Source organism: Actinoplanes auranticolor (assembly GCF_018332655.1).
Lineage (GTDB): Bacteria > Actinomycetota > Actinomycetes > Mycobacteriales > Micromonosporaceae > Actinoplanes > Actinoplanes auranticolor.
The window spans coordinates 1-57,671 of the sequence record NZ_BOQL01000045.1 but is presented as its reverse complement, the minus strand read 5'-3'; the positions used below and the strand labels follow the sequence as shown (position 1 = coordinate 57,671).

Genomic DNA, 57,671 nt, shown 5'->3' with positions numbered 1-57,671 from the left:
ACTCGTGTCGCAGCCGGGCACGATAGGTCTCGAAGGATCGGAACGGGATGTCGGGGGTGTCGGCTTCGGCGGCGGCCAGGTCGATCGCGTAGGCCGCCCGCTCGTCGGTGAGGGGGACTATCCGCAGCATCCCGACAGCCTGCGCCGCCGGCTCTCCGACCGCGACTGAGATTTGGTCGGGAGGACGCGCGCACAGCGCCTCCGGCACTGGGTCGTTGGGCCCCTAGGAGATTGTCGCCAAGCTCGAAAGTGGGGCCACGTACGGCGTCGCGTCCTCCCGCGTAGAGCATCCTGCCGACCCGGAGATCCCCGCGCAAGTCCTCGCGGGTAGGAATTCTCGACGTTAGGCAGAGTGCTGACTACTGTGTGTCACCCGAGCAGGCCGGCATCCCGGGCGCCGCGCAGCGACGGCTTGATCCGGTGGGTCGGTCCCACCTGGCCCGCGACGGCGTCCAGCGTCTTGAGGCCCTCGCCGGTGTTGTAGACGACCGTCTCCTTGTCCGGGTCGAGCTTGCCGCTGGCCACCAGCTTCTTGAGCACGGCCACGGTCACGCCGCCGGCGGTCTCGGCGAACACGCCGGTGGTGCGGGCGAGCAGCTGGATGGCGTCGCGGATCTCGTCGTCGTCGGCGTAGTCCATCCAGCCCCCGGTGCGGGTCACGGCCTCGATGGCGTACGAGCCGGCGGCCGGGTCGCCGATGTTCAGCGACTTGGCGATGCCGGTCGGCTTCACCGGAATGATCTGGTCGGTGCCGTTGTGCAGGGCGGTGGCGATCGGGTTGCAGCCGGCCGACTGGGCGCCGAAGACGGTCCAGCCGCCCTCGGGGGCCTCGACCAGGCCGATCTCCACCAGCTCGGAGAACGCCTTGTCGATCTTGGTGAGCAGCTCGCCGCTGGCCATCGGCACGACCACCTGGGCCGGGATCCGCCAGCCGAGCTGCTCGGCCACTTCGTAACCCAGAGTCTTCGAACCCTCGGCGTAGAAAGGCCGCACGTTCACGTTGACGAAGGCGGTGTCCTCGAACTCGTCGGTCTCGACCAGCTCGCCGCAGAGCCGGTTGACGTCGTCGTAGGAGCCGTCGATGGCGACCAGTTCGCCGCCGTACACCGCGGTGGTGATGACCTTGCCCTGCTCCAGGTCGCCCGGGATGAACACGATCGACGGCACCCCGGCCCGGGCGGCGTGCGCGGCCACGGAGTTGGCCAGGTTGCCGGTCGAGGCGCAGGCGAAGCGGGTGAAGCCCAGCTCGCGGGCGGCGGTGAGGGCCACCGAGACGACCCGGTCCTTGAAGGAGTGGGTCGGGTTGGCCGAGTCGTCCTTGACCCACAGCGGGGCCCGCAGGCCGACCTCGGCGGCCAGCGCGGCGGCGCTGACCAGCGGGGTCAGGCCCGGGTCGAGGGTGACGCGGGTGGCCGGGTCCTGGCCGGTGGGCAGCAGGGCGGCGTAGCGCCAGATGTTCTGCGGGCCGGCCTCGATCTGCTCGCGGGTGACCGCGGCCAGCGCGGCGGGGTCGTAGGCGACCTCGAGGGGGCCGAAACACTCGTAACAGGCGTGCTGCGCGGCGAGCGGGAACTCGGCGCCGCAACCACGGCACACGAGCGCGCGGGCGGGGCTGGTGGACTGGCGGGGGGCGTCGACGGTGGACGTCACAATGAGGCTCCTTCTCATCTTTCCCCCGGCGTCGGTGGACGCGCGTGGGGACGGAATTAGCACCTGCCACACGGTGGGCCTCGTCATCGAGACATGTGTGGTGGTTGCCGGGGCGTCATCGGGCCGTTCCCTCAGCCCCTCTGGATGAGGTATTCAGTTGTGCCCCACACCTTACGGCGTGGGCGGCCAAAGCGCTGCCAAGCATCCCGAGGTGTGAGCTTAAGCTCCCGGACAGCGTGCCCATTGATCGACATCGCTCGATTGATTCACCGCAACCCCTGAGGTCGGAACGCGCGCTCCGGTCCTACCATCTATTGATGCCCATGAATTTGTTGCACCGTTCCCCCGTCCTGACCGCCGCCCTCGCCGGCGCCCTGGCCCTCACCCCGGGCGCCGCCGCCCAGGGCGCCGGCCCGGTCGTGCTCGCCGCAGGCCCCGCCGCGGCACAGGCACTGGCCGCGAACGCCCCCGACCACGACGACCCGGCCGACCACGTCTGGAGCGAGCCGGCCGTCGCCGCCGTGACCCTGACCGGCTCCGGCGCCACGTCCACCAGCAGCGGCGTCACGATCAGCGGCAGCACTGTCACGGTCACCGCCGCCGGCACCTACCGCTTCACCGGCTCGCTGAGCGACGGGCGGATCGTCGTCAACAGCACCGGGACCGGCCTGGTACGGCTGATCCTCAACGGGGTTACCATCGCCGACTCGGGCACCGCGCCGCTGTCGGTGGTCGCCGCCGACGAGGTCATGGTGGTGCTGGCCGACGGGACCACGAACCGGCTCACCGATCCGGCGACGTACACGACCGCGGTGAATCCGGGGGCCGCCCTGTCCAGCGCCGCCGACCTCACCATCACCGGCACCGGGTCGCTGAGCGTCACCGGCAACGCCGCCGACGGCATCGCCAGCGACGACGGCCTGGTCATCGACTCGGGCACGATCACCGTGACGGCCAAGGACGACGGCGTCCGCGGCCAGGACTACGTCGTGCACACCGGCGGCACGCTGGGCGTCACGGCCGGCGGCGACGCGATCAAGTCCGACGAGACGGCCGACGCCGCCGAGGGGTACGTCTACCTGGCCGGCGGTGCCCGTACCCTCACCGCACCCGCCGGTGACGGCGTCAGCGCGACCACCGACGTCATCGTCGCCGGCGGCAGCCTGACCGCGACGACCGGCGGGGGCAGCACCACGGCCCCGGGCGAGACCTCCACCAAGGCCGTCAAGGCCGGCGTCAGCGTGGTGGTCAGCGACGGGCAGCTGGACCTGAACGCGTCCGACGACGGGATCAACTCCAACAACCTGATCACCGTCGACGGCGGCGCGCTGACGGTGGCCAGCGGCGACGACGCGGTGCACGCCGACACCGCCCTGACCGTTTCGGCCGGCACCGTGACCGTGACCAGGTCGTACGAGGGCCTGGAAGCCATGCAGACCACGCTCGCCGGCGGCACGGTCACGGTGACCGCGACCGACGACGCGGTGAACGCCGCCGAGGAGGGCGTGAACGAGATGCAGGTCGCGCCCAACGCCTTCATCAGGATCACCGGTGGCACCGTGACGGTCAGCGGCGGCACGGACGGCCTCGACTCCAACGGCATCCTGGCCATCTCCGGCGGGACGGTCATCGCGAACGGCTCACCGACCCGCGGCGGCGGCGAGGGCGGGCTGGACTCCAACGGCGCGCTGACCATGACCGGCGGCTCGATCCTGGCCACCGGCCTGACCGCGTCGACCAGCCGGCTGCCGTCCGGCGGCCAGGCGTGGGTGGCGTACTCGTTCGGCGCGAACCAGCCGGCCGGCACGATCGTGCACCTGGCCACCGCGTCCGGCACCCAGCTGGCCTCGTTCCGCAGCACCCGCGTGTTCAAGGGCGTGCTGTTCGACCTGAGCTCGCTGACCCGGGGCACGTCGTACCGGATCTACACGGGCGGCTCGGTGTCGGGCACGGACGCGGGCGGCGGCCTCCATCTGGGCGGCCCCTTGTCCGGCACCCAGGTGGCCTCGGTGACGGCCGGTAGCGGCCGCGCCTGATCCGCCCTCGAACCGGCCGTGACCTCGCCTGCTGTCCCCCCGGGCGGGGTCACGGTCCGTTTCGCCGCGGATGGGTGGCGGAGTCTGCATAGGGTGACGGCGTGAATGCCGTCCTCGAGATACAGGGCCTGCGCAAGACCTATCGCAGCCGCAAGGGAGTGCGCCGGGCGCTGGACGGCTTCGACATGGTGGTCGAGGCCGGTCAGGTGCACGGCTTCCTCGGGCCCAACGGCTCGGGCAAGACCACCACGCTGCGCACCCTGCTCGGTCTGATCAGGCCGAACGGCGGCCGGATGGCCCTGCTCGGCCGGGAGGTGCCGCAGGCCCTGCCCGAGGTCGCCGGCCTGGTCGGCGCCATCGTGGAGAGCCCGCAGTTCTTCGGCAACTTCTCCGCGCGCGACACCCTCTCCCTGCTCGCCGACGCGGGCGGCGTCGAACGGGCCCGGGTGCACGAGGTGCTGGAGCTGGTCGGGCTGCGCGACCGGGCCGGCGACCGGGTCAAGACCTACTCACTGGGCATGAAGCAACGCCTCGCCGTCGCGTCCGCCCTGCTCAAGAACCCGCAGCTGTTGATCCTGGACGAGCCGGCCAACGGCCTGGACCCCGGCGGTATCCGGGAGATGCGCACGCTGATGCGCAACCTGGCCGAGTCGGGGATGACCGTGGTGCTCTCCAGCCACATCCTCGGCGAGATCCAGCTCATCTGCGACTCCGTCACGATCATCTCCGCCGGGCGCCGGGTGGCCGCCGGCAGCGTCGCCGACGTGCTGGCCCAGCACGCCGCCTCCGCGGTCCGGGTCCGCGTCGAGTCGGTCGCCGACCTGACCGGTTCGGCCGGCGCGCTGCGCGAGATCGGCGCCCAGGTCGTCGTCGAGCCGGACCACCTCATGGTCAGCGGGCTCGCGCACCCCAGCGCGATCACCCGTACGCTCGCCGCCCGCGGCATCTACGTCAGCGAGCTGGCCCCGGTCGCGGTCGACCTGGAGAGCGTCTTCCTCGAGCTCACCGGCACCGCACCGGTCGAGGGCGAGCACCGCCAGGTGGACGAGTCCGCCGCCGCTCCCGCCCCGACGGTCAACGGCGGGTGGGGACAGTGAGCCTCTACACGGCCGAGACCCGGCGGCTGACCAAGCGCCGCTTCACCCGGTTCTTCGTGCTCGGCACGCTGCTCGTGCTGGCCGCGATCGTCGCCGGCATGTTCTTCACCAACCACAAGGCCTCACCCGAGCGGCTCGCCGCGGCGCAGGCCGAGGCCGACAGCCAGTACCAGTTCGCCGTGCAGCAGGCGAGCAAGGAGACGGCGGACTGCCAGGCCGCGCAGGGCACGCCGGCGGCCCAGAACTATCCGCCCTGCGACCAGATCTACCAGCCGGCCCGGGAGGACTTCCGCGCCGAGTGGTACATGGACCCGATGTTCGACTTCCGCGAGCAGTTCGGTTTCCTGGTGACCGCACTCGCCGCGCTGCTGGCGGTGATGGCCTTCGTGATCGGCGCGACCTATGTGGGGGCCGAGTGGAGCAGCGGCGGCATGATGAATCTGCTGCTGTGGCGGCCGCGGCGGCTGCAGGTACTGGGCACCAAGCTGGCCGCGCTGCTGGTGAGCCTGGGCGTCTTCACGGTGGTGGTCTCGGCGGCGTGGACCGGGCTGTTCGTGCTGACCGCCCAGCTGCGCGGCACGCTGGCCGGGATGACCTCCGGCGCCTGGCAGTCCATCCTGCTCATGGAGCTGCGCGGGATGGTGCTGGTGCTGGCGGCGGGCGCGGTGGGCTTCGGCCTCGCCTCACTGGGCCGGCACACGGCGATGGCGCTGGGCGCGGCGATCGGGGCGATCATCGTGTTCCAGTTCGGCCTCGGCACCGTGCTGTCGCTGGCCAAGGTGCCGTTCGCGGAGGCGTACCTGGTGCCGGTGTGGGCCCTGGCCTGGATGGACAAGTCGGCCGTGGCCACCGACTGGAACTCGTGCGACTACTCCAGCACCAGCGGGTGTGAGCCGGCCACGATCACCATCACCTGGCCGATGGCCGGCGGAGTGCTCGCGGCGGTGGTGCTCCTCATTGTGGGGGCAGCCATGTGGACTATGCGTAGCCGGGACGTCACTTAAGGTAGCTTCGCTGCATCGGCACTCACGGACGGCGGGGATCGCCGGCTGCCACTATGCTGACGATCCCCTTCGTACATCTGTGCGTGCTCTCCCACCGCCCAGGAGCGCCATGCAGCCCGACGCCTCTCTCAACCAGCAGCAGGTCCCCGCGCCCCGCGAGGAGACCCCGGCTGAGCCTGCCGCCGAAGCGCCCGCCCTCACCGAGCGCGAGGTGCAGATCCTCGCGTTCGAGAGCAAGTGGTGGAAGCACGCCGGCGCCAAGGAACAGGCCGTCCGCGACGCCTTCGGCCTCTCCTCGACGCGCTACTACCAGCTGCTCAACGGCCTGCTGGACAACCCGGCCGCGCTGGCCCACGACCCGGTCCTGATCGGCCGGTTGCGCCGGCTGCGCTCGACCCGGGCCCGCACCCGTCGCCGTTAGCCGGGGGCGTGCGTGGAGGCGTAGGCCTCCAGCCACGCGACCTGCACCGGGTCGAGCGAGGCCCGCACCCGCTTGCGGGCGGTCGCCACATGCTCGGCGGTGACCGTGGAGGCGTCCAGCGACTCCCGCATCGCCGACAGTGCCGCCTCGCGGATCAGCGCGGCACAGTCCGCGGCCGAGAAGCCCTCCAGCTCCGCGCCCAGCTCGTCCAGGTCGACCGCGCTGTCCAGCGGCACCGACTTCGCCGAGGCACGCAGGATGGCCGCCCGCGCCTCGCCGTCCGGCGGCGGCACGAAGACCAGCCGTTCCAGCCGGCCGGGCCGCAGCAGCGCCGGGTCGATCAGGTCGGGCCGGTTCGTCGCGCCGATCACCACGACGTTGCGCAGCGACTCCACGCCGTCCAGCTCGGTCAGCAGCGCGGCCACCACCCGGTCGGTCGTGCCGCCGTCGGTGGACTGGCCGCGGGTCGGCGCCAGCGCGTCCACCTCGTCCAGGAAGACCAGGGTCGGCGCCGCCTCCCGGGCCCGGCGGAACAGCTCCCGGACCGCCCGCTCGCTCTCCCCGACCCACTTGTTGAGCAGCTCGGCGCCCTTGACCGACAGCACGTTGGCCTTGCCGGTGCCGGCGATGGCCTTGACCAGATAGGTCTTGCCGCAGCCGGGCGGGCCGTAGAGCAGCACACCGCGCGGCGGCTGCACCCCGAGCCGGGCGAACGTGTCGGGATAGGTCAGCGGCCACAGCACCGACTCGGTCAGCGTCTGCTTCACCTCGGCCATGTCACCGACGTCGTCCAGCGTGACCTGGGCCACCTCCAGCGTCGACTCGGCCATCGAGGTCGGCCGGATCACGTCCAGCGCCGCCTCGAAGTCGGCCATGGTCACGGTCGGCGACTCGGCCTCCTTCTGGCGGAGCGCTGCGCGTACCCCGGCCTCCCGGGCCAGCGCGCCCAGGTCGGCGGCGACGAAACCGGGGGTACGCCCGGCGATGTCGTCCAGCCGCACGTCCTCGGCCAGCGGCATGCCCCGGGTCAGCACCCGCAGCTGCTCGCGCCGCATCGCCGCGTCCGGCAACGGCACCGCGAGCTGCACGGCCAGCAGGTCCGGCGAGCGCAGCCCGGGATCCACCGCCTCCGGCCGGCTCGTCGTGCAGACCACCGCGCCACCGGCGCGCAGCAGCTCACCGAGCACCTGCCGGAACACCGTCGCCAGCGGGCCGGGATCGTCGCGCGGCGCGAGCGCCTCGACGTCCGCGATCAGCAGCACGGTCGGACCGTCCGCGCGGGCGTCCCGGGCCAGCTCCCGCAGCCGGCCCGCGGCCGAGTCGTTGGTCAGCGCGGCCAGCTCCGGCCCCCAGACCGGCAGCACGGTCGCGCCGACGTTCGCCGCGACCGCGTGCACCAGCGCCGACTTGCCCGAGCCGGCCGGGCCCGTCACCAGCACCCCCAGCGACACCGTGGTGCCCAGCCGGCCGAGCACCTCGCCGTGGTGGAAGCCGAGGTCGAGCAGCTCGATCAGCTCCTGGGCCTGGGTACGCAGCCCGGGCAGGTCGTCCAGGCTGGGCGGAGGCGTCTCCGGGTCGGTGGACGCGGGCCGGCGGGCCGTCGTGGCGGTGGGCGCCGGCTGTTGCCGTACGGTCGAGAACTGTCCGTCCTGCCAGCCGACCACAGTGTCCATCGTGACCAGCACCGCGTCGGCGTCCTCGACCGCGACCACCGTGAGCAGCGTGCTGGTCCAGGCGTAGCCGACCCGGTTGGCCAGGCTGCGCCGGGCGGCCTCGACCAGCGACCGGTTGCCCGCGTCCAGCAGCACGTCCTGCGGCAGCAGCGAGACGTTGTCGCCCGCGGTGACCACCTTGCCCAGCAACGCCAGGCGCAGCATCTCCGGCGACACCACGGCGACGACCTCGGGCGGGCCGGTCAGCGTCACCCGCCGCGCCTGGACGACCGGTACGGGCGTCACGGTCACCTGGCCGCCGTCGCGCAACCCCAGGTTGCCGATGATCAGGTCGTCGGCGTACAGCAGGGCCCGGCTCGCCGTCGGCTCGGCCCGCGCGGCGAGCCCCGCGGTGGTTCGCCGGCCGGCCAGGCGCAGCGGATCCCCGGGGTTGATGGCGAGCGCGGCCATCACCTCGGGGTGCAGGCGGACGATGCCGCGACGCGCGTCGAGGGCCGCTGTCCGCTGGGTCACGGTCAGCGTGAGGTCGTCTGGCACCGGGAAGGCCTCCGTTTGGACGAGGGGACTAGGTTGACACGCTAGCCGCCGTACGCCGCCCGGGGAGGCACCACCGCGATGAGGCTTCGTCACGCCACTTTGGCCGTAGTCACGCTGACTCTGCTGGGGACCGCCGGGTGCGGTGACGACTCCGGCGACACGGCGCCCGCCGCCCAGGCACCGGTCGCCTCCGCGGGGCCCTCCGCCGACGGCGGGCTGGGTGGTCCCGGAGCCTCGGCCGCACCGGGTTCCTCGGCCGCCCCCGGCGCGCCGGCCACCGAGGGCACGTCCGCCGCCAAGCCACCGAAGAAGGGCGGCGGGGCCGCGCAGGGGCCGGCCGGCAAGCCCGCGAGCTCCCCCGCCGTGCTGACCGCCGCCGGGATCGGCCCGTACCAGGTCGGCATCCGGCAGAGCGAGCTGACGTCGGCCGACCTGGTCGGCAAGGTCACCAAGACCAAGGACACCTGCACGACGGCCAGGGGCCTGGGCGAGTACCACACGCCGGCCCTGGCGTTCGCCGGCGGCAAGCTCCAGCGCCTCACCGTGACCAGCCCGAAGGTGACCACCCCGGCGGGCGCCAAGGTCGGCACCGGCTACCCGAACCTCAAGGGCATGTACCCCGGCGGCAAGCAGCTCGACGACTGGGTCGGCGCCAGCGCCTGGTACGCGGTCGACGGCGGCAACGCCCTGCTGTTCCGGATCGAGGACGACAAGGTGACCTCGATCGACGCCGGTGCCGCCCCGGCCGTGCAGTTCTTCTACACCGACAAGCAGGGCTGCTAGGACGTTCACAGCTCCCGCTCAGCGGCCCGCGGCTAGCGTGGGCCGCATGTCTGCCCTCACGACCCGGCTCCGCCGTGCCCTGCCCCGAGTGACGCGGCGGCGGGTGGTGGCCGGTTCGGTGGCCCTCGTCCTGATCGCCGCCCTCGTCGGCTGGGCCGCCCTGCCCGAGCGTCACTCCTGGACCGCGGTCGACCAGCGCCTGACCGTGCTCTCCGGCCCGTCCGGCACCGAGCCGATCGACCTGGACACCCGGTTGTACCTGCCGTCCGGCGACGGCGACGTGCCGGCGGTGCTGCTCGGCCACGGTTTCGGCGGCAGCAAGGAATCCGTCAGCGACGACGCCGAGTCCCTGGCCGACCGCGGGTACGCCGTCCTGACCTGGACCGCCCGCGGTTTCGGCCGCAGCGGCGGGGAGATCCACCTGGACAGCCCGGACTACGAGGTCAAGGACGCGCAGCGGCTGCTGGACTGGCTCGCCACCCAGCCGCGGGTGCGGACCGACGCGGACGGGGACCCGCGGGTCGGCGTGGTCGGTGGCTCGTACGGCGGCGCCCTGGCGCTGCTGCTCGCCGCCCAGGACCCGCGGGTGGACGCGATCGTCCCGCTGATCACCTGGAACGATCTCGGCAAGGCGTTCTTCCCGCAGTCCGCGAACGGCGTCACCGCCCCCGGCGTCTTCAAGAAGAACTGGGCGGGCCTCTTCTTCGGCAGCGGCTCGGGACCGCTGGGAGCCGGCGGCGGCCCGTCGCCCCTGACCGGTGGCGCGGGGGAAGCCCCGGTGGCCCCGGTGGCGAACCCGGCCTGCGGCCGCTTCGCCGCTGACGTCTGCGCGGCGTACCTGAAGATGGCCACCACCGGCATCCCGGACGCGGCGACCACCGCGCTGCTGCAGCGCTCCAGCCCGGCGCCGGTGCTCAACAAGATCAAGGCGCCCACGCTGCTCATCCAGGGCGCGGTGGACACGCTGTTCCCGCTCTCGGAGGCCGACGCCAACGCCAAGGGCATCGCGGCGACGGGCACGCCGGTCCGGGTGGCCTGGTTCACCGGCGGCCACGACGGCGGCTCCGGCCCGCAGACCGACCAGGACCGCACCAAGTTCCTCACCGCGCAGTGGCTCGACCACTACGTGAAGAAGGACGGCGCCACCCCGGCGACCAGCTTCACCTACTCGCGGGTGGCCGGCTTCAGCGCGCTGGACCGGGGGCTGGTCACCAACGGGTACTCCGATCCGACGTACCCGGGCCTGACCGGGACCGGCCGGGCCGAGGTCACCGTCAGCGGCGACGCCCAGCAGATCGCCAACCCGCCGAACGGCAATCCGGGCGCGCTGTCCTCACTACCCGGCGTGGGCGGCCAGCTCAGCTCGCTGCTCGGCAGCGTGGCCGGTGACCTGGCCGGCCAGCACGCCGAGTTCGACTCGGCCCCGGTCACGGACGCGATCGAGGTGGTCGGCGCGCCCACGGTCCGGCTGCGGGCGGCCTCTCCGACCGGCTCGGCGACGCTGTTCGTGAAGCTCTACGACGTCGACCCGAACGGCACCGCCACCCTCAGCGGCGGTCTGATCGCCCCGGTGCGGCTCACCGGGCTGCCCACCGACGTGAGCGCGGCCCAGCCGGTCACCGTGACGCTGCCCGCGATCGTGCGCCGGATCGACGCCGGGCACACCGTCCGGGTCACGGTGGCGACCTCGGACCAGGCGTTCCTGACGCCGCCGGACCCGGCGACCTACACCGTGGCGGTCGAGCCGGCGGTCAGCCTGCCCACCGCGGCGGGCACGCCGATCGCCAACCCCCAGGTCGTCTGGCGGTACGTGCTGCTGGGCGTGCTCGCGGTCGTCGTCGCCGGGCTCGTCGTGGTCCTGGCCGTGCGCCACCGCCGGCTGCGCCGCCACGAGGCCCCCACGGTCGACGAGTACGCCGAGACGCCGCTGGTCGTGCGGGGCCTGCGCAAGGCGTACGGGGACGGTTTCGTCGCCGTGGAACGGGTCGACTTCACGGTCGAGCGCGGCCAGGTGGTCGGCCTGCTCGGCCCCAACGGCGCGGGCAAGACGACCACGCTGCGGGTGCTGATGGGCCTGACCATGCCGACCGAGGGCGACGCGCTGGTGTTCGGGCACCGCCTCGAGCCCGGCTCGCCGGTGCTGTCGCGGGTCGGCGCGCTGGTCGAGGGACCGGGGTTCCTGCCGCATCTCACCGGGCTGCAGAACCTGCACGCCTACTGGCAGGCGACGGGCCGGCCGGCTGCGGACGCCCGCTTCGACGAGGCACTGGAGATCGCCGGGCTCGGCGACTCGGTGCACCGCAAGACGAAGAACTACAGCCACGGCATGCGGCAGCGGCTGGCCATCGCCCAGGCGATGCTGGGCCTGCCCGAGCTGCTGGTGCTGGACGAGCCCACGGACGGGCTGGACCCGCCGCAGATCGCCGAGATGCGCCGCGTGCTCAAGCGCTACGCCACCGACGGCCGCGCGGTGCTGGTCTCCAGCCACCTGCTGGCCGAGGTGGAGCAGACCTGCACGCACGCGGTGGTGGTGAACAAGGGCCGCATCGTCGCGGACGGACCGGTCGACGACATCGTCGGTGACAGCCCGTCGGTGCAGCTCGAGGTGTCCGACGTACCGGCCGCCGAGCTGGTGCTGGCCGGGCTGAACGTGCGGTCGGTGACGCCGGAGGGAGCTTCCGGGCTGATCGTGGACATGAACGGCACGCCGCGTACCGAGGTGGTCGCCTCGCTGGTGCGCGCCGGGGTCGGGGTGGACCGGGTGGTGCCGCGGCGGCGCCTGGAGGACGCGTTCCTGGCCCTGGTGGGCGACAACTCGCGAGGAAGTGGAGACCGATGAGCGCGGCTGCGACGGGCTACCGGGCGACGGCGACCATGCCGTTGCTGGCCGAGGTACGCCGGCAGGCCTCCCGCCGCCGGACCCAGCTGGCCCTGGGCTTCATGGCCCTGCTGCCGGTGATCATCCTGCTGGCGTTCGAGTTCGGCGGGGACGGCGACGACGACAACGGCGGCGGGGCGTTCGCCAGCCTGGTCGACCTGGCCACCTCCGGCGGGCTGAACTTCGCCCTGTTCAGCATCTTCGTGTCGGCGGGCTTCCTGCTGGTCGTGGTGGTCGCGCTGTTCTGCGGCGACACGGTGGCGAGCGAGGCGAGCTGGGGCAGCCTGCGGTATCTGCTGGCCGTCCCGGTCCCCCGGGCCCGGCTGCTGGGCGTGAAGCTGATCGTGGCGCTGGGCTACTCGCTGCTGGCGTTGCTGACCCTGGCCGGTACCGCCCTGCTGATCGGCACCCTGCGCTACGGCTGGCATCCGCTGGGCAGCACGGTGGCGGCGGAGATCCCGGCCGGCGAGGGCGTGGTGCGCCTGCTGGCCATCCTCGGTTACCTGGCGGTGGTCCTGCTGGTCGTGGCCGGCCTGGCGTTCCTGCTGTCGGTCCTGACCGACGCGGCCCTGGGCGCGGTCGGCGGCGCGGTGCTGCTGTGGATCCTGTCCGGCATCCTGGACCAGATCACGGCGCTGGGCTCGATCCGGGACTTCCTGCCGACCCACTACAGCGACGCCTGGCTGGGCCTGCTGTCGACCCCGATGCAGACGGACGACGTGGTGAAGGGCGCCATCTCGGCGGTCTGCTACGCGACGATCTTCTGGTCGCTGGCGTTCTACCGCTTCACCCGCAAGGACATCACCTCCTAGCCGGGGCTGGGGCACCGGCCGCCGGGGTGGTCACCAGCATCGACATCGCTGCCACCGCGGCAACGGTTACGGCTACAGAACGGAGCTGCATGCTGCGTACCGCTCGGCCGGACCGTCCGAGGCGCAGACCAGGAGTGGTGAATGCATTGGCGGCGGCCCACCCCGCCAGGTGAGCCGCCGCCGGTCCGCGGGGTGCTTCAGCCGTTCATGAGCTGGAGCATCTGCTTGATCTGGTCGGCCCGCGACGCCTTGACCCGGTCCGCGAAGGCCCTGGTCTCGGCGTTGCTGCCCTTGGTCGTCACCAGCTGGGCCATCTCCACCGCGTTGTGCTGGTGGGCGACGAACAGGTTCAGGAACGCCGTCTCGAACGCCGCGCCCTTCGCCTTCTTCAGAGCCGCGATCTCCTCGTCCCCGGTCGCCGGGAGGCCGCCGTGGTCGGCGTGGGCGCTCGGGGCGTGGTCCACCTCGGTCGGGGCCGACCACTGCTTCAGCCAGCCGGTCATCAGCTCGACCTCGTCGGCCTGGGTGACGTCGATGGCCTTGGCCAGGGTACGGATCTCGGGCCGCCCGGCGCGCTCCTCGGCGAGGCGGACCATCTCCAGGCCCTGCTCGTGGTGGGCCACCATCATCTGCAGGTACATCACGTCGGTGTCGTTGTGGCCGCCCTCGGCCTGCACCGCCGCCTGGGCCGCCGCGACCTCGGTCACCGGCGCTTCCTTGGCCGTGCCGCAGGCGCCGAGCAGCAGGGCGCCTGCCATCAGGACTGTCGCGTAGCGGTACTTCACAGCGGCAGCCAGAGGGCGAGGGTGTAGATCGACGGCTCCCAGCTGCGGATGGCCGAGTGCGACTGGCGGCACTGGTAGGTCTTGCCCTCGTAGGTCACCTTGTCGCCGGTCCGGTACGCGACGCCCGGCGCCCACGCGGCACCGCTCTCGCCGATCGGTACGGCCGGGGCCGAGGTGCGGGTCGGGGCGGTGGTCGTCGGCGCGGTGGTCGGCGCGCTCGTCGTCGGTGCCGTCGTGGGCGCCTTCGTCGTCGGTGCGGTGGTGGGCGTCGTACCGCCGGAGCCGCCGCTGCTGCCGCCCACGTTGAGGTCGATGCAGCTGTAGAACGCGTTCACCGTGTCACCGATGTTCCAGACCGCGAGCACCTTCTGCTTGCCCGGGAACGCGCTCAGGTCGATGTTGTGGGTGACTACCGCATCCGGCTGGGCGTTGCCGCCGTCGACCGTGGCGACCTTCTTGTCGCCGATGAAGTACTCCCAGTTGCTGGTGCGGTGGCGGGCCGTCATCACCCAGGTGAAGGTGACCGTGGAGCCGACCGCCTTGGCCGGCCAGTTGCGGCTCTCGTCGGACAGCACCGAGAAGCCGGCCACGCCGCCGTCACACGAGCGGAGCCCCTTGGGACCCTCGACGCTCTGCGGCTCGAACTGGATCTGCCCGCAGTTGGCGACCGCGCCGGACGCGCACAGGGCCTGCCGGCTCGGCGGGGCGGAGACGTAGCCGTGCGCGAGGGCGGGCGCGGCACCGACCAGTGTCGAGCCGAGGGCTCCGAGTGCCACCAGCGGATAAGCGATGGACCTGCGCATCGTCTTGGTCTCCCAACGTGTCGAGCGGTGCGGACAGCGGGAAACGTAACGAGGCTTTCCATAAAGAAGCCTTAAAGGCATCGGAAACAATCATGAAGCGGTGCCGCGCCGGCGACGACCCGCCGGGCGCGGGGCGACCACGGCCCGCTCCCCTTCCGGTACGGGCAGCAGCATCGCGATCCGCGCCCCACCCAGCGGACCGCGCTCGATCACCAGCCGCCCACCGGCCGCCTCGGCGACCCGGCGCACGATGTCCAGACCCAGCCCGGACGAGCCGGCCCCGCTGACCCCGCGGCGCACCGCGGCGGCCGGATCGCTGATCCCCGGCCCGGCGTCGTCCACGACCACGCCCGCCTCGGACACGGTGACCCGGAAGGCCACCCCCTCCGGCGTGTGCGCGAAGACGTTGCCGAGCAGGGCGTCGACGGCCAGGATCAGCTCACTGCGCGGCAGCGGCACCGGTACGGGGTGGTCACCACCCACCACCTGCCAGGGCCGCGCCTGGTCCTCGGCCAGCGCCGACCAGAAGGCCAGCCGCTCGGCCAGCACCTCGACCAGGTCGGACTGCTGCGCGCCCCGGGCCTCGACGCCGAGCCGCGCCCCCGCGATGATCGCCTCGAGCTCCTCGTCGAGCATGTCGCACGCCTGGCGCATCCGGTCCGCGATCAGCCCGGGCGGCATCGTCTCGGCGTCCAGCCGCAACGCGGTCAGCGGTGTCCGCAGCCGGTGCGACAGGTCGGCCGCGAGCTCACGTTCCGCGTCCAGCAGCCGGCGCAGGTCGCCGGCCATCGTGTTGAAGGCCGCGGCGGCGTCCCGCAGCTCCGGGGGCCCGGACGGGGTGACCCGGGCGGTGAGCTCCCCCGCGCCGAGGCGGCGGCTGGAGCCGGCCAGGTCCCGGGTCGCGCGCACCAGCCGGCTGCCGAGCCGGTCGGCCACCAGCACCGAGCCGGCCACCAGGACGATGGCCAGGCCACCGAGCGCGAACCAGGCCGGCCACACCCCGCGACTCATCTCCGCCTCGGGCACGTAGACCTCGATGACCACCGCCCGGCCGTCGCTGAGCACGCTGGGCTGCAGGTAGGCGACCCCGCCGGCCGCGGGGGCGGTCACCGGCCGCCGGTAGGAGGTCGCCGAGGCGACGTCAGCGCCGGTCACGTGGGTGGCCCCGACCGGCGCGATGCCGGGGAGGTGCACCGCGAGCCGGCCGGCGCTGCCGGCCACCGTGCTGGCGACGGCGCTGGTCAGCAGCTTGGGATCGGCGTCCACGGCGAGCGCGGCGACCATGGCCGCGGCCTGCTGGCGGGCGTCGCCGATGGCCCGGTCGTGGGCGATCTGCCGGGTCGCGAAGGTGAGCGGCACCAGGAACGACAGCGCCACCATCGACGTGATGGCCAGCGCCAGCCGGTTCAGTTCCCACCTCACTGCGGATCGACCATCATCACTCCGACTCCGCGCACGGTGTGCAGGAATCGCGGGGCGGCCGCCGTCTCGCCGAGTTTGCGGCGCAGCCAGGAGATGTGCACGTCGATGGTCTGCTCCTCGCCGATCCGGGACTGGTTCCACACCTCGGTCAGCAACTCGCGCCGGCTGACCACCTGCCCGACCCGCTCGGCCAGATAGGTGAGCACGTCGAACTCGCGGCGGGTCAGCTGCAGCGGCTTGCCGTGCAGCGACGCCCGGCGCTGCCGGGGACTGATCACCAGCTCACCCACGGTGATGGTGTTGGGCGTGGTGTCGGCCGCCGCCCGGGTACGCCGCAGCACCGCCTCGATCCGCGCCAGGATGTGCCCGCCGGAGAACGGCTTGGTCACGTAGTCGTCGGCGCCGGCGCTGAGCAGCGTGATGATGTCGGCCTCGGCCCGCCGCGCGGTGGCCACGATGACCGGCACCTCGGAGACCTGCCGCATCATCCGCAGGGCGTCCGTGCCGTCGATGTCGGGCAGGCCCAGGTCGAGGATGACCAGATCGGGCCGTTCCGCGGTGAGGATCCTGAGCGCCTCCGTCGCCTGACCGACCGGCCGGACCACGTGCCCCGCGTCGGACAACGCCCGGGTCAGGGCGGCCGTGATGTTCCGATCGTCCTCGACCAGCAGAATCAGCGCCATGGCGACACCCTAGAACCAAGTGGGATCATGGTCTCGTGCGATCTCCCCTGGCTCCCGTGCTCGGCTGGTGTGCCGCGACCGTCACCAGCGTGGCGCTGGCCTCGGTGGCCATGCTGCCCGTGCTGCGCACCGCGACGCCGGACGAGAGCGCGCTCGTCTCGGTGGACCAGTTGCGCGACTCCGGCCAGGCCGGGCCCTCGCCGCTGCCGCCGCCCAGCACGTCCCCCACCGCGCAGCCCGAGCCGGAGCCCAGCGCCACGACCACCCGGACGCGGAAGCCGACCTCAGAGCCGGCCCGCACCTCGGCCACCCCGTCCCCGTCGCGGACGACGACCACCACCACCCCGGCCGAGAGCACCACCACGACCGAGGACGGCTGGACGGTGACCACGGACGGCGACGGCAGCAAGTCGTACGTGCGCTCGTTCCGGGTCGAGGGCGGCTCGGCGGTGATCCGGGTGACCGAGGACAACGTCAAGGTGGTCACCGCGACGCCCAGCGACGGCTACTCGGTGGCGACGGTGCAGAACAGCCCGGACAACCTCGCGGTCTACTTCAACGAGGTCAACCACAGCTTCATCATCCATGTGGCCTGGAACGTCAACAAACCGTTCGCCGAGGTCAGCGAGATCGGCGAGTAGCAGGAGCAGCGGCGGGCTCGGGCAAGGAATTCGCATGGGTTTTCCGCAGCGGGTGAGCTCAAGCGCAGACGACCTGGACGCCCGCGTCGCGGAAGCCGGCCAGCAGTTCCTCCGGCGCCCCGGAGTCGGTGACCAGCGTCTCGACCTTGCTGATCGGGCAGATCCGGGCGAAGGCGTGGCCGCCGAGCTTGGACGAGTCGGCGATCACCACGACCCGCTTGGCCCGGGCCACCATCAGGCTGTTCATCGCCGCCTCGCCCTCGTGGTGCGCCGCCGCGCCGAGCTCGACGTCGAGCGCGTCCACCCCGAGCAGCACGATGTCCAGCGTGACCTCCTTGAGCAGCGCCCCGCCCAGCGGGCCGACCAGCTCGAAGGACTGCGGGCGGACCACGCCACCGGCCACGACGATCTTCATCCGGGAGCGGACCAGCAGCTCGTTGGCGATGTTCAGCGCGTTGGTGACCACGGTCAGCTGGGCGCCGTCCCCGCTGGTGTTGAGGTCGGGGCGGACCGCCAGGGCCCGGGCCACCTCGGTCATCGTGGTGCCGCCGTTGAGCCCGACCACGGTGCCCGGCACCACCAGGTTGGCCGCCGCCTCGCCGATGCGCTGCTTCTCGGCCGAGTGCTTGGCGCTCTTGTAGCGCAGCGGCAGGTCGTAGGAGACGCCGTTGGCGACCGCGCCGCCCCGGGTCCGGGTGATCATCTGCTGCTGCGCGAGCTGGTCGAAGTCGCGACGGATGGTGGCCTGCGAGACCTCGAGCCGGCCGGCGGCGTCCTCGACGCTGACCCGGCCGCTCTCGGCCAGTAACTCGAGCAGGGCATTCCACCGCGCGTACCGGTCCACCCGAGCTCCCTGCTGCACGTTTCGTGATAAGAGTGTGCACATTAGTGCGCGAAACCTCACGAAGCAAAGAGCGTGCCTGCTCGAACACGCTCCGGTGGTTGCGGATGCGCAGACCTTCCACGCAGAATGACGCTCGAAATACCGGTGAACCGAGCGCATCTGCGCAGGCGATTGTAGGGAAAACTGCCATGAGTCACGTCAAGGTGGAGATCGCCAGCCAGCCCGACTGCTGGCTGCAGGCCGCCAAACTCGCCGATTCCCCCGGCCTGCCCGGTAAGGGCGAGCGGGTCGCGGTCGTGGGTTGCGGCACCTCCTGGTTCATGGCGAAGGCCTACGCCGCCCTGCGGGAGCAGTCCGCCCTCGGCGAGACCGACGCCTTCCAGGCCTCCGAGTTCCCCCTCGGCCGCAGCTACGACCGGGTCGTCGCGATCACCCGTTCCGGCACGACCACCGAGGTCATCGAGCTGCTGGACGCGCTGGACGGCCGGACGCCGACCACCGTGATCACCGCCGACGGCGCCGAGCCGGCCGCCGCGGTGGCCAGGGACGCGGTGGTGCTGGACTTCGCCGACGAGCTCTCCGTCGTGCAGACCCGGTTCGCCACCAGCACCCTGGCGATGCTCCGGGCCCACCTGGGCGTCGACATCGAGCCGATCGCCGCCGACGCCGAGGTCGCCGTCCGCCTGCCGCTGCCGGTGCACCCCGCGCTGGCCCAGCAGATCACCTTCCTCGGCCGCGGCTGGACCATCGGCCTGGCCGAGGAGGCCGCCCTCAAGTGCCGCGAGGCCGCGATGTGGTGGGCCGAGGCGTACCCGGCGATGGACTACCGGCACGGACCCATCTCGATCGCCGGTCCCGGCCGGGTGGTCTGGGCCTTCGGCGAGATCCCGACCGGCCTGGCCGACGACGTGGAGGCGACCGGCGCCGCGTTCGTGCACAGCCGCTACAACGGTGGCTACGCCGCACTCGGCAGCTGGTGCGGCGGCCGGGCCCCGCTCGACCCGATGGCCGACCTGGTCGTGGCCCAGCGCGTCGCCGTGCTGCTCGCCACCAGCCAGGGACTCGACCCCGACCACCCGCGCAACCTGACCCGCTCGGTCGTCCTCACGTGAGCGCCCGCCCCGGCCCGCGCGGCGAGAGGTAACACCGTGAGCAACGACGTCGTGGTGGCGCTGGATGTCGGCGGCACCGGCATGAAGTGCGCCCTGGTGCGCCCGGACGGCACGGTGCACCACGCCGAGCGGCACCCGACGCTCGCGGCCCGGGGACCCGAGGCGGTCACCGCGAACATCCTCGACATCGCGGCCGGCCTGGCCGACCGGGCCCGCGCGGACGGGCTGACCCCGGTCGCCGCCGGTGTCGCGGTTCCCGGCGTGGTCGACGAGGAGACCGGCACCGCCGTCTGGTCCAGCAACGTGGGCTTCCGCGACGTACCGCTGCGGGCTCTGGTCTCGGACCGCCTGGGGGTGCCCGCCGCGCTCGGCCACGACGTCCGCGTCGGCGGCATGGCCGAGGCCCGCCTCGGCGCGGGCCGCGCGGAGCGGCACGTGCTCTTCATCGCCATCGGCACCGGCATCGCCGCCGCCCACGTGGTCGACGGCAAGGCCTTCGCGGGCGCGCACGGCGCGGCCGGCGAGGTGGGCCACGTCATCGTGCGCCCGGGCGGCCCCCCGTGCGGCTGCGGCGCCCGCGGCTGCCTCGAATCGGTGGCCTCGGCGTCCGCGGTCGGCCGGCGCTACGTGGAGCTCTCCGGCGTCCCCGGCGTCACCGCCTCCGACGTGGTCGCCCGCGCGGCCGCCGGCGAGGAACTGGCGAAGTCCGTCTGGACCGAGGCGGTCGAGGCGTTCGCGGACGGCCTGCTCACCGCGCAGGCGCTGTACGACGCCGGGATCGTGGTGCTCGGCGGCGGGCTGGCCGAATCCGGCGAGGCACTGCTCGCCCCGCTGCGGATCGCCCTGGACGCCCGGATCACCTTCCACCGGATGCCGCGGATCGTGCGCGCGGCCCTCGGCGACACCGCGGGCTGCCTCGGCGCGGCCCTGCTGGCCCTCGACACCCTGGAGGCACCCTCTTGACGGAAACGATCAGCGGCCGCGTCGTCCGGCCCGGGGCAGTGGTCCCCGGGTCCGTCGAAGTGGACGGGCCGACGATTCTGGACGTCACGGAACGAGGCCACCCGGGCGACGACATCATCGTCCCGGGCTTCGTGGACCTGCACTGCCACGGCGGCGGCGGACACACGTTCACCCGGGGCGACGCCGAGGCGGCCCGGGCGGCGGCGGCCTTCCACCTGCGGCACGGCACCACGACGACGCTGGCCAGCCTGGTCAGCTCCCCGTACGAGCTGATGCGCGACGCCACGGCGGCCTACCTGCCGCTGGTGGCCGACGGCACGATCGCCGGGGTGCACTACGAGGGGCCGTACCTGTCCCACACCCGCTGCGGCGCGCAGAACCCGGCCTTCCTGCGCGATCCGTCGCTGGAGGAACTGACCGCCCTGGTCGAACTGGGCGAAGGCGCGGTGCGCATGGTCACCGTCGCCCCCGAACTGCCCGGCGCCCTGGCCGCCGTCGAGTTCCTGACCGGCCACGGCGTGGTCGCCGCGCTGGGACACACCGATGCGACGTACGAGCAGACCCTGGCCGGCATCGCGGCCGGCGCGACCGTCGGCACCCACCTGTGCAACGGCATGCGCCCGGCCCACCACCGCGAACCGGGCCCGATCGTCGCTCTGCTGGACTCACCCTCGATCGTCTGCGAACTGGTCGCCGACGGCATCCACCTGCACGACGGCATGCTGCGCTTCGCGGCCCACGCAGCCGGACCGGACCGCACGGCGCTGGTCACGGACGCGATGGACGCGGCCGGGATGCCGGACGGCCGGTACGAACTGGGCGGCCAGGAGGTGACGGTCGCCGACCGGGTGGCCCGGCTGGCCCGGGACGGCTCGATCGCGGGCAGCACGCTGACCATGGACGCGGCCTTCCGGCAGGCGGTGGGCGCGGGGCTGGACCTGCCGGCGGCGGCGGAGATGGCGGCGACGACACCGGCCCGGGTGCTGGGCCTGGCCGACGAGGTGGGGGCGCTGGAGGCCGGACTGCGAGCCGACCTGGTGGTGCTGGCCCCGGACCTGACGGTCAAACGGGTCATGCGCGCCGGCGCCTGGCTGTAGGCAATGGCCGAAAGACGAAGGTCATGATTGCGGTACTGCCTACGCTGTACCCATGGATGTCGATACGATGTGGGCGATCATCGGATCGACCGCAGGTGTCGCAAGTGTTGTGGCGACGATTGCTGTCGCGGCCGTCGACCGGAGAAGCAGTCGGCGGCGTTCCGATCGGGCCTCCCGCGCGGCCGAGACATCGACCGCCCAGAGCCAGATCGCTGATCCAATCGATGCGAGAGCGATTCCGAGACAGCTTCCCCCGCCGATGCGCAAGATCGTCGGGCGGGAGCCGGAGATCGCAACGCTGAACAGCCACATTGCCGAGCCGGCCAGAGCCGGATACATCTTCGTTCTGAGCGGCGTCGCCGGCGTCGGAAAGACTGCCCTGGCGACCGATTGGGCCCACCGGATATCGGATCGGTTTCCTGACGGGCAGATCTACCTCGATCTGAAGGGGTTCGGAGAGGACGTCCAACCACTCGACCCATCGGGTGCCCTCGGTCGCCTGCTGCGACTTCTGCGAATTCCGGCCGAGCACATCCCGGCCGACAAGGACGAGCGGGCCAGCCTCTACCGGCGCGTGCTGGCGGAGCGGCGCATTCTCGTAGTCCTCGACAACGCCCATGACGCCGCGCAGATTCGACCCCTCCTGCCTGGCGCGCCGGCTTCGGTCACCATCATCACCGGTCGAGATCCGCTCCACAGTCTGGTCATTCACGACGGTGCCGTTCCGGTAATTCTGGATGTGCTGGACGAGTCCGACTCTCTCGAGCTGCTGTACAGCCGGATCGGAAGGGTCGCGGAGGATTTCGAATCAGCAGATGCAGTAGATCTCGTGCGGCACACCGGCGGGCTCCCGCTTGCTCTCGCCATTGTCGCGGCCCGCATCCAGTCGCATACCGGAGCCTCGATCACCGAACTGGCCGGCGAAGTCCGCCGCGAGCGCAGCGGCCTTGATCTTCTTGACCTCGGTGAAGCCGAAACCAGTTTTCGGGCGGTCGTCTCTCCTTCGTATCGTGCTCTGAGTGGAGAAACCGCCCGATTGTTCCGCTTGTTCGGAGTCTCCTCGTGTTTCGACCTCAGCTGGCAGACCGCAGCGAATCTCCTTGGCACGGACAAGTCCGGGTCCCATGCCGCGCTGCAGGAGTTGGGACGGCACTCGCTCGTACAGGAGCGCGCACCTGGACGTTTCCGTAGTCACGACCTGGTGCGTGCCTACGCCGCCGAACTGGCGTCCGCCGGGCAGAGTCACCAGGACGACGACTCGATGCGACGCCTCAGGGATTACTACCTTCGGAGCGGACTTCTCGCCGATCACAAACTCAATCCGCCACGGAAGCAGATTTCCCCGGCCGGTCCGCAGGCCGCCTCGTGGATCTCCCAGCCCGCCGACTACGGCGCCGCACGTGAATGGTTCGAGGCCGAGCACGACAACATCGTCGCGATCCTCAACCAGTGCCAAGTGTTCGGACTTCACGACATGGTCTGGCAGCTGGCCTGGACGCTGGTCACCTTCTATGACCGCCAGGGCAGGTGGCATGAGCAGGTCGACACCCAACGGCTGGCTCTCGCCTCGGCCGAGGCGTTGGGCAGCATCGAAGCCCGGGCGGTGGTTCACCGCCTGCTGGGCCAGGCATACGGCTGGCTCGGACGGCACCCAGAGGCAGTCGATCATTGCGAGAAAGCACTGACGCTGTACCAGTCGTTGAACGATTTGAACGGGTGCGCCCGTACGCACTACACGCTCGGCTGGGCCTTCGGTGAACGCCGGAACGACTATTCAACGGCCCTGATCCACGCCCAGTGCGCGTTGGAGATCTACACCGCCCTCGGCGACAGTGCTTGGCAAGCCCGGACCCTGAACTCCGTCGGTTGGTATCAGGCGCAGTTAAGCATGTACCGAGAGGCGCTTCTGACGTGCGACAAGGCGATCGATGTCTTCAGGCGGCTTCCCGATCCCGACCGGCACGGTGAGGCCGACACCCTGGACAGCCTCGGTTACGTCTATCACCAACTGGGAGATCACGACCGCGCCAGACAGCTCTACGAGGACGCGCTCCACCTCTGGAGACTGCAGGGAAACTCGTACTACGAGGCGGACACGCTCCACCACCTCGGCGACACGTTGCTTGCCGGTGAGGATCACCGACGGGCATCCGAGTCGTGGCGGCGGGCGCTCGACATTCTGGAGAGAATCGGCCACCCCGAGTCCGGCATGCTGCGCGAGAAACTGCGTTCGGTCAGCTGAACCAGGTCACTGCACGGGGAACGGCCGGCCCAACGGTCGCTTCTCGAGGTCGTTCACGACTTTCCGGCAGTCGATGTTGTGCGAGTTGTACGGGTTGCCCTGCAACGCCTCGAAGAGGGGGCGGTCGCCGTGCAGCTGGTCCGCCTCGTTGTGGCAGGTCAGCCGGAACTCCACCTTCGACTGCGGGATGCGCATGATGTAGCGGGTGTCGGCGTGCAGGACCGTCACCCACTCCTCGTTCTCGTCGATCGGGTAGCCGACGAAGCGGTGCGCGGTATCGATGGTCAGTTCGTTGTCGCGCAGCTGCTTGTTCTGGGTGGACACCACCACCGGATCCGAAACCTGGAAGGCCTGGGCCGAGACCCACGGGACGTCGAGGCTGAAGAGGAAGAGGCCGGCCATCGCGCCGGCGCCCAGGTAGACGATGGACAGCCCCTGCAGGCCGGACAGGATCCGGCGGCGCCGGCGGCCGACCTCGCCGGCCAGGTCCGCCCACACCCGCCGGTACCGCCGGATCACCATCTCCACCCAGATCGCCACCATCAGCAGGGCGAACCCGCGCACCAGGTAGGTCAGCGGTGAGGCCAGCGCCGTCAGGGTCGCGACGATCACGATCAGGGGCCACAGGGCCGGCCGGATCCGGTCGCGGAACATGACGGCGAACCAGGCCGTGCCGAGCGCGACGGCCGGCAGCACGTAGTACGCGTAGATCGTCACCGTCCCCAGTGCCACCTGGCTCGGCGTCGCGACGAGCAGTGCGGTGGTGGTCGTGAGCGAATAGCGGGCGACCCCGTACGACTTGATGATGAACAGCAGCAGCAGGAGCGCCGATCCCACCGCGACCACGTCCCGGAATTCCGGGCCCGACCGGCTGTCAGGATCGCGACGCAGCCTCGGGCGAGGACGGGAGACGACTGCTGCCGGGTGGTCGACGGGGCGGGAATGGCGTCGCGACGTCCTGGGAAGCGTCATCGCTGAGCTGTCCTCTCGAACCACTTGCGGGTCCTGACGCCTCAGAGGGTAGGGCAGCTACGCAATCGCCAGTGCTTGATTACGCGGCGTTTCGTCCAGGGGATTCGAGCCGGTGAGCGGGGGGCGGGGTCACGGAATACTTTTCGGGTCCCGAGACTCGCCGGGGACCTTCCATACCCGCCCCCCGTAGCCGCGTGGTCCACGATGGGATCCTCGGTCCGGCTCTCACTGACCGGCATTGTAAAGCGGGCCTACGACAAGAACTGCCGGGTCTGGAGGCCGGCCGGGCGGTCGACGCCGCGGGGCAGCCGGGGCAGCGGGACCGTGTCCCACGGGATGCGGGCCAGCAGCCGGGTCAGGATCAGGCCGAGCAGCAGTCCCGCCACCGAGTCGGTGATCCAGTGGAAGGCCAGCCAGGTCGTCGTGACGAAGACGATGGCCGGCGGCAGCACCCGCAGCGCGAGGTACGCCCGCGGCGGCAGCACCGGCCGCTCCAGCGACCGCAGCAGCGCGTCGAGCAGCACCGCGATGACGCCGTACCAGGCCAGCGCGTTTGCGACGTGCCCGGACGGGTAGCTCATCGCCTCGATCCCCGAGGCGTGGGCGTTGAAGAGCACCAGCCGGTCCGGGCCGTCGAACGCCGGGGCCGCCCGGTCCAGCCAGATCTTCAGCGGACCGATCGTGACGTAGGTCAGCACGAACACCGTGGCGAAGACCAGCAGCGGCCGCACCGAGCGCCGCCGCCAGGCCACCAGCCCGGCCAGCAGCAGCGTGACCGGCATCAGCACCTGGCCGCCCTGGCCGAGGTAGTTGAGCACCCGCAGGAGCACGTAGAGCGGCGTCGGCCGGTGCTCGCCGGCCCAGTCGGCCAGCCGCTCGTCCAGGCTCAGCAGGTGCCCCCGGGCCAGGGCGACGGTCAGCACGACGAAACCGGCCAGCAGGACCAGGTCCAGCAACCAGGGCAGCCGGCCTCGTCTCGTCACTGTCGCCGCCGGAGCCCGCATGGCGCATACGGTACGTCAGAGATACGACCGGATCTTGGCGTTGAGCAGGTCGGCGCGCACCCCGGAATTCGGGCAGCCGCCGAAGTGGTGCAGCGCCACCACCTTGTTGGTCTTGCGGGACAGCACCGGGCTGCCGCTCGAACCACCCTCGGTGTCGCAGTAGTACGAGACGTCCGAGTCCGCGGCGTACCCGTCGAAGGCCGGGTCGGCGACGGCGCAGGTGCCGGCCCGGGCGCCGTTGCGCCCGGCGATGCGGGTCGGCTCGCCGGCCGGGTGCTGCGGCACGTAAAGCTCCTGGCCGCGGGCCGGGCGCGCGGTGTCCAGGCTCAGGTAGCCGAACTTCTGCACCGCGCGGAAGTTCCCCACGGTGAAGAGTGTGAAGTCCAGCACGTGCTCGGTGGCCAGCACCTTGTCACCCCACACCTTCGTCGGCCGGAAGACCTCGAAGCCGCCGCAGGTCGCGCACTGGTAGTTGAACCAGACCTCGGTCTCGTACGCGTTGGCCGAGTCGGCGAAGCAGTGGTTGTTGGTCAGCATCCGGTTCTTGCTGCCGACCCGCCAGCCGGTGCACAGCTCGGTGCCGTTGATCAGCAACCGGGCGATCGCCTTGGACCGGGTGTAGGCCACCGGGTCCGCCGAGCGGTAGCAGACCGCGTCCCGGCTCTCGTCCGGGCCGCAGACCGACTCCTCCCGGCCGGTGCGCCCCGGGGCGGTGAGCTGCTGCTCCGGCATCCGGGCCTGTTCCTGGCGGGAGTAGCCGCGCGCCACCCGGTCCACGTTCACGCCCAGCCGGCCGAGCAGCGAGCCGACCAGGTTGCCGCCACCGCGGTGCATCTCGACCACCGCGGTGTCACCGGTGATCGACATGGCCCACCGGCCGGTGGAGACGCCGTCCAGCAGCCGCGGCGCGTCGTAGCGGTAGGACTCGCGGCCCTTGCCGTCGGACACCGTCACGTAGTCGCCCGGCAGCATCGCCATGCGGCTGAAGTGCACCTTGACGTAGGACGCCCGCGGGTAGTGGAACACCTCACGCTCGGGGGCGCCGTACCCCAGCAGCTTGTCGATCGACAGCAGCTCGCCGACCTTCTGCCGGCCGTCGCCGCCCTGGACCGTGGCGGACTCGGGAGACCTGGCGCCGGTCCCGGTGGGCGAGGCGGGCGCGGAGGCGGTGGCCTGCGGCTTCGCCGTCCCGGCGGCGGCCGTGGCGGCCGGGCTGCTGCTCGGGGCGGCGGCGGTGCCGGTCGCGGCCGCGGGCCGCTCCGCAGCGACCGGGGTACGGGCTGAGCCCACCGCCTCCTGCCAGGAGCCGACCGGGCGACCCTCGTCCGCCGAGTACTTCCAGGCCGCCGCACCGGCAGTGCCGGCCAGTGCCAGGGCCGCACTCGCCCCGACGACGATGCTCACCGCGCGTCGCAAATTCACTCCTGCCCCTCGAGTCACATCGCCGACATACGAAACAATCCGACGATCTCGCTTGTGTGTAACGAGCCACGTGCGGCAGCGACGTGCGCCCCGCAGCGTGCACACTGGGCTCGTGCGCATCACGTCCGCCCTAGTCGACCCGGCGCTGCTGGACCTGCCGTGGAACGTGCCGCTCGAGGAGTGGCCCGCGGCCCACCTGGTCGCGCTGCCGCAGGGCATTTCGCGGCACATCGTCCGGTTCGTCAAGCTCAACGAGACCGTCTACGCCCTCAAGGAGACCCGGGAACGGATCGCCGAGAAGGAGTACGACCTGCTCCGGGCCCTGGAGCGGATCGACTTCCCGGCGGTGGAGGCGGTGGCCATCGTCAACGACCGTCAGGACGACGACGGTCAGCCGCTGGAGTCCGTACTGATCACCCGGCACCTGCAGTTCTCGCTGCCGTACCGGGCGCTCTTCTCCCACACCCTGCGTCCCGAGACGATGAACAGGCTGCTCGACGCGCTCGCCGCACTGATCGTGCGGATGCATCTCACCGGCTTCTCGTGGGGTGACTGCTCGCTGTCCAACACGCTGTTCCGGCGCGACGCGGGCGCCTTCGCGGCCTATCTGGTCGACGCCGAGACCGGCAACCTCTACCCGAAGCTCTCCGAGGGCCAGCGCAGCGAGGACATCGAGATCCTGCGGCTCAACATCTTCGGCGAGTGCCTGGACCTGCAGGCCGCCGAGCTGCTGCACGAGGCGATCGACCCGGAGGCCGTGGTCGACGACATCGTGGCCCGCTACGAGCGGCTGTGGCACGAGGTCACCTACGAGCAGGAGGTGCGCCGCGACGCCCGGCACGACATCGAGGGCCGCATCCGCCGGCTCAACGAGCTGGGCTTCGACGTCGCCGAGGTGGACATGTCCACGGTGGACGGCGGCTACCGGGTCCGGCCCAAGGTGGTGGACGCGGGTTACCACACCCGCCGGCTGCTGCGCCTGACCGGCCTCGACGCCGAGGAGAACCAGGCCCGGCAGCTGCTCAACGACCTGGACGCGTACCGGGCGGAGTCGGACCTGGTCGACGAGCAGCAGGCCGCACACCGCTGGCTGACCGAGGTCTTCGAGCCGGTGGTCCGGGCGGTGCCGGCCAACCTGCGCCGCAAGCTGGAGCCGCAGGAGATCTTCTCGCAGATCATCCAGCACAAGTGGCTGCTGTCCGAGCGGGCCGGCCGCGACGTGGGCATGGGCCCGGCCGTGCAGTCGTACCTGACCGACGTGCTGGCCCACAAGCCGGACGAGCAGGCGGTGCTGGGCGTCGAGGTGAGCGCCCTGACCGACGGCGAGCAGGCCGACGACGTGGACGCGGCGATCACGCGCTGAGCCCGGCCGGGGCACAGACCCCGGGTCAGGGGGCCTCGTCGGGCGGCGCCGGCTCGGCCGGCGGTGTGGCCTGCTCGACCAGCGCACGCAGGCCGGCGCGGCGGGCCACGATCATCACCCGGTCGCCGACCGCCAGCAGGCGCCGCGGATCCGGGGCCCAGTCCACCCACTCGGAGCCCGCCGCCGACAGCCCGATCACCCGCACGCTCAGCGGCCGGTCGGCCTGGCCCAGCGTCGCCCCGTCCAGCGGGGACCCGGCATAGACCTGCACGCCGGCCACCAGCAGCGCGTGCCGGTCGACCGGGATCGTGGCGAGCACGTCGCGGTCCAGCATGGCCGCCGCGAACGCGGGCGCGGCCAGCCGGGACACGCTGCGGGAGATGTCGATGTTGAAGGCGGTCTGCACCCGCCGGGCGAAGTCGTCGTCGAAGAGCCGCAGCACCACCCGCAGGTCGGGGCGCACCGCCCGCGCATTCAGCGCCGCCTGCAGGTTGGTGACGTCGTCGGTGGAGACGACCACGAGCGCCTTGCTGGTGGCGATGGAGGCCGCCCGCAGCGTCTCCTCCCGCCCCGCGTCGCCGACGATGAACGGCACACCCAGCTGCTCGGCGGCCTTGGCACCCCGGGCGTCGGCCTTGCGGTCGATCGCGACCACCTGTACGCCCAGGTCGACGAGCTGGCGCAGCACCCGGGTGCCCACGTTGCCGAGCCCGACCACCACGATGTGGTCCTCGTGCCGCGCCGCGGCCCGGCCGCTGGAGAGGGCCAGCCGGGCGTTCACCATGCCCTCGACCACCGCCGCCGTGATCAGCGGCAGCAGCGCCAGCCCGGCGATGGTCAGCACCAGCTGCGCGGCCTGTGCTACCCCGTTGCGTTCCAACTCCACATCGGACGAACCGACCACCGTCAGCAGCGTCACGTAGATGGACTTCCAGAAGCCGTTCACGTTGTCCTCCGCCTGCACCAGCACCGCGCCCGACACGGCGGTGATGACCAGGGTGGCCAGCACGGCGATGCCGAGCTTGCGGCTCAGCGCGGCCCGTAGCGCGCGGCCCATCACGCGCAGCGGGCGGCGGCGCCGGCGGGCCCGGACCAGGCGCTGGGCGGCGACCGTCTGGCCGGCGGGGCGCCCGGTCGCCTCGGCCAGCACCAGGTCGGTGGGGCGCTGGGTCTCCGGGGCCGGATCGGCCGGCAGCACGTCGACCCGGCCGGCGCCGTCCGCCGCGGTCAGCGCGCAGACCACGTGCTCGGCCCGGACGTCGGCGCGGCGGGCCACGTACAGCGTGCGGCCGGCCAGGCGGACGTGGGTCGGTGCGACCTCGCCGAGGGAGGCGGCCACGAACGCGGGGGCGGCCATCGCGGCGTCGGAGAGCACCGCGCAGTCGGCGAACAGGCGGCGGACGCCGTACCCCAGGCCGGTGTTGAACATCCGGATCACCAGCCGCAGGTCCGGCTCGACGGCCTGGGCGCAGAGCGCCGCGTGCAGGTTGACCACGTCGTCGGGCATCACCAGGGCGAGCGCCGCCGCGCCGGCCAGCCCGGCCGAGCGGAACGTGCGCTCGTCGAGGCGGTCGGCCCGGATCACCCGGACGCCCCGCAGGGTGGCCAGGTCCGGCACGTCCGCCCGCAGTTCGGCCGGGACGATCACGGTGAGCCGGATCCGGTGCCCGGCGTTGGCCAGCTCCTCGGCGACCGTGTAGACCAGCGCGTCGGCTCCGCAGACCACGAAGTGCGGGCGGGTGTCGGCGTTGCGCCGCAGCCGCGAGACGAGGGAGCGGCCGGGCGGCTCGCGGGCTGGTTCGACGGCCATGGCGGCATCGTAGCCAGTGGATCATCGCTGCTCGACCCGTTGCGCCCCGAACCCTCCATGCAGGCCACTCGTTGGCCTATCCGAGGCTTTTCGTCGGATTTGATGCTGGAGGATATCGATGCGCAAGTGGTTCTACGCCGGGGCGGTGGTCGGCGGTTTCCTGCTGCTCGGCGCGGCACCCGCGCAGGCTGATGTGGTTCCGGCGCCGGCCGGTGGGCTGCTCGGCTCGCTGAGCGGCAGCGCCGGCCAGGGACTCGGCGCCGCCCAGGGGCTGGGTCTCGACCCGGCCGGCGGGCTGAACCTGGCGAGCCCGCTGGGCGGCTCACCGCTCATGGGTGTCAAGCCGGGACAGAACTCCGCGGATCTCACCGGACCGGCGGCGGGCGGACCGGCGCAGGGTGCGGCCCGTACCCGTACCCGCGAGGCGGACGACCCCGCCGGCCGCCGGCCGGCCCGCGGATCGGCCCCGGCGGACCTGCCCGTGATCGGCGGGCGGGGCAGCGGACTGACCGGCGGATCCGCCCGCGGCAATGTGGACGGTGACCGGACCACCGTCGCGGACGGGCAGTCGCGCGGCGGCCCGCGCACCGGCGCCCTCGGCAACCTGATCCCGGCCAACCTGCTGGGCGGCGGCCTGCTCGGTGGCGGGCTCACCCCGGACGGCCGGACGGCACCGGCCGGGCAGCCCCGCGAGTCGGCGTTGTTCGACGGTGGCGTACCGCTGCTCGGTGGCCTCGGCGGGCTGCTCCCGGCGAACGAGGCACCGCGCACGCTGCCCGCGACCGGCGACGACGCGCCCACCGGCATGCCCGCCGGTGGCACGGATGTCGACCCGGCCGTGGTGGACCCAGCCCTGGTCGACCCGGCTCCGGCGGCCCCGGCCGACGGCCGGCCCGGCCAGGACGGCAAGGCGGGCAAGGACGGCAGTGGCGATCAGGCGGCCGGTCCGGCGGCGGACCAGCCGGTCGACGATCCCCGCCTGCACGAGGAGCCGGTCGACGACGAGGCCGGTGGCAAGAAGCGGACCTTCTCGGACGGTGGCCGGCCGGTCGCCGGCGAGGACGAGGACTTCCGGTAGACCGCCTCTGGCCGTGCACCTGCGCCCGATCACTGCCCGAGCCGGAAAACGCACGAGCCCGCCCCCGGTCAGCGCCGGGGACGGGCTCGTGGCGTGGTGGTTAGTTGACGGCGCCGATCGAGACGGTGCCGCGGCCGACGACCGCGCCCTCGTCCGTGATCAGCGTCATCTCACCGAACAGGCTACGGCCCGCGGCCGGGGCCGACGTGGCGGTCACCGAGCCGGTGACCGTGGCCGTGGCACCGTTCGCGAGGTTCAGCACCGTGGCCGGCACCGTCATCGCGCCCAGCGCCGGGCTCAGGAACACGTCCTGGTAGTCGTACTGCGTGCTGCCCGAGGGCACCGCGTAGCCGTCCACCACGACCGTGTACGTGCCGGCCGCCGGGTTCGGGATCGACACCGACTCCTCCGAGTCGCCGTCGGCCGCCTGCGCGACCTGCTCGCCGTTGAGCAGGACCGTCAGGTCCAGGTCGGCCGCCGCGTCGCTGACGTTGCCGATCGCCACGTCGAGGCGCTGCGCACCGGCGGGCACGTCGACCGTGTACTCCTGGCTGGCCCCGTCCTCGATCGTCGGCCGCTGCGAGATCGCGCTACCGAGCGGGCCGCCGGTGGCGGTCAGCCGCAGCGGGCCGAAGTTGTTCTTGACCGTCCAGCTGACCGGCGTGGCCGCACCGGCCGTGACGCTGGGCAGCTCGACCCTCGCCGGCTCCACCGTGACGCCCTGCACCTTGGCGGTCAGCTCGTACGGGTTACGCAGCGACGGCGACGTCCGGCGGGACTCGACCTCGAGCTCCCACACGCCCGGCATCGGGTTCTCGTACGCCCGCTCCTGCGGCTTGCAGGCGGCGGCGTCGGAGAAGTTGGTGTAACACGCCGTGCTGGCCGTGCTCTCGACCGGAACGCCCCACGGGTTGATGGCGATCCAGCGCGTCTGCGAGCCGGTCGCGATCCCGGACAGGTTGACCTGCAGTGCGCTCGCACCCTCCGGCACAGTGATGAAGTACGAGTTCGAGGAGTTGCGCTCGACCGAACCCTCGACGGTCATGTCGTACGCCGGCTTCTTCGGCACCACGCCGGTGACCACCGTGTTGAGCACCTCGAAGTCGGTGACCGAGGTCTTCGGGTCGTCCACCTTCAGAATGGCGCTGTTCAGGCCCTCCGCCGGCGTCGCCTGCACGGAGATGTTGACGGTCTTGTTCAGCGGCAGCGAGACCGACGACTGCGAACGGAACGCCCGCTTGTCGCCGACCCAGGAGAGCCGGTGCGTGACCGAGCCCTTCGGGCCCGACGTACGGGTGACCTTGACGGTGTAGGTCTTGGACTGACCCGCCTTGAGGCCACCGGAGCCGCTCGCGCAGCGGTTGTAGATGCCCGTGCCCTGGTTCGGGGTGGCGAAGCCGGCCGAGAGCGGCGTGCAGACCGGCGCGGACGAGGTGTACTTGCGCGCCTCGACCGTACGGGCCAGCAGCGACCAGGTGGCCGGAACGTCCATGAGGCCGTTGCCCTGACCGGCGACCGACACGTTCGCGATCGGGTCGGCGGCCGTGTAGAGCGCCCGGCGCAACTGGGCCGGGGTGACGTCCAGGTCGTTCGCCTTGGCCGCCGACAGCAGCAGCGCGGCGCCACCGGCGGCCTGCGGGGAGGCCATCGAGGTGCCGTTGAACATCGCGTACCCGGTCGGCAGGGTGTAGCCGGCCTCCGGGATGCCCGGCTGGTCCAGCCAGGTGTTGACGGTGGAGACGGCCGAGCCCGGCGCGGTCAGGTTGGGCTTGAAGCCGCCGTCCTCGCGGGGGCCGCGCGAGGAGAAGTTGAACAGCGCGTTCTCCTTCTTCACCACGGAGCCGTAGTTGGCCAGCCAGGTGTCCTTGCTGATGCTGGCGGCCACGCTGACGACGTCGGTGGCCACCGACGGGTCGCCGATCGTGTTCACACCCGGGCCGGAGTTGCCGGCCGAGATGAACAGCTGCACGCCGTAGTCCTTGATCAGCTTGTCGTACAGCTGGGCGCGGGCGTTGTTGCCGTCGTTGAGGGCGGGCAGGCCGCCGATCGACATGTTGACGACGTCGACGCGCCGGTTGACGACCAGGTCGACCATGCCGGTGGTCAGCGCGGCCGCGGTGCAGCCGCCGCCCCAGGAACAGGCCCGCGCGGAGACGATCTTGGCGCCGGGCGCCTGTCCGTCCAGGTTGGTGTTGCCGAGCATGTCGTTGGCGGCGGTGATGCCGGCGACGTGCGAACCGTGCGCGTCCTCCGGGATGCCGATGTTGACGTAGTCGACCGTGCCGAGTCCGAGCACGGACGCGTCGACGTCCTCGCGGTACTCGACCACGAAGGGCATGCGCTCGGCGAGCGCGGTGGCCGGGTTGTCGGTGCCGAAGTAGCCGACGTCGTACTTCTCCCGGTACGGCCGCATCACGGCGTCGTCGGTGAAGTTGCGGTTCTGGTTCGTGTCCACCCGGATGTCGTGGGTGACCGCGTTGTAGAGGATGCCGAACACGTCGGTGGTGTCACCGTCGCGGTTGACGTCACCGCCCGGCTCGCTGGCCGCGGTGATGGCCTCGGTGAAGCGGTTGACCTTCCAGGTGCCCGCGGGCGCCGTCCAGGTCGCGCCGAGGTACGTGAACGACGGGCCGGCCACCTCGGTGGCCATCGCGCGCCAGGTCGCGTCGCCCTCGGTCACCGGGTCGGTCGCGGTCACCCAGTCGACGATCTTGCGCTCGCCCGTGGTGGTCTTCTGCAGCGCCGGGTGCTCCAGCTCCACACCGGAGTCCATGATGCCGATCGTGACGCCGCGGCCGTCCCAGGTCGGGTGCTTCTTCTTGAACGCGACCGAACCGATCTCGCCCGTCGGCATGTACGGGTTCGCGGCCGGCGTGGTGGCGCCCGGGCCGGGAAGGGGCGCGGCCTGCGCGGCACCCTTGGCGGCACCGCGGCTGCCCGCCTCCGGGTCCGGGAGCTTGATGACCTCGTCGAGGTCCACGGCGGAGATGCCGGGCAGCTTCGCGGCCCTGACCACCTTGGCGGTCGGGACCGAGGCCAGCACGTAACCGACCTTGTCGTAGCGCTGGGCGACCGTACCGCCGAGCTTCTTGACCTCGGCCGCGACGTCGGACGCCTCGCCGGCCTCGGTCGAGATGATGAGGGTGACGTTACGGGCGCCGTTGCTCTCGGCCTTGGCCAGCAGCTCGGCGTCGTGCGAGTCCAGCTCGTCGGTCGGGCCGTCCTTGGGGGTGGCCGGGTCCGCGACCGGGGCGGGAGCGGGTGCCCGCAGGGGTGCGGCATTCGCAGGTGCGGGGCCGCTCAGCGCGGCGGCGCCGACGACCACGCCCGAGGCGAGCAGCGCGGTGAGTGTGCGCCGGCCCCGAGAAGATTGTTGTCTCACGTACGGGTCCTCCGAGGAGATGGGCGCCCGGGGGTACGAGCACCTCTCCGCGGATCGTGGAGTTCACACGCTTCGATGTCACTACGCGAGGACGCATCGTGACGAGGACGTGACATTCAAGATTGTGCATGAGAGGAAAGCGGCCGGCGGAAGAACTGTCGCGCGAAACCCGTTGTGCCGTAAGACATCCCGCTTCGAACCAGGACTTCAAGGGCGGAAGACTTTCTGATGCAGACATTCCTTCCCTACCCGGACTTCCTCGCCAGCGCCCGCGCACTGGACCGGAAGAGGCTGGGCAAACAACGGGTGGAGACCGTACAGGTGCTGCGCGGCCTGACGCTGCCGACGTACGGCTGGCGCCACCACCCGGCGGTGAAGATGTGGATCGGCTACGAGGAGGCCCTCGTCCGGTACGGCCTGGACATGTGCGAGGTCTGGATCTCCACCGGCCGCGCCGACACGACGGCCGCGACGATGCGAGCGGACGTCGCCGCGGCCCGGGGCATCACCGTGATCCGTACCCAGCCGGAGCTGGCGGCGGCCGGCGAGCTGCCACCGTGGCTCGGTGACGAAGCGCTGCACCTGAGCCACCGCTCCGCACTGTTCCGCAAGGACCCGGAGTTCTACCGGCCGCTGTTCGGCGAGGTCCCGGACGACCTGCCGTACGTCTGGCCCCCCTCGGACAGGGCGAGGAACTCGTCGACGGACCACTGATCGTGGACATGGCGGCCGTACTTGCGGCGATGATCGTGCCGTCGGGCGCGATCAGGAAACCCGCCGGCAGGCCCGTGCGGCCGCCCTCCGGATTGACCGCTCGCCGCGGCCGCCCTGACCGTCATCGACCGGGCCGGCCTCGCCGGCCTCACCATGCGCGCGGTCGCCGCGGAGCTGGGCCTGACCACGATGGCCGCCTACCGCTACGTCGCCGACCGCGACGAGCTCGAGGCGCTGATCGTCGAAGAGGTGCTCCGCCCACTGGACACCACGCCGCCGGGTCCGAGACGGTCGTCGGCATCCTGCACACGGCCGGCTTTACCGGCACCCACCGGGTGATCGCGCTGCGCGCTCTGCTCAGTTACGTCATCGGCGCGCTGCAACTCGAACACCTCGGCCCGCCCGCCGGGCCGGGCACCGCGGCGACCGCCGCCTCGCCCGATTCCCCCGGCTCGCCGAGACCGGCCGGCAGGCCGGCACCGTCGGCCCCGACGACGAGTTCGCCGGCGGCCCGACCATCGTGCTACGCGGGCTGGTGCCCTGACCCGGTCCGGTCCGGCACCCCGTCTCCCGCGGTGAGATCCCAGTTCAGCAGCACGAACGGCGTCTGCTCGGTGGCGCCCGCCCGGCGGTAGGTGGCCTGCGCGGCCTCGTTGTCGACCTCGGTGGCCACCCACATGCCGTAACAGCCGCGCTCGCGGGCCAGCTCGGCCAGCGCCCGGACCAGCGCCGTGCCGACGCCCAGCAGCCGGGCGTCGGGCAGGACGCCCAGCTCGTACACGAACATTTCGGTGCCTTTGTCCGGATGGGTGGTCTCCACCCCGGAGATCATGCCGACCGGGCGGTCGCCGAGATAGGCGAAGAGCAGATGGTGGTCCGGCTGAGCGAGGAACTTCTCCGTCGCGGCCGCCAGCGGCGGCCCGTCGAAAAGAGCTGCCGCGAGGTGTACGGCCGCGACGTCCCCGACCCGCTCGATGCGCATGGCGCCACCCTAGGAGCCCCCGGTCGGAATCGAACCGACGACATCCTGTTTACAAGACAGGTGCTCTGGCCAACTGAGCTACAGGGGCGCGGGGAACAGCATACCGGTTGCCCGTCTGACAGGCCGAAACGCCCTTTAGCGGGCACCCGCCTTGGCAGTTGCGGGAAAAAGACCTACGGTGACCAGCGTGTGGTTCACCACACTGTTCCTCCACTCGGATCGTCCGGCACGTTCCTGCCGGTGGAAAAGGAGTCGATTCACCATGGCTACGGTCACGTACGACAAGGCGTCCCGGGTCTATCCCGGACAGGAGCGCCCCGCGGTCAACGAGCTCAGCCTCGAGATCGGCGACGGCGAGTTCCTGGTTCTGGTCGGCCCCTCCGGCTGCGGTAAGTCCACCAGCCTGCGGATGCTCGCCGGCCTCGAGGATGTCGACCGCGGTCGCATCCTGATCGAGGGCAAGGACGTCACGAACCTTCCCCCGAAGTCGCGTGACATCGCGATGGTGTTCCAGAACTACGCCCTGTACCCGCACATGTCGGTGTACGAGAACATGGCGTTCGCCCTGAAGCTGCGCAAGACCCCGAAGTCGGAGATCGACCGCCGGGTCAAGGAAGCCGCCCAGCTGCTGCAGCTGGACGAGTACCTCAGCCGCAAGCCGAAGGCGCTCTCCGGTGGTCAGCGCCAGCGTGTCGCCATGGGCCGGGCCATCGTGCGTGAGCCGCAGGTCTTCCTCATGGACGAGCCGCTGTCGAACCTCGACGCCAAGCTGCGCGTGCAGACCCGCTCGCAGATCGCCACCCTGCAGGCCAAGCTCGGCATCACCACCGTCTACGTGACCCACGACCAGGTCGAGGCCATGACGATGGGCCACCGGGTGGCGGTCATGCTCGACGGCGTGCTGCAGCAGTGCGACACCCCGCGGGCGCTCTACGACAAGCCCGGCAACGTCTTCGTCGCCGGCTTCATCGGCTCCCCGGCCATGAACATCAAGACCGTCGGGCTGACCGAGGGTGGCGCCAGCTTCGCCGAGCTGGCCGTGCCGCTGACCCGCGAGCAGGTCGCGGCGGCGCAGGGCAACGGCAAGGTGACCATCGGCTTCCGCCCCGAGGCGACCGACCTGGTCGCCCCGACGGCGGGTGGCCTGCCGATCGTCGTCGACCTGGTCGAGGACCTCGGCTCGGACGCCAACGTCTACGGCCACGCTGCCCTGGAGGGCAGCTCGGAGCGGTTCGTGGTCCGCACCGACCGGCGCAACATGCCGACCATGGGCGAGACCGTGTTCATCAAGCCGCAGACCGAGAGCGTGCACGTCTTCAACGCCACCACGGGCGAGCGCATCTGAAGCAGGTAGTCAGCGAACGGGCGGTCCCCTCGGGGGCCGCCCGTTCGGCTATCCGGCGAACCGCTGGATGACGAAGTCCTCGGCGGCGACGCAGGCCAGGTGGCTGGTGTCCCAGGCGCAGGTCGAGGAGCGTACGTCGGCCAGCGATCCGAGCGGCACAGCTTTGTCGCCGACGTGCTCCCCGGCCAGCGCGGGATCGTCCGCGGAGGTCGACAGGGCCTTGGAGAACTGCAGGACGTTGCCGGCGTCCAGCCGGGCCGCGACCCCGGCCCGGGTCCAGGCGATCTCGCCGTCGGCGGTCACCAGGCTGACCTGCGCCGGCGACGTGCTCTGCGGGACGAGCACCGCTTCTCCCACCGCGACCAGGTCGTCGGCGTCCGCCACGGCCCGCCGCCACACGACGCCGCCCTCGGCCGCGTCGATGGCCACCACCTGCGCGGTATTGGCGTCCGAGCTGGTGGTCTCGATGAGGCAGATCCGGTCCGGGCCGCACGGGGTCAGGTGCTCTAGCCGGGAGTTGGTGCTGGGCGGGGTGTAGAGCACCTTCGGCTCCAGCTTCTTCAGGTCGTAGGCGAAGAGCCGGTGCGCGTTGGTGGACTCGGCCACGACCAGCCGGCCGTCGTGCGCGATGATCTTGTCGTCGGTCTGCGCCACGCTCTGTCGCGGCCCGGCCACCACATCACCGCTGTCGGCGTCTCTGACCTGGGCCGAGTCGTCGGCGCCGATCTGCACGATCCGCTTGTCGTCGTCGAACGGCTCGGCGAACGCGACACCGTCACTCGTGGCCGGACCGGCGAAGTCATCCTCGGTCGTGACGGGGACGACCTGGGTGGCGGTCTGCCCGTACTCGCTCTTGGGGTTCCGCTTCTCCCAGAGGCCCCGGCCGGTGCGCACATCGAGACCGACCAGCCGGCCCTCCCGCCGATCGATCAGCACAGCCCGGTCGCCGGCGAACAACACGTCGTCGTACGCGTCGATGGAGCGGTCCCACAGCTTCTTGCCGTCGCCCGCGCCGAGCAGCACGATCCGCCGTTGGCTGGTGAGCGAGTCGGCGGCGGTGATGGCGACAACCGCGTCCGGAACCGTGAAGAAGAACTCCCAGCGGCCCGCGATCCCGGCCGCCGTACTGGTCCAGGCCACCTTGCCGGTATCGGCGGCCGCGGCCACGACCCCGAGCGTGTCGGTGTCGTCGACGCTGGCGAAATAGGCCCGGCCGTCGCGCAGCGCGGCGGCACTGAAGGAAGAGGTGACCGGAACGGCGGGCTTGATCCGGCGCAGATCGGCGAGCGGCTCGTAGTTCAGCGCCGGATACCCCGGCCAGAGCAGCACAACCAGGGCCGCGGCGGCCCCGAGCACAACGGCCGTCACGGCCGCGACGATCCAGACGAACTTCCGCTTGTACGCGGGCAGCCCGGCTCGCTCCCCCGGCTCGGGATGCGTGGACGCCAGCCACGACTCGGCACCCGGCGATGGCGCAGCACCCGAGACCGGGGCACCGGAAACCGGATGCAGCACGGGCCCGCCGCCGACGTTGCCGAAGGCAGCAGCCTCACCGGTCGCCCAGGGATCAACGGGCTCGGCGTACTGCGGCTCCGCGCCCGGCACCCCGCCGGCAGCCGCCGAGGTGGGCGGCTTCGAGGGTGGCGGCGCGACGGCTGCGCCCGGCTGCGGATTCTGCGGCGGCGCGGCAGACGGCGCTGGGTGCTGCGGCGGCGCGGCAGACGGCGCTGGGTGCTGTGGCGGCGCGGCAGACGGCGCTGGGTGCTGTGGCGGCGCGGCAGACGGCGCTGGGTGCTGTGACGGCGTGGCCTCGGCAGCATCCGCCTCCGTGGAGATCGCCCCGGCGGATGTGAGTTCCATGGCTTCCGTGCCGAGCAGCCTCGGTGCATCCCCGTCGGCAGTCGGAGCGGGATGGGTCATGGTGTCTGTGATCGGCGGCACCGCCGCCGCACGGATCGGCGCCGCCGGCGTAGCGGCGTCGTCCGGCGCTCCGGCACCCACCGACCCGGCCGAAACGGCCGAACCCGCCACGCCGCCCGGCGCCGCCGCACCCACCGGGTCGCCTTGGACCGTTGCGTCGTCCCGCGCGGGGGCCGCCGCGTCGCCGGTCGCCGAGGCCACCACGATGATCGCGCCCTCCGCCACCGGCAGCTCGGGCTGCTCCAGCACCGTCGGCGCGATACCCAGCTCCCCGTGCAACAACCGGGCCACCAGCGGCACCCGCGAAGACCCGCCGACCAGGAACAACCCGGCCAGCTCGGTCGGCGGCACCCCCGCCGCCCGGATCACGCTGCCCGCCTCGGCCACCCCGCGGTGCAGCAACGGCCCCACCGCGGCCTCGAACTCGTCCCGGGTCAGGTGGGCTGCGTGCTCCACCCCCGGCACCGGGACCGGTGCGAGCGCCGTACGCGAAAGCATCTCCTTGGCCCCGCGGACGTCCTCCCAGAACTGCCGCCGCGCCCGCCACTGGGCCAGCGTCACCGGCTCGGTCAGCGCTGTCCACGCGGCCGGCTCGTTCCTGCGCATTTCGGCGCCGAGGTGCTCGACCAGCGCCGCGTCCAGGTCGAGCCCGCCCAGGTCGTCGATACCACCCGACGCGGCCACCGCGAACCGGGGCAGCCCGTCCGGGGTGACGCCCTCGTTGCGGACCACCGCGATGTCCAGCGTGCCGCCGCCGAAGTCGAAGACCGCCAGCGCCGACCCGACCGGCACCGGGCGGTGCAGCACGTCCGCGAAGTAGCGGGCCGCCGCGACCGGTTCGGGCAGCAATTGCGTGGCCGGGGGCCAGCCGGCTCGGGCCAGCGCGGTCGTCAGGACCTCGCGGCGCCGGGCACCCCAGGCCGCCGGATAGGTCAGCACGGCCGGCGGCAGGAAGCCGGCGGTCGCGACGGCCTCCCGGGCCACCGCGCCGAGCAGCGCCGCGAGCAGGTCGACCGTCGGGACCTCGGTCGCGCCGAGCAGCACGGTCTCGGCGTCGACGTGCCGTTTCGGGTTCGGCTCCAGCCGGCCCGGCTCGGCCTGACCGAGCCGGACCGCGTCCCGGCCGACGTGCAGCCGGCCGGTCGTGTCCAGATAGACCGCGGACGGCAGCAGGGGCTGGCCGTCGAAGAGCAACGGCCGGGTACGCCCGTCCGGCCGGCGCAGCATTGCCACCGTGTGCGAAGTGCCGAGGTCAACGCCCAGCAACCAGCCGCCGCCCGCCAAGCCGTCGGTCATGCCTGCTCCTCCGGGCCACGGTCCATTCGGCCCGTCACGTTACAGGCAGGCGGCGACTACCCGTAGATGCGGCGGCGGGACACCTCCGCGAGGGTGACCGCGGCGGCGACGCTGGCGTTCAGCGACTCCACCTCGGACATCATCGGGATGCTGACCCGCAGGTCGCAGGTCTCGCCGACCAGCCGGGACAGGCCGCGGCCCTCGGAGCCGACGACCACCAGCAGCGGCCCGACGGCGGCCTCGAGCTGGTACAGGTCGGTCTCGCCGTCCGCGTCCAGCCCGATCGCGGTGAATCCGGCCTGCTGGGCCGCCTTGATCGAGCGGGTCAGGTTGACCACCTGGGCCACCGGCACCCGCGCGGCCGCGCCGGCGCTGGTGCGCCACGCGGTCGCCGTGATGCCGGCCGCCCGGCGCTCGGTCATGAAGACGCCGTGCGCGCCGAACGCGGCCACCGAGCGGATCACCGCGCCCAGGTTGCGCGGGTCGGTCACCCCGTCCAGGGCCACCAGCAGCGGCGCGGTCTGCTCCATCGCCGCGGCCACGAGGTCGTCGAAGTTCTCGTACGCGAACGGGGGCACCTGCAGCCCGATGCCCTGGTGCAGCACGCCGCCGGTCATCCGGTCGAGCTCCAGCCGGCTGATCTCCAGGATCGGGATGCCCCGGTCGCCGGCCGTCCGGACGATCTCGACGACCCGGTCATCGAGGTCGATGCCCTGCGCCACGTAGAGGGCCGTCGCCGGGATGGACGCCCGCAGCGCCTCGTTCACCGGGTTGCGGCCGAGCAGCAGCTCGGGACCTTCCCGGGTCGGGTTGGACTTGCGTCCGGGGGCGACCCGGGGACCGGTGCGGCCCTGCGCGCGGTTGCCCCGCTGCTGGGCCGGCCGGCCGGAGGTGCCCCGGCCGCCACCGCGACCCCAGGTGGTGTCCTTGGTGCCCGGGACGCCGACCTTGGGCGCGCGGCCCTCGGCGGCGGCGGCGCGCCGTTCCTTCTCCTGCTTACGCGCCGTCTTGTCGGGCAGCTTCTCGGTGCCGGAGTAGCCCTTGTGCCAGGGCCGCTCGTCGGCGGGCAGGGTCTTGCCCCGGCCCTTGAGTCCCGAGCTCGACCTGTTCTTGCCTCCGGAACCGGCGGTGGCGCCCTTCTTGGCCGACACGCGCTTGCTCACATTGAACGAATTACCCGGCATCAGTGCTGCTCTCCTACCGTCCAGCGCGGCCCGGCCGGAGTGTCCTCCACCTGAACTCCCGCATTCTTCAGCTGGTCGCGGACCGAGTCGGCCGCCGCCCAGTCCTTGCGTGCGCGCGCCTGCGCGCGCTGCTCCAGCGCCAGGGCCACCAGCGAGTCGATGATCGGCTTGAGGTCGCTGCCGTCGTCGCCGCTGCGCCAGGCGTCGTCGAGCGGGTCGAGCCCGAGCACGCCGAGCATCGCCCGGACCTCGGTCAGCGCGGCGCGTACGCCGGTCTCGTCGCTCGCGGCCAGCGCGGTGTTGCCCTCACGGATCGTGTCGTGCACGACGGCCAGCGCGGCCGAGGTGTTGAGGTCGTCGTTCATCGCCGCGGCGAAGGCCGGCGGCACGTCCTTGGGCCGGCCGGACCCGACGACCTCGACCGCCCGGTGCACGAAACCCTCGATCCGGCGGTACGCCGTGGCGGCCTCCCGCAGCGCCTCGTCCGAGTAGTCGATGCGCGAGCGGTAGTGCGGCACGCCCAGGTAGTAGCGCAGCTCGACCGGGCGGATGCCCATCGCCACCACCGCCTGCACGTCGATCACGTTGCCCAGCGACTTGCTCATCTTGGCCTCGCCGAGGTTGAGCAGCGCGTGGTGCACCCAGTAGCGGGCGAACGGCAGCCCGGCCGAGCAGGACTGGGCGATCTCGTTCTCGTGGTGCGGGAAGGTCAGGTCGAGGCCGCCGCCGTGGATGTCGAACTCGGCGCCGAGGTAGCGCCGGGCCATCGCGGAGCACTCGATGTGCCAGCCGGGCCGGCCCCGGCCCCACGGCGAGACCCAGGACGCGTCGTCCGGCTCATCGGTCTTCACGCCCTTCCACAGGGCGAAGTCGGCGAGGTGGCGCTTGCCGCGTTCGGGCACCCCGCCGGCGGAGAGCATGTCCTCGGGCCGCTGCCCGGACAGCGAGCCGTACTCGCGGTAGCTGGTCACGTCGAAATACACGTCGCCGGTGCCCTCGGCCGAGACGTACGCGTGCCCGCGCTCGATCAGCTCGGCGATCAGCTCGTGCATCTCGGTGATGTGGCCGGTGGCCAGCGGCTCGTAGGTCGGCGGCAGCACGTTGAGGGAGCGGTAGTCGGCGTCGAGGGCGAGCTTGTTCGCGTACGCGATCGCCCAGAAGGGGCGGCCCGTCTCCTGCGACTTGACCAGGATCTTGTCGTCCACGTCGGTGATGTTGCGGACGAAGGTCACGTCGAGGCCGATGTGCAGCAGCCAGCGCCGCAACACGTCGTAGTTGACCGCGGACCGCAGGTGACCGATGTGCGGCACCGACTGGACGGTGAGGCCGCACAGGTAGATACCGACCTGACCGGGCGTCATCGGGACGAAGTCCCGGACGGATCGGGTCGCGGTGTCATGCAGGCGGAGCGTCACCGTACAAGGGTACCGACCTCCGCCACGAAGTAACCTCCCGCCCGAGTGACGCCGGGCGGGAGGTTATCCACAGGTTCGTCCACAGCCCCTCAGGGGCGGGTCATCCGGAGCACGTCGAGGGCCTTGTCGAGCTGCTCCTCGGTCAGCGTGCCGTTGGCCACGTGCCCGCGCTCGATGACGACGGCGCGGATCGTCTTGTCCTCCTTGAGAGCCTGCTTGGCGATCGCCGCGGCCTCGTCGTAGCCGAGGAAGCGGTTGAGCGGCGTGACGATCGAGGGCGAGCCCTCGGCGTACGAGCGGACCACGTCCTCGTTCACCTCGAGGCCGTCGACGCAGCGGTCGGCGAGCATCCGGGCGGCCGCGGCCAGCAGCTTGATGGACTCGAGCAGGTTGCGGGCCATCACCGGCAGCATCACGTTGAGCTCGAAGTCGCCCTGGGTCCCGGCGAAGGCGACCGCCGCGTCGTTGCCGATCACCTGGGCGGCGACCTGGCGGACCGACTCGGGCACCACCGGGTTCACCTTGCCCGGCATGATCGACGAGCCCGGCTGCAGGTCGGGCAGGCGCAGCTCGCGCAGGCCGGCCCGCGGTCCCGAGCCCATCCAGCGGATGTCGTTCACGATCTTGTAGAGGCTGACCGCGACCACCCGCAGCTGCCCGGACGCCTCGACCAGCGCGTCGCGCGCGCCCTGGGCCTCGAAGTGGTTGCGCGCCTCGCTCAGCGGCAGCCCGGTCATCTCCTTGAGCAGCGAGATCACCGCGGGGGCGAAACCGGGCGGGGTGTTCACGCCGGTGCCGACCGCGGTGCCACCCAGCGGCAGTTCGGCGAGCCGGGGCAGGGTGTCGGTGAGCCGGTCGATGCCGTTCTGGATCTGCGCCGCGTACCCGGAGAACTCCTGGCCCAGGGTGACCGGCGTCGCGTCCATGAGGTGCGTGCGGCCGGCCTTGACCACCTCCGACCAGTCGCGGGCCTTGCCGCTCAGCGCCACCACGAGGTGGTCCAGGGCCGGGATCAGGTTGCTGGTGATCGCCTCGGTGGCGGCCAGGTGGATCGAGGAGGGGAACACGTCGTTGCTCGACTGCGAGGCGTTGACGTGGTCGTTCGGGTGCACCGGCCGGCCCAGCGCGCGGGTCGCCAGCTCGGCGATGACCTCGTTGGTGTTCATGTTGGACGACGTGCCGGAGCCCGTCTGGAACACGTCGATCGGGAACTGGTCGTCGTAGCCGCCGTCGGCGACGTGCGCGGCCGCGGTCACGATGGACTTGGCCAGGTCGTCCTCCAGCACTCCGAGCGCGGCGTTGACCTGGGCGGCCGCGCCCTTGATCTGGGCCAGAGCCCGGATGTGCGCGGGTTCCAGCCCGCGCCCGGAGATCGGGAAGTTCTCCACCGCCCGCTGGGTCTGCGCCCGCCAGAGGGCGTCGGCCGGGACCCGGACCTCGCCCATGGTGTCGCGTTCGATCCGGTAACCACTCTCGTCAGTCGTCGTCACCCTTCCATCCTGCCCCCGCCGGGCGGGGTCCGCAGTTGATCCGGGCCACTGTCGAGCTCGGCCAGCCGCCGGGCGACGTCCTCCCGCTCGGGCACACCCATCCGGGCGAACATGGTCAGCGCCTGTTCCAGCAGGCGCCGGGCGGACCCCGGATCGCCCTCGGCCAGGTGGACGGCGGCGAGGCCGGAGAGCGCGAGCGCGCACTCGTACGGGAACCGCGGCCGCGCCAGCCGCAACGCCTCGGCACAGCTCTCCCGGGCGCCGGCCAGGTCCCCGACGGCCAGCAGGAACTCGCCCCGGTGCGTACGGTGCAACGACTCGTACCGTCGGTGGCCGATCCGCTGGGCGATCTCGATCGCCTGCTCGACCAGCTCGAGTGCGGAACCGGTGCGCCCCTCGGCGTGCTCCAGCCGGGCCAGGCCGGCCAGGCCCTCCACCTCACCCACCGCATAGCCGGCCGAGCGGCTGAGCCGCAGCGCGGCGCTGACCATCCGCCGGCTGGTGGCGACCGTGGCCAGACCGACCCGCCACTTGGTCATGCCGATGGCATGCAGCGACGAGGCGGTGCCGACGGCGTCGCGCATCGCCACCGTGATCAGCAACCGGAGCCGGAAGTTGTGCAACGCCGGGCCGAACCGGCCCAGCCGGGCATGGCCCGCACCGATGCCCGCCCGGCGCAGCGCGACGCCGATCAGGTCGCCCCGGATCCGCATGTCGATCCGCAGCGACGCCTCCTGCAACGCGACCATCTCGGCGAAGCGGCCCTCGGCCTCCTCGAGGACCGCGAGGTTGCCCATCGACCGGGCCATCCCGGCCTCGTCGCCCAGCTCGCGGCAGATCTCGATGGCGAGCTCGAGCAGGGCCCGGGATTCGTCGCGGCGGCCGAGACGATGCGCCGACGAGGCGAAGTAGTTGGCGCAGACGGCCACCGTCGCCTGGTCGGCGAACTGCCGGGCCGCCTCCATGCCCCGGCGCAGCAGCACATCCAGCTCCGGCACATAGCCGCGGGAGAAGAGATACCGCCAGGCCGCCCGGGGCAGGCGCCAGACCCACTCCGGCTGGTCGACGGCCAGCGCCGCGTCGACGAACGCGGTCAGGTTCGGCCGTTCGCGTTCCAGGTGGGCGGCGGGATCGGTGAGGGCGGCGGTCAGATCCGGGCGCCGCGGCGGTTCCAGGCGCAGATCGGCCGTGGTGACCTCACGCTGCGGTCCGTCGTTCGCCGCGACGAACGCGTGCAGGTGGAAGTCGAGCAGCCGGACCACCGCGTCCCGGCGGTCCGCACCGGACAGCTCGGCCGCCAGGGCTGCCGCGTACTCGCGCAGCAGATCGTGCAGCCGGAAGACCTCCGGCTCGGGCTCCTCGATCAGGTGCGCGTCCAACAGGTCGTCCAGCAGGTCACGAGCCTCGTCGAGGGACTCGTCGGCCAGCGCCGCCGCGGCCAGGACCTCGAACCGCTCGCCCGGGTGCACCCCGAGCAGCCGGAACATCCGCCGGGTCCGCTCCGGCAGCTGCCCGTACGACAGGGCGAACGCGCTCGCCACCGTACGGTCCTCGGCGGCCAGCTCGGGCAGCGCCGCGTCGCCCAGCCGGCGCAATAGATCGGCGACCCGCCACCGGGGCCGGTGGGCCAGCCGGGCACCGGCGAGCCGGATGGCCAGCGGCAGGCGCCCGCAGCGCCGGATCACGTCGAGGGCGGCCTCCGGTTCCGCGGCGACCCGCGCGCCGACGATCCGCTCCAGCAGCGCCACCGCCTCGGCGTCGTCGAGCACCGGCAACGACTCGGGGTGCACCCCGTCCAGCCCGGTCAGCCGGCGCCGGCTGGTGATCAGCACCGGGGTCGCCCCGGACGCCGGCAGCAGCGGCAGCACCTGCGCGGTCGAGGCGGCGTTGTCGAGCACCACGATGGACCGCCGGGTGGCCAGCTGACCGCGCCAGAGCCGGATCCGCTCGTCCAGATGATCCGGGATCTGGTCGGCCGGCACACCGAGTTGCCGGAGCAGCGTCACGAGGGCCGCCTCGGGCAGCAGGGGACGTTGATCGCTGTGTCCCTGCAGGTCGACGAAGAGTCCCGCGTCGGGGAAGCGGTCGCGCAGCAGCCCGGCGAGGTGGACGGCGAACGTCGTCTTGCCGCTGCCGGCCATCCCGTCGATCACGCGGACGGCCGGCAGGGCACCCGCTTCGTCCATCGTGGCCAGCAACCGGGCCGTCAGCTGCTCCCGGCCGGTGAAGTCACCGACCGCCCGGGGCAGGCTGTCGACCGCTGCCGGCCCGGGAGCCGGCGACTGCGGCTCGGTCAGCTCGCCGAGCAGGATCTGCCGGTGCAGGTCCTGCAGCGCCGCACCCGGCTCGATGCCCAGCTCCTGCTGCCAGTGCTCGCGGATCCGGCGGTACTCGGCCAGGGCGTCGGCCTGCCGCCCGGCCCGGTGCAGAGCGAGCATCAACTGCGCCCGCAGCCGCTCACGCAGCGGGAACTGCTCGACCAGCCCGGTCAGCTCGGCGATCAGATCGGGGTCGCGGCCGCCGGCCAGCTCCAGATCCATCCGGTCCTCGACAGCCAGTCCGTGCTGCTCGTCCAGCACCGCACCGCGCTGGCGCACCGCCCGGACCTCCAGGCCGGCCAGCACCGGCCCCCGCCACAGAGTCAGCGCCTCCCGGAACAGCTTGCGGGCAGCTTCCGCGTCCCCGCCCGCGGCGACGGCCCGGGCCTGCGCGATCATCCGGGTGAAGTCGGTGGCGTCGAGCTGGTCCGGCGCACAGCGGATGCCGTAGCCGGCCGGGTCGGTGAGGATGAGGTCCGGCCCCAACGTCCGGCGCAACCGGGAGACGCAGGTCTGCAGCTGACCCCGCGCCGTGGCCGGCGGCCGGTCCTCCCACACGGCATCGATCAGATCCTCGACGGCCACGATCCGACCGCATTGCAGGAGCAGCATGGCCAGCACCACACGGTCGCGGCCGGCGGTGATCGCCGCCTCCCGCCCGGCGTCGGTCACCGAGAGCGGCCCCAGGACGCCGAAGCGCATCAGGTCAGCCCCTCCGCGTCATCGAGCTCGGCCAGCCGGCGCCGGACCGGCCACCGCTGCGGTACGCGCATCCGCTCGAACAGCTCCAGCGCCTGCTGCCAGTACCGCCGGGCGGCGGCCGGATCCTCGGCCACCACGCAGTCGGCCAGCCCGGCGAGCGCCCGGGCGTGCTCGAACGGAATCACCGTGCGCCGCACCAGCGAGAGCACGTGGAGCCGCAGCTCGCGGGCACCGGCCCGGTCACCACCGGCGAGCAGCGCGGCGGCGAGATCGTTGGACGAGGTGACGACTGCGGGGTGGGCACCCCGTTCGCGGCTCAGTTCCACGGCTGTCATGTGGTGCGCGACCGCCTCCTCGTACCGGCCCCGATCCAGGGCCAGCCGGCCGAGTTCGTTACGGCTCTCCCACTCACCGACCCGGTAGTTGACGCGCAGGGCAAGACGCAGCGCCGCGCGCAGCAGGCGTTCCGCCGCGGCCGTGTGGCCGAGCTCCCGCCGGATCTGGCCGAGCAGCCCGAGCGTGTTGGCGAGCCGGCGGTCGTCGCCCGACTCGACCGCCGCCAGCAGTGCCCGGCGGGCCAGCCGCAGTGCCTCCTCGTGGCGGCCCAGCGCCGTGGTGGGAATGAGGACGTTGATCAGCCGGCTGCTCAGGCCGTGAGCATTCCCGTCGCGTTCCTCGGCCCGGTAGTACCAGACCGCCTCCTTCAGAGCCTCCTCGATCCGGCCCAGCCGCATCAGCACGCCGATGCGATTGCCACGGTTGCGCCGCTCTCCGCGCGGTGAGCGGAGCTGCCGGCTCAGCTCGACGGATTCGTCGAGCATCTGCAACGCCTCTTCGTGCCGGCCCATCCGGTAGTAGCCGGATGCCAGGTAGTTGCTGCAGACGGCCACCCCGCGGATGTCACTCGCCGCCTCGGCGATCGTCCGGGCCAGGGACAGCACGGCGATCAGATCGTCCAGATGGCTGCGCTCGTGCAGATACCGCCAGTTCGCCCGGCCCAGTTGCCAGGCCCGTTCCGCCGGTCCGATCCGCGCCGCCGACCGGACGAGGCCGATCAGATCGGGCCGCTGACGTTCCAGCCACTGCGGATCCGCCACCGCCAGGCTGACGAGTTCCGGTCGCAGCGGCGTGTCGGCCGGGTAGTCGCCAAGGGCGTTGTCGTTCTCCCCCGGCCGGTTGATCCGCGCGGTCGCGTGCAGGTGCAGGTCGATCAGCCCGCTGAGCGCGGCGTCACGCTCACCCGGTGCGATGTGCGCGGCCAGGGTGGCGGCGTACTGACGGACCAGGTCGTGCAACTGGTAACGGTCCGGCTCCGGCTCGTCGACCAGGTGCACGTCCACCAGGTCGTCCAGCACGTCCAGGGCATCGACCAGCGGGAGATCGCCGAGCGCGGCCACCGACAGCGCACCGAAACGCTCGGCCGGGTGCAGCCCGAGCAGCCGGAACAACCGCTGGGCGCGGTCCGGGAGCTGCCCGTACGTCACCGCGAACGCGCTGGCCACCGTGCGGTCCTCGGCGGCCAGCTCGGGGAGCGCGGACTCGCCCAGCCGCCGGACCAGGTCGGCGACCCGCCAGCGGGGCCGGTGCGCCAGCCGGGCGCCCGCGAGCCGGATGGCCAGCGGCAGACAACCGCAGCGCCGGACGACCTCCGCCGCCGCGGCCGGCTCGGCGTCGACCCGGTCACCGGCGATCCGGGCCAGCAGGGCGACCGCCTCCCGTTCCGACAGCACACTCAGCGACTCGGGCCGGACCGCGTCCAGGCCGACCAGCCGGCGCCGGCTGGTGACCAGCACCAGGACCCGGCCGGAAGTCGGTAGCAACGGCGTGACCTGGGCGGTGGAGGCGGCGTTGTCGAGCACCACCAGAGCCCGGCGGCGGGCCAGTTCCGTATGCCACAGCTGCATCCGCTCGTCCGGATCGTCGGGGATCCGCTCGGCCGGTATCCCCAGCTGTCGCAGCAGGGTGATCAGCGCCGCGGCCGGCTCGACCGGCGCGCTCTCGCTGTGCCCGTGCAGGTCGATGAAGAGCCGCGCGTCCGGGAAGCGCTCGCGGACCAGCCCGGCCAGGTGTACGGCGAGGGTCGTCTTGCCACTGCCGGCCATCCCGTCGAGCACCCGGACCTGGGGATCGGCCGGACCGTCGGCCCCGATCGCGCCGAGCAGCCGGGCGACCAGCTCCTCGCGGCCGGTGAAGTCGCCGACCGCGCGGGGAACGCCGTCGACCGGGACGGCCGGCTGGGTGTCGGCGACGCTCCCGGTCAGGATGCGGCGGTGCAGGTCACGTAGGGCTTTCCCGGGTTCGATGCCGAGTTCCTCGCGGAACAGTTCCTCGGTCCGCCGGTACTCCGCGAGGGCGTCCGCCTGCCGGCCGACCCGGTACAGACACAGCATCAGCTGCATCCGCATCCGCTCCCGCAGCGGGAACCGCTCCACCAGACCGGTCAGCTCGGCCACCAGGTCGCGGTCGTGGCCACCGGCCAGGTCCAGCTCGATCCGGTCCTCGAGCACCGCCGCGACCTGCTCGTCCAGGACGGCGGCCTGCCGGCGCACCGTCGGGCTGTTGATGCCGGCCAGCGCGGGGCCGCGCCAGAGCTCCAGAGCCTCCCGCAACAGCTTGCGGGCGTCGTCGGGTCCGCCCGCCGTGCCGGCCGCGGACACCAGCCGGGCGAACTCCGCGGAGTCCAGGCCGGTCTCGTCGACGCTGATCCCGTACCCGGCGGGGTCGGTGAGGATCAGGCCCGGCGGCAGCGTCCGGCGCAGCCGGGAGATGCAGGTCTGCAGCTGCCCGCGCGCCGTGGTCGGCGGGCGGTCCTCCCAGACCGCGTCGATCAGCTCGGCGACGGCCACGATCCGGCCCGGGCGCAACAGCAGCATCGCCAGCACGACCCGGTCACGACCGGCGGTTATCGCCAGCTCACGGCCCGCACTGGTCACGGACAGCGGTCCCAGGATGCGGAACATCAGCACGGCGGGCACCACCCCCCGCCGTCCCACCGGTCCACGCGGGTCGTACGCCGGCCTGGCCGCAACGGAGATCCACCTCGTTTCCGCACGTCGATCGGCATCGACCATAGCCGAATTCCGCTCACGAACCAGCCGGCGGCGAGAGCGGAACGACAGCGGAACGAGAGCACCGCACGGCAAACTCTGGGACAGGCCGTTCCGCTTTGATGTCCTTCATCGCCCCAAGGAGCGGAACGGCCTGCCAACGGGGGTGTTCAGCTCGTTCGCGACGATGTCGCGGACGAGCTGTTCGCGTTGCGGCCCCGGACGCCGGTTGGACGTCACCCGGGCCGGAACGTATCGTCGCCAAGGGTTTGGACGTCCCCGACGAACAGGATCTTTGTCATGCGAACCGCCCTCACCGCCGTCTCGCTGGCCTGCGTGCTGCTCACCGCGACCGCCTGCAGCAGCGACGACAACGGCTCCGAGACGATCGCCGGGGCCCCCGCAGCGGAGACACCCTCCCCGGTGACGACCACCGTGCCGGAGCCCGACTACGACGCCAGCACCCGCAAGGTCTGCGCGACCCTGACCAAGGTCTTCGACGCGGACGTGGCCGCCTTCGGCACCGCGATGGGCAAGATGATCGCCTACAAGGAGGCGAAGCAGACCACGGAGGCCGAGCAGGCCCGCAAGGCGGCCAGCAACGAACTCAAGGACGTCGCGGCGAAGGTCCGCAAGGCGACCGCGACCGCCGAGGACCCCGAGCTGAAGCAGGCGGGCGCGGTGTCGGCCACGAAGTTCGCCAAGAGCGCCCAGGACAAGGCCCTGTTCGACAAGGTCAGGACCACCAAGGACCTGGACCGGACGCTGGCCGCCAAGATGCCCGACTGGATGGACCCGGTCGCCGGCCTCTGCGGCAGCTGAACGGGCGCCCTAACGGCGGCCGATACCCAGCACCGGCTTGGTGACCTCGGCGAAGAAGTCGTTGCCCTTGTCGTCGACGACGATGAAGGCCGGGAAGTCCTCCACCTCGATCTTCCAGACCGCTTCCATGCCGAGCTCCGGATACTCCAGGACCTCGACGTGGCGGATGCAGTCCTGGGCGAGCCGCGCCGCCGGGCCGCCGATCGAGCCCAGGTAGAAGCCGCCGTGGCTCTTGCACGCGCTGGTCACCTGGCCGGAACGGTTGCCCTTGGCCAGCATCACCAGGGAACCGCCCGCGGCCTGGAACTTCTCCACGTAGGCGTCCATCCGGCCCGCGGTCGTCGGCCCGAACGAGCCGGACGCGTAGCCCTCGGGGGTCTTGGCCGGGCCCGCGTAGTAGACCGCGTGGTCGCGCAGGTACTGCGGCATCGGCTCGCCCGCGTCGAGGCGCTCGGCGATCTTCGCGTGCGCGATGTCGCGGGCGACGACCAGCGGGCCGGTCAGCGAGAGCCGGGTCTTCACCGGGTATTTGCTCAGCTCGGCCCGGATCTCGGCCATCGGCCGGTTGAGATCCACCCGGACGACCTCGTCGGCCTCCAGGTTGTCGTCGGTCACGTCCGGCAGGAAGCGCGCCGGGTCCGGCTCCAGGCGTTCCAGCCAGACGCCCGAAGGGGTGATCTTCGCCAGGGCCTGCCGGTCCGCCGAGCAGGAGACCGCGATCGCCACCGGGCAGGAGGCGCCGTGCCGGGGCAGCCGGATCACCCGGACGTCGTGGCAGAAGTAGCGGCCGCCGAACTGCGCGCCGATGCCGAAGTCGCGGGTCAGCTCGAGGACGGCCGCCTCCAGCTCGACGTCGCGGAAGCCGTGCGCGGTCATCGAGCCGCCCCGGGGCAGGTTGTCGAGGTACTTCGCGCTGGCCAGCTTCGCGGTCTTGAGGGCGTACTCGGCGCTGGTGCCGCCGATCACGACCGCCAGGTGGTACGGCGGGCACGCGGACGTACCGATCAGGCGCAGCTTCTCGTCCAGGAACTCCATCATCCGCGCCGGGTTCAGCAGCGCCTTGGTCTCCTGGTAGAGGTACGACTTGTTGGCCGAGCCGCCGCCCTTGGCCATGAACAGGAACTTGTACGCGTCCGGCTGGCCGCCCGGGTCCTCGGCGTACAGCTCGATCTGCGCCGGCAGGTTGGAGCCGGTGTTGCGCTCGTCCCACATGGTCAGCGGGGCGAGCTGCGAGTAGCGCAGGTTCAGCCGGGTGTACGCCTGGTAGACGCCCAGGGCGATGGCCTGCTCGTCGGTGCCGTCGGTCAGCACGTGCCGGCCGCGCTTGCCCATCACGATCGCCGTACCGGTGTCCTGGCACATCGGCAGCACGCCGCCGGCCGCGATGTTGGCGTTGCGCAGCAGGTCCAGGGCTACGAAGCGGTCGTTCGGCGAGGCCTTCGGGTCGTCGATGATGGCCCGCAGCTGAGCCAGGTGGGCCGGGCGCAGGAAGTGCGCGATGTCGTGCATGGCCTCGGCCGTCAGCAGCGTCAGCACGCTCGGGTCGACGGTGAGGAACCGCCGGCCGCCGGGCCCCTCGACCACGTCGACGCCCTCGTCGGCGAGAAGTCGATACTCGGTCAGGTCGTCACCCGTCGGCAACAGTGGCGAGTACGAGAAAGCGGCGGCTCTGCTCATGACGGGCAAGCCTAGGCCAGCGCCCGCACGAGGCGCGAACCAGCACGGTCACGGGTCGATCACTGTGCGGGCGAGGAGCTGAACGGCAGGTACGCCATGTCGCGCCCGGCGACCAGGATCAGGCCACCCGGCCCCACCGCGAAGACCTTCGCATCGGTACGCGCTTCGGTCAGCACCCCACCCGTACGCGGGCTCAGCGCGATCACCTTGGCCGGTTTGCGCTGGGCCACCACCGCCGCGTACCGGGTCAGTGCGGCCTGCGCGTCCGCGGTGATCGCGCGCCGCCAGGCCACCTTGCCCCGGCTGAACGACCGGGCCACCAGCGTCCGTTTGTCCTCGGTGCGGACCAGCGCGTACCGGTCGTTGACGGCGAGGACGTCCTGGCCCTGCTCGCCCCGCCAGAGCGTCCGGCCGTCGTGCGCGGCGATCAGCTCGCGCCGGCCCACCGGGTCGACCCCGAGCACGACCTCGTCCCCGCCCGCCGGGTCCCGCTCCTGCTTGCACGACGAGCCGTTGTCCGCCGTCCGCAGGTTGAGCCCGTCGCTCTGCCAGACCGGCCGGTCGTCGGGCGGGTCGTGCGCGATGACGCTGTAGTAACAGGTGCCGTCCCGGGCCACGCCGGTGACCGTGAGGACCCGGCTGCCGACCACGGTGACGCGCTGGTCGCGGGCCGGCGTACGGGTCTGCACGACCCGGCCCTGCGCGGTGTCGATCACGTCGATCCTGCCGTCGCCGGGCAGCCCGATGAGGTTGGGCAGCCGCCTGGGCCCGGCCGCCCGGCTGTCGATCTGCGAGGACCCCAACGGCTGCGTGTCGGGCAGGTCCGGGTTGGCGGCGTCCAGCACGAAGCCGATGCCGGGCGTGCCGACCGTCCACATCGGCTTGCTGCCGCGCGGTTCCCAGGCGCTCAGCTCGCACTCGCCGGCCTTGGGGCACCGCAGGTCGAGGATCGCGTCGGCGTAGGTCCACACGGCGGCGGCCTGGGTGTCGCGGCGGCGGACCGCGCCGGTGGCCGGATCCAGGACCTCGTAGCCCTTGGTCAGCAGGCGCCCGACGACCACGACCGCATCGCTGTCGCCGCCGGCGACCCCGGCCCAGTCGGCGTCGGACTTCCAGAGCCGGACCCCGGCGGTGATCCCGTACGCCTCGATGGACGTGCGGTACTCGACCACGACCGCGCCACCGCTGATGGTGACGCTGCGCGGGGACCCGCCGATGGCGGTCTGCCAGCTGGCGACGCCCTCGGCGATCGGGTCGCTCTGGTTGATCCAGGACCAGAGCTTCGGGAACGGGTTCCACACCCCGGTGGTGGCCAGGATGACGACGACCACGACGCCGACCAGCGCGTAGCCTTTCGCCGACCCGCCGGAAGCCACGTCGGACACGGTAACGAGATCGACAGGGCTCGACCGCCAGCCCGAAAGGTCCGTGTCGCGGGCTTATGCCCGGCTTGCCGCCCGGACCAGCGGCATCGTGCGGTACGGGATCTGCTCGGCCAGCGCGATGATGGTCGACGCCCGCAGGATCCCCTCGTAGGTGACGATCTCGTCGATGACCCGTTGCAGGTCGGCGTTCGAACGGGCCACGATCCGGCACATCAGGTCCCCGCTGCCGGTGATGGTGTGCGCTTCGAGGACCTCCGGGATGTCCGCCAGGTGCGCGGTCACCGCCGGGTGGCCGTACCGCTGGCTGATCTCCAGGGTGACGAAGCTCATCACGCCGTAGCCGATCGCGGCCGGCGACACGTCCGGGCCGAAGCCGCGGATCGCGCCCCGCGAGATCAGCTTGTCCAGCCGGGCCTGCACCGTGCCGCGGGCCACCGCGAGCCGGCGGGAGAGCTCCAGCACCCCGATCCGGGGCTCGGCCGCGAGCAGGGCGAGCAGCTTGCCGTCGAGGGCGTCCAACTGCACATCTTGTCCAGACATAGTGCGTCAGCACTCTACCGAATGTGCAGACTGACCAGCCAGGAATTCCACTATTGCCCAGCACGCCGCGGAGGGCCAGCCTCGGGACATGACGCAGATGTTGGAAACCGCCACCGAGACCGTCGACGTTTTCCCCGTCAAGGGCGTCGACCACCTCCAGTTCCTCGTGGGCAACGCCAAGCAGGCCGCCCACTACTACTCCACCGCCTTCGGGATGACCTGCGTGGCCTACCGCGGTCCCGAGCAGGGCTTCCGCGACTACGCCGAGTACGTGCTGGTCAGCGGCTCGGCCCGGTTCGTGATCACCGGTGCCGTGCACGCCGGGGCGCCGCTCGCCGAGCATGTCACCAAGCACAGCGACGGCATCTTCGACATCGCGCTGGCCGTGCCGGACGTGGACGCGGCGTACAAGCACGCCCTCTCCGCCGGCGCGTCCTCGGTGAGCGAGCCGCACGACCTCACCGACGAGCACGGCACGGTCCGGCTCGCCGCGATCGCCGCGTACGGCGACACCATCCACACCTTGATCGACCGCTCGAAGTACGACGGGCCGTTCCTGCCCGGCTTCGTGTCCCGCAGTCCGATCGTCGACCGGCGGCCCGCGATCGACGCCGGCCTGCAGCCCAAGCGCTACTTCCAGGCCGTGGACCACGTCGTCGGAAACGTCGAGCTCGGCAAGATGGACGAGTGGGTGGCCTTCTACGGCCGGGTCATGGGCTTCACCAACATGGCCGAGTTCATCGGTGACGACATCGCCACCGACTACTCCGCCCTGATGTCGAAGGTCGTGGCGGACGGCACCCGCAAGGTCAAGTTCCCGCTCAACGAGCCGGCCGTCTCCCAGCGCAAGTCGCAGATCGACGAGTACCTCGAGTTCTACGGCGGCCCGGGCGCCCAGCACGTCGCGGTGGCCACCAACGATATCCTGGCCAGCGTCGACGCGATGCGGGCGGCCGGCTGCGAGTTCCTCGACACGCCGGACTCGTACTACGACGACCCCGAGCTGCGGGCGCGCATCGGTGAGGTGCGGGCCCCGATCGAGGAGCTGAAGAAGCGCAAGATCCTGGTCGACCGGGACGAGGACGGCTATCTGCTGCAGATCTTCACCAAGCCCGTGCAGGACCGTCCGACGGTCTTCTTCGAGCTGATCGAGCGGCACGGGTCGCTCGGCTTCGGCAAGGGCAACTTCAAGGCTCTGTTCGAGGCCATCGAGCGGGAGCAAGAGCTGCGCGGAAACCTGTAACACTGTCTCCGTGACGCAAGCGAACGACGACGCCGCGGCCGCGACCGGCCCGCCCACCGGTGGGCCGGTCCACGCCCCGGTGCCGCCGCAGGCCGGTGGCCCGCCGGCATACCCTCCGCCGACCCCGTACGGCCCCGCGCCGTACTACGGACCACCCCAGCAGTACGGGTGGCGGCCACCGCCGGTGCCCGTGGCGCCCGACGGCCGGCCGCTGGCGGACTTCGGCACCCGGCTGCTCTCCCACCTCATCGACACCTCGATCCTCACCGGCATCGCGATGGTGGTGTTCGTACCGGTGATCTTCGGGGCGTTCTTCGTGCTGATGCCGGACCTCACCGACTCGGTGACCGGCGCCACCCCGAACGTGACGCCCGACGACGTGATGGCCGACTTCTTCCTGCCGCTGCTGCTCATCGAGCTGGGCCTGATCGTGGTCCTGCTCGCGGGCTACTACGTCTACTTCGTCGAGATGATGTACCGCAGCGGCCAGACGCTCGGCAAGAAGCTCATGAAGATCAAGGTCGTGCCGTCCGAACCGGGCGCGAAGCTGACCCGGGGCATGGCCGCGAAGCGGTACCTGATCGAGTTCGTCGCGGGCACCGTCGTACCGTTCTTCTACTACGTCGACGGCCTGTGGCAGCTGCGGGACAAGCCCTACCAGCAGACCCTGCACGACAAGGTCGCCAAGACCGTCGTGATAAAGGTTGCGCCATGACTTCGCTGCCCGCCGGTTGGTACAAGGACCCGGCCGACCCGACAACCCAGCGCTGGTGGGACGGCGAGGGCTGGCTGGGCAAGGCCCTCCCGGCCGACGCGACGCCGCCCGACGGCCCGCCGCCCGCCGAGGAGCCCGAGCCGGCCGGCCCGGCCGGGCCCGGGACGTCGGCCGGTGCTGTCTCGGCCGGTGCCGTTTCGGCCGGGACCGTTCCCGCGCCGGGCTCGTCCGCGACGCCGGGCGCCCCCACGCAGCAGAATCCGGGGTCACCCGCCGGCGGGCCACCGCCCGGCTGGGGCACCCCGCCGCCAGGCTGGACGCCCCCGCCCGGCTCTGCGCCTCCGCCCGGATGGACACCGCCC

At 72.0% G+C, this 57,671-nt stretch carries 44 protein-coding genes, 1 tRNA gene and 1 riboswitch (1 of these 46 running past the window's edge); of the genes, 21 read left to right on the top strand and 24 right to left on the bottom strand.

All coding sequences use genetic code 11. From position 1 onward, the window contains the following. Window positions 1-130: the 5' portion of a GNAT family N-acetyltransferase gene (locus Aau02nite_RS28295; protein WP_212991637.1), read on the bottom strand. 815 nt of this gene lie to the left of the window's left edge; 130 of the gene's 945 nt are visible here — the first part of the coding sequence; the start codon lies at window positions 128-130; its stop codon lies beyond the left edge, outside the window. Window positions 131-369: 239 nt separating this feature from the next. Beyond that, window positions 370-1,650: a threonine synthase gene (thrC, locus tag Aau02nite_RS28290; protein WP_212991636.1), complete on the bottom strand. Its 1,281-nt coding sequence runs from the start codon at window positions 1,648-1,650 to the stop codon at window positions 370-372. Window positions 1,651-1,661: 11 nt separating this feature from the next. Then, a riboswitch (SAM riboswitch) is annotated at window positions 1,662-1,801 on the bottom strand. Window positions 1,802-1,967: 166 nt separating this feature from the next. On the opposite strand from thrC, the gene Aau02nite_RS28285 reads away from it, so the two are divergent. The 4 genes from Aau02nite_RS28285 (at window position 1,968) to Aau02nite_RS28270 (ending at window position 6,208) form a co-directional block, all read left to right on the top strand. Then, a complete protein-coding gene (locus Aau02nite_RS28285) occupies window positions 1,968-3,686 on the top strand; it encodes a carbohydrate-binding domain-containing protein (protein WP_212991635.1) in 1,719 nt (572 codons plus the stop codon). 101 nt (window positions 3,687-3,787) lie between these two features. After that, window positions 3,788-4,783, top strand: a complete 996-nt coding sequence (locus Aau02nite_RS28280) for an ATP-binding cassette domain-containing protein (protein WP_212991634.1) — start codon at window positions 3,788-3,790, stop codon at window positions 4,781-4,783. Continuing rightward, on the top strand, window positions 4,780-5,787 hold the full coding sequence (locus Aau02nite_RS28275) for an ABC transporter permease subunit (RefSeq protein WP_212991633.1): 1,008 nt from the start codon (window positions 4,780-4,782) through the stop codon (window positions 5,785-5,787). Before Aau02nite_RS28280 ends, Aau02nite_RS28275 begins: the two co-directional genes overlap by 4 nt. Window positions 5,788-5,824: 37 nt before the next feature. Then, window positions 5,825-6,208 (top strand): DUF3263 domain-containing protein, encoded by a 384-nt coding sequence (locus tag Aau02nite_RS28270; RefSeq protein ID WP_438841180.1) that lies wholly within the window; start codon window positions 5,825-5,827, stop codon window positions 6,206-6,208. On the opposite strand, the gene Aau02nite_RS28265 is transcribed toward Aau02nite_RS28270, so the two are convergent. Then, window positions 6,205-8,418: an AAA family ATPase gene (locus Aau02nite_RS28265; RefSeq protein WP_212991631.1), complete on the bottom strand. Its 2,214-nt coding sequence runs from the start codon at window positions 8,416-8,418 to the stop codon at window positions 6,205-6,207. The two genes, Aau02nite_RS28270 and Aau02nite_RS28265, sit on opposite strands and share 4 nt — an antisense overlap. A 78-nt stretch (window positions 8,419-8,496) precedes the next feature. Here Aau02nite_RS28265 and Aau02nite_RS28260 point away from each other — a divergent pair, with 78 nt between their 5' ends. The 3 genes from Aau02nite_RS28260 to Aau02nite_RS28250 are packed head-to-tail and all read left to right on the top strand — an operon-like array spanning window position 8,497 to window position 12,891. Further along, window positions 8,497-9,201: a hypothetical protein gene (locus tag Aau02nite_RS28260; protein ID WP_212991630.1), complete on the top strand. Its 705-nt coding sequence runs from the start codon at window positions 8,497-8,499 to the stop codon at window positions 9,199-9,201. A gap of 46 nt (window positions 9,202-9,247) precedes the next feature. After that, a complete protein-coding gene (locus Aau02nite_RS28255; protein ID WP_212991629.1) occupies window positions 9,248-12,040 on the top strand; it encodes an alpha/beta fold hydrolase in 2,793 nt (930 codons plus the stop codon). Beyond that, window positions 12,037-12,891: an ABC transporter permease gene (locus tag Aau02nite_RS28250; RefSeq protein ID WP_212991628.1), complete on the top strand. Its 855-nt coding sequence runs from the start codon at window positions 12,037-12,039 to the stop codon at window positions 12,889-12,891. The genes Aau02nite_RS28255 and Aau02nite_RS28250 overlap by 4 nt, the downstream gene beginning before the upstream one ends. A gap of 197 nt (window positions 12,892-13,088) precedes the next feature. Here the strand turns inward: Aau02nite_RS28250 and Aau02nite_RS28245 are convergent, their stop codons facing one another. From Aau02nite_RS28245 to Aau02nite_RS28230, 4 genes are all read right to left on the bottom strand, one after another. Next, on the bottom strand, window positions 13,089-13,649 hold the full coding sequence (locus Aau02nite_RS28245; RefSeq protein ID WP_212991648.1) for a DUF305 domain-containing protein: 561 nt from the start codon (window positions 13,647-13,649) through the stop codon (window positions 13,089-13,091). Between the two features lie 23 nt (window positions 13,650-13,672). Next, on the bottom strand, window positions 13,673-14,479 hold the full coding sequence (locus tag Aau02nite_RS28240; RefSeq protein ID WP_212991627.1) for a lytic polysaccharide monooxygenase: 807 nt from the start codon (window positions 14,477-14,479) through the stop codon (window positions 13,673-13,675). 90 nt (window positions 14,480-14,569) lie between these two features. Continuing rightward, window positions 14,570-15,901 (bottom strand): sensor histidine kinase, encoded by a 1,332-nt coding sequence (locus tag Aau02nite_RS28235; protein ID WP_212991626.1) that lies wholly within the window; start codon window positions 15,899-15,901, stop codon window positions 14,570-14,572. Further along, window positions 15,898-16,584, bottom strand: a complete 687-nt coding sequence (locus Aau02nite_RS28230; protein ID WP_212991625.1) for a response regulator transcription factor — start codon at window positions 16,582-16,584, stop codon at window positions 15,898-15,900. The genes Aau02nite_RS28235 and Aau02nite_RS28230 overlap by 4 nt, the downstream gene beginning before the upstream one ends. 110 nt (window positions 16,585-16,694) lie before the next feature. Here Aau02nite_RS28230 and Aau02nite_RS28225 point away from each other — a divergent pair, with 110 nt between their 5' ends. Beyond that, a complete protein-coding gene (locus Aau02nite_RS28225; RefSeq protein ID WP_246595505.1) occupies window positions 16,695-17,225 on the top strand; it encodes a DNA mismatch repair protein MutL in 531 nt (176 codons plus the stop codon). A 58-nt stretch (window positions 17,226-17,283) separates the two neighbouring features. Here the strand turns inward: Aau02nite_RS28225 and Aau02nite_RS28220 are convergent, their stop codons facing one another. Continuing rightward, on the bottom strand, window positions 17,284-18,069 hold the full coding sequence (locus tag Aau02nite_RS28220) for a DeoR/GlpR family DNA-binding transcription regulator (protein ID WP_212991623.1): 786 nt from the start codon (window positions 18,067-18,069) through the stop codon (window positions 17,284-17,286). 188 nt (window positions 18,070-18,257) lie between these two features. Between Aau02nite_RS28220 and Aau02nite_RS28215 the strand changes: the two genes are divergently transcribed. The 4 genes from Aau02nite_RS28215 to Aau02nite_RS28200 are packed head-to-tail and all read left to right on the top strand — an operon-like array spanning window position 18,258 to window position 23,483. Continuing rightward, window positions 18,258-19,181 carry an SIS domain-containing protein gene (locus tag Aau02nite_RS28215; protein WP_212991622.1) on the top strand — a complete coding sequence of 308 codons (924 nt, stop codon included), beginning with the start codon at window positions 18,258-18,260 and terminating at the stop codon, window positions 19,179-19,181. 36 nt (window positions 19,182-19,217) lie between these two features. Continuing rightward, window positions 19,218-20,144, top strand: a complete 927-nt coding sequence (locus Aau02nite_RS28210) for an ROK family protein (RefSeq protein ID WP_212991621.1) — start codon at window positions 19,218-19,220, stop codon at window positions 20,142-20,144. Then, window positions 20,141-21,241 carry an N-acetylglucosamine-6-phosphate deacetylase gene (gene nagA / locus Aau02nite_RS28205; protein ID WP_212991620.1) on the top strand — a complete coding sequence of 367 codons (1,101 nt, stop codon included), beginning with the start codon at window positions 20,141-20,143 and terminating at the stop codon, window positions 21,239-21,241. Before Aau02nite_RS28210 ends, nagA begins: the two co-directional genes overlap by 4 nt. A gap of 52 nt (window positions 21,242-21,293) precedes the next feature. Continuing rightward, the gene (locus Aau02nite_RS28200; RefSeq protein ID WP_212991619.1) at window positions 21,294-23,483 is read left to right on the top strand and encodes an ATP-binding protein; all 2,190 of its coding nucleotides are present in this window, start codon (window positions 21,294-21,296) and stop codon (window positions 23,481-23,483) included. 6 nt (window positions 23,484-23,489) lie between these two features. Here the strand turns inward: Aau02nite_RS28200 and Aau02nite_RS28195 are convergent, their stop codons facing one another. From Aau02nite_RS28195 to Aau02nite_RS47495, 3 genes are all read right to left on the bottom strand, one after another. Further along, a complete protein-coding gene (locus tag Aau02nite_RS28195) occupies window positions 23,490-24,320 on the bottom strand; it encodes a hypothetical protein (protein ID WP_212991618.1) in 831 nt (276 codons plus the stop codon). Between the two features lie 386 nt (window positions 24,321-24,706). Further along, window positions 24,707-25,459, bottom strand: coding sequence for a phosphatase PAP2 family protein (locus tag Aau02nite_RS28190; protein WP_212991617.1), 753 nt, complete (start codon window positions 25,457-25,459; stop codon window positions 24,707-24,709). 15 nt (window positions 25,460-25,474) lie between these two features. Further along, on the bottom strand, window positions 25,475-26,881 hold the full coding sequence (locus Aau02nite_RS47495) for a trypsin-like serine peptidase (protein ID WP_281421046.1): 1,407 nt from the start codon (window positions 26,879-26,881) through the stop codon (window positions 25,475-25,477). A gap of 112 nt (window positions 26,882-26,993) precedes the next feature. Here Aau02nite_RS47495 and Aau02nite_RS28180 point away from each other — a divergent pair, with 112 nt between their 5' ends. Then, window positions 26,994-28,244 carry a DUF4032 domain-containing protein gene (locus Aau02nite_RS28180; RefSeq protein ID WP_212991615.1) on the top strand — a complete coding sequence of 417 codons (1,251 nt, stop codon included), beginning with the start codon at window positions 26,994-26,996 and terminating at the stop codon, window positions 28,242-28,244. A gap of 25 nt (window positions 28,245-28,269) precedes the next feature. Here the strand turns inward: Aau02nite_RS28180 and Aau02nite_RS28175 are convergent, their stop codons facing one another. Continuing rightward, window positions 28,270-30,054: a potassium channel family protein gene (locus Aau02nite_RS28175; protein WP_212991614.1), complete on the bottom strand. Its 1,785-nt coding sequence runs from the start codon at window positions 30,052-30,054 to the stop codon at window positions 28,270-28,272. A gap of 118 nt (window positions 30,055-30,172) precedes the next feature. Here Aau02nite_RS28175 and Aau02nite_RS28170 point away from each other — a divergent pair, with 118 nt between their 5' ends. After that, a complete protein-coding gene (locus Aau02nite_RS28170; RefSeq protein WP_212991613.1) occupies window positions 30,173-31,132 on the top strand; it encodes a hypothetical protein in 960 nt (319 codons plus the stop codon). 100 nt (window positions 31,133-31,232) lie between these two features. Here Aau02nite_RS28170 and Aau02nite_RS28165 read toward each other — a convergent pair whose 3' ends face one another. Beyond that, window positions 31,233-34,514 carry a S8 family serine peptidase gene (locus Aau02nite_RS28165; RefSeq protein ID WP_212991612.1) on the bottom strand — a complete coding sequence of 1,094 codons (3,282 nt, stop codon included), beginning with the start codon at window positions 34,512-34,514 and terminating at the stop codon, window positions 31,233-31,235. Between the two features lie 228 nt (window positions 34,515-34,742). On the opposite strand from Aau02nite_RS28165, the gene Aau02nite_RS28160 reads away from it, so the two are divergent. Continuing rightward, complete coding sequence (locus Aau02nite_RS28160; RefSeq protein ID WP_212991611.1) at window positions 34,743-35,228, top strand: MSMEG_6728 family protein; 486 nt, start codon at window positions 34,743-34,745, stop codon at window positions 35,226-35,228. A gap of 153 nt (window positions 35,229-35,381) precedes the next feature. Then, the gene (locus Aau02nite_RS46735) at window positions 35,382-35,567 is read left to right on the top strand and encodes a hypothetical protein (protein WP_246595500.1); all 186 of its coding nucleotides are present in this window, start codon (window positions 35,382-35,384) and stop codon (window positions 35,565-35,567) included. A 184-nt stretch (window positions 35,568-35,751) separates the two neighbouring features. Here the strand turns inward: Aau02nite_RS46735 and Aau02nite_RS28150 are convergent, their stop codons facing one another. Next, complete coding sequence (locus Aau02nite_RS28150; RefSeq protein ID WP_212991610.1) at window positions 35,752-36,210, bottom strand: GNAT family N-acetyltransferase; 459 nt, start codon at window positions 36,208-36,210, stop codon at window positions 35,752-35,754. 14 nt (window positions 36,211-36,224) lie between these two features. Continuing rightward, window positions 36,225-36,298 (bottom strand) — tRNA-Thr (locus Aau02nite_RS28145). Window positions 36,299-36,472: 174 nt separating this feature from the next. Here Aau02nite_RS28145 and Aau02nite_RS28140 point away from each other — a divergent pair. Next, on the top strand, window positions 36,473-37,555 hold the full coding sequence (locus tag Aau02nite_RS28140; RefSeq protein ID WP_212991609.1) for an ABC transporter ATP-binding protein: 1,083 nt from the start codon (window positions 36,473-36,475) through the stop codon (window positions 37,553-37,555). A 48-nt stretch (window positions 37,556-37,603) separates the two neighbouring features. Here Aau02nite_RS28140 and Aau02nite_RS28135 read toward each other — a convergent pair whose 3' ends face one another. The 6 genes from Aau02nite_RS28135 to Aau02nite_RS28110 form a co-directional block, all read right to left on the bottom strand. Continuing rightward, window positions 37,604-40,771: an Hsp70 family protein gene (locus Aau02nite_RS28135; RefSeq protein ID WP_212991608.1), complete on the bottom strand. Its 3,168-nt coding sequence runs from the start codon at window positions 40,769-40,771 to the stop codon at window positions 37,604-37,606. A gap of 56 nt (window positions 40,772-40,827) precedes the next feature. After that, window positions 40,828-41,955 carry a 23S rRNA (guanosine(2251)-2'-O)-methyltransferase RlmB gene (rlmB, locus tag Aau02nite_RS28130; RefSeq protein ID WP_212991607.1) on the bottom strand — a complete coding sequence of 376 codons (1,128 nt, stop codon included), beginning with the start codon at window positions 41,953-41,955 and terminating at the stop codon, window positions 40,828-40,830. Then, window positions 41,955-43,370, bottom strand: coding sequence for a cysteine--tRNA ligase (cysS, locus tag Aau02nite_RS28125; RefSeq protein WP_212991606.1), 1,416 nt, complete (start codon window positions 43,368-43,370; stop codon window positions 41,955-41,957). The genes rlmB and cysS overlap by 1 nt, the downstream gene beginning before the upstream one ends. 89 nt (window positions 43,371-43,459) lie before the next feature. Then, entirely contained in the window at window positions 43,460-44,860 is a 1,401-nt protein-coding gene (locus Aau02nite_RS28120; protein WP_212991605.1) for a class II fumarate hydratase, read from the bottom strand. Then, a complete protein-coding gene (locus Aau02nite_RS28115; protein WP_212991604.1) occupies window positions 44,857-47,880 on the bottom strand; it encodes an AfsR/SARP family transcriptional regulator in 3,024 nt (1,007 codons plus the stop codon). The genes Aau02nite_RS28120 and Aau02nite_RS28115 overlap by 4 nt, the downstream gene beginning before the upstream one ends. Then, entirely contained in the window at window positions 47,880-50,840 is a 2,961-nt protein-coding gene (locus tag Aau02nite_RS28110) for an AfsR/SARP family transcriptional regulator (RefSeq protein ID WP_438841179.1), read from the bottom strand. Before Aau02nite_RS28110 ends, Aau02nite_RS28115 begins: the two co-directional genes overlap by 1 nt. 387 nt (window positions 50,841-51,227) lie before the next feature. Between Aau02nite_RS28110 and Aau02nite_RS28105 the strand changes: the two genes are divergently transcribed. After that, window positions 51,228-51,749, top strand: a complete 522-nt coding sequence (locus tag Aau02nite_RS28105; protein ID WP_212991603.1) for a hypothetical protein — start codon at window positions 51,228-51,230, stop codon at window positions 51,747-51,749. A 9-nt stretch (window positions 51,750-51,758) separates the two neighbouring features. Here Aau02nite_RS28105 and Aau02nite_RS28100 read toward each other — a convergent pair whose 3' ends face one another. The 3 genes from Aau02nite_RS28100 to Aau02nite_RS28090 form a co-directional block, all read right to left on the bottom strand. After that, window positions 51,759-53,426 carry a fumarate hydratase gene (locus tag Aau02nite_RS28100; RefSeq protein WP_212991602.1) on the bottom strand — a complete coding sequence of 556 codons (1,668 nt, stop codon included), beginning with the start codon at window positions 53,424-53,426 and terminating at the stop codon, window positions 51,759-51,761. Window positions 53,427-53,485: 59 nt separating this feature from the next. Continuing rightward, a complete protein-coding gene (locus Aau02nite_RS28095; RefSeq protein WP_246595499.1) occupies window positions 53,486-54,802 on the bottom strand; it encodes a PQQ-binding-like beta-propeller repeat protein in 1,317 nt (438 codons plus the stop codon). A gap of 63 nt (window positions 54,803-54,865) precedes the next feature. Next, window positions 54,866-55,351: an Lrp/AsnC family transcriptional regulator gene (locus tag Aau02nite_RS28090; RefSeq protein WP_212991600.1), complete on the bottom strand. Its 486-nt coding sequence runs from the start codon at window positions 55,349-55,351 to the stop codon at window positions 54,866-54,868. An 88-nt stretch (window positions 55,352-55,439) separates the two neighbouring features. On the opposite strand from Aau02nite_RS28090, the gene hppD reads away from it, so the two are divergent. The 3 genes from hppD to Aau02nite_RS28075 all read left to right on the top strand — a co-directional run. Beyond that, window positions 55,440-56,594, top strand: a complete 1,155-nt coding sequence (gene hppD, locus Aau02nite_RS28085; RefSeq protein WP_212991599.1) for a 4-hydroxyphenylpyruvate dioxygenase — start codon at window positions 55,440-55,442, stop codon at window positions 56,592-56,594. 10 nt (window positions 56,595-56,604) lie between these two features. Beyond that, the gene (locus Aau02nite_RS28080) at window positions 56,605-57,309 is read left to right on the top strand and encodes an RDD family protein (protein ID WP_212991598.1); all 705 of its coding nucleotides are present in this window, start codon (window positions 56,605-56,607) and stop codon (window positions 57,307-57,309) included. Further along, window positions 57,306-57,671 (top strand): DUF2510 domain-containing protein (locus Aau02nite_RS28075; RefSeq protein ID WP_212991597.1); only part of this gene is annotated, 366 nt, incomplete at its 3' end. The genes Aau02nite_RS28080 and Aau02nite_RS28075, both read left to right, overlap by 4 nt.

Excerpts from the sequence above, each read along its gene's own strand:
- Aau02nite_RS28285 (WP_212991635.1), top strand. The coding sequence starts at position 1,968 with ATGCCCATGAATTTGTTGCACCGTTCCCCCGTCCTGACCGCCGCCCTC.
- Aau02nite_RS28260 (WP_212991630.1), top strand. The coding sequence starts at position 8,497 with ATGAGGCTTCGTCACGCCACTTTGGCCGTAGTCACGCTGACTCTGCTG.
- Aau02nite_RS28255 (WP_212991629.1), top strand. The coding sequence starts at position 9,248 with ATGTCTGCCCTCACGACCCGGCTCCGCCGTGCCCTGCCCCGAGTGACG.
- Aau02nite_RS28250 (WP_212991628.1), top strand. The coding sequence starts at position 12,037 with ATGAGCGCGGCTGCGACGGGCTACCGGGCGACGGCGACCATGCCGTTG.
- Aau02nite_RS28245 (WP_212991648.1), bottom strand. The coding sequence starts at position 13,649 with ATGGCAGGCGCCCTGCTGCTCGGCGCCTGCGGCACGGCCAAGGAAGCG.
- Aau02nite_RS28240 (WP_212991627.1), bottom strand. The coding sequence starts at position 14,479 with ATGCGCAGGTCCATCGCTTATCCGCTGGTGGCACTCGGAGCCCTCGGC.
- Aau02nite_RS28230 (WP_212991625.1), bottom strand. The coding sequence starts at position 16,584 with ATGGCGCTGATTCTGCTGGTCGAGGACGATCGGAACATCACGGCCGCC.
- Aau02nite_RS28225 (WP_246595505.1), top strand. The coding sequence starts at position 16,695 with ATGCTGCCCGTGCTGCGCACCGCGACGCCGGACGAGAGCGCGCTCGTC.
- Aau02nite_RS28215 (WP_212991622.1), top strand. The coding sequence starts at position 18,258 with ATGAGTCACGTCAAGGTGGAGATCGCCAGCCAGCCCGACTGCTGGCTG.
- Aau02nite_RS28200 (WP_212991619.1), top strand. The coding sequence starts at position 21,294 with ATGGATGTCGATACGATGTGGGCGATCATCGGATCGACCGCAGGTGTC.
- Aau02nite_RS28190 (WP_212991617.1), bottom strand. The coding sequence starts at position 25,459 with ATGCGGGCTCCGGCGGCGACAGTGACGAGACGAGGCCGGCTGCCCTGG.
- Aau02nite_RS28175 (WP_212991614.1), bottom strand. The coding sequence starts at position 30,054 with ATGGCCGTCGAACCAGCCCGCGAGCCGCCCGGCCGCTCCCTCGTCTCG.
- Aau02nite_RS28170 (WP_212991613.1), top strand. The coding sequence starts at position 30,173 with ATGCGCAAGTGGTTCTACGCCGGGGCGGTGGTCGGCGGTTTCCTGCTG.
- Aau02nite_RS28160 (WP_212991611.1), top strand. The coding sequence starts at position 34,743 with ATGCAGACATTCCTTCCCTACCCGGACTTCCTCGCCAGCGCCCGCGCA.
- Aau02nite_RS46735 (WP_246595500.1), top strand. The coding sequence starts at position 35,382 with ATGCGCGCGGTCGCCGCGGAGCTGGGCCTGACCACGATGGCCGCCTAC.
- Aau02nite_RS28150 (WP_212991610.1), bottom strand. The coding sequence starts at position 36,210 with ATGCGCATCGAGCGGGTCGGGGACGTCGCGGCCGTACACCTCGCGGCA.
- Aau02nite_RS28140 (WP_212991609.1), top strand. The coding sequence starts at position 36,473 with ATGGCTACGGTCACGTACGACAAGGCGTCCCGGGTCTATCCCGGACAG.
- Aau02nite_RS28135 (WP_212991608.1), bottom strand. The coding sequence starts at position 40,771 with ATGACCGACGGCTTGGCGGGCGGCGGCTGGTTGCTGGGCGTTGACCTC.
- rlmB (WP_212991607.1), bottom strand. The coding sequence starts at position 41,955 with ATGCCGGGTAATTCGTTCAATGTGAGCAAGCGCGTGTCGGCCAAGAAG.
- Aau02nite_RS28115 (WP_212991604.1), bottom strand. The coding sequence starts at position 47,880 with ATGCGCTTCGGCGTCCTGGGGCCGCTCTCGGTGACCGACGCCGGGCGG.
- Aau02nite_RS28110 (WP_438841179.1), bottom strand. The coding sequence starts at position 50,840 with ATGTTCCGCATCCTGGGACCGCTGTCCGTGACCAGTGCGGGCCGTGAG.
- Aau02nite_RS28105 (WP_212991603.1), top strand. The coding sequence starts at position 51,228 with ATGCGAACCGCCCTCACCGCCGTCTCGCTGGCCTGCGTGCTGCTCACC.
- Aau02nite_RS28100 (WP_212991602.1), bottom strand. The coding sequence starts at position 53,426 with ATGAGCAGAGCCGCCGCTTTCTCGTACTCGCCACTGTTGCCGACGGGT.
- Aau02nite_RS28090 (WP_212991600.1), bottom strand. The coding sequence starts at position 55,351 with ATGTCTGGACAAGATGTGCAGTTGGACGCCCTCGACGGCAAGCTGCTC.
- hppD (WP_212991599.1), top strand. The coding sequence starts at position 55,440 with ATGACGCAGATGTTGGAAACCGCCACCGAGACCGTCGACGTTTTCCCC.